Annotated in this window: 59 protein-coding genes and 1 tRNA gene (1 of these 60 cut by a window edge); 28 read left to right on the forward strand and 32 right to left on the reverse strand. The window is 62.5% G+C overall.

Translation table 11 applies throughout. From position 1 onward, the window contains the following. Together NKL06_RS27690 and NKL06_RS27695 are read left to right on the forward strand one after the other, a co-directional pair. Positions 1–116 carry the end of an NmrA/HSCARG family protein gene (locus tag NKL06_RS27690; RefSeq protein ID WP_023691232.1) on the forward strand. 769 nt of this gene lie to the left of the window's left edge, so the window shows 116 of its 885 coding nt (coding positions 770–885); its start codon lies beyond the left edge, outside the window; it ends in the stop codon at positions 114–116. Positions 117–163: 47 nt separating this feature from the next. After that, a complete protein-coding gene (locus tag NKL06_RS27695; RefSeq protein WP_023667468.1) occupies positions 164–433 on the forward strand; it encodes a DUF2798 domain-containing protein in 270 nt (89 codons plus the stop codon). A 238-nt stretch (positions 434–671) separates the two neighbouring features. Here NKL06_RS27695 and NKL06_RS27700 read toward each other — a convergent pair whose 3' ends face one another. From NKL06_RS27700 to NKL06_RS27715, 4 genes are all read right to left on the reverse strand, one after another. Then, positions 672–1,280 (reverse strand): hypothetical protein, encoded by a 609-nt coding sequence (locus NKL06_RS27700; RefSeq protein WP_023691231.1) that lies wholly within the window; start codon positions 1,278–1,280, stop codon positions 672–674. A 237-nt stretch (positions 1,281–1,517) separates the two neighbouring features. Next, positions 1,518–2,168 (reverse strand): YiaD family glycine zipper/OmpA-like lipoprotein, encoded by a 651-nt coding sequence (locus NKL06_RS27705; protein ID WP_023667470.1) that lies wholly within the window; start codon positions 2,166–2,168, stop codon positions 1,518–1,520. Between the two features lie 151 nt (positions 2,169–2,319). After that, positions 2,320–2,688, reverse strand: coding sequence for a GFA family protein (locus NKL06_RS27710; protein ID WP_023667471.1), 369 nt, complete (start codon positions 2,686–2,688; stop codon positions 2,320–2,322). A gap of 147 nt (positions 2,689–2,835) precedes the next feature. Beyond that, positions 2,836–3,726, reverse strand: a complete 891-nt coding sequence (locus NKL06_RS27715) for a LysR family transcriptional regulator (protein WP_023691230.1) — start codon at positions 3,724–3,726, stop codon at positions 2,836–2,838. Between the two features lie 103 nt (positions 3,727–3,829). Here NKL06_RS27715 and NKL06_RS27720 point away from each other — a divergent pair, with 103 nt between their 5' ends. Further along, positions 3,830–4,699 (forward strand): NmrA/HSCARG family protein, encoded by an 870-nt coding sequence (locus NKL06_RS27720; protein WP_023691229.1) that lies wholly within the window; start codon positions 3,830–3,832, stop codon positions 4,697–4,699. Positions 4,700–4,756: 57 nt separating this feature from the next. Here NKL06_RS27720 and NKL06_RS27725 read toward each other — a convergent pair whose 3' ends face one another. The 5 genes from NKL06_RS27725 to NKL06_RS27745 form a co-directional block, all read right to left on the reverse strand. Then, positions 4,757–5,146, reverse strand: coding sequence for a hypothetical protein (locus tag NKL06_RS27725; protein ID WP_023691228.1), 390 nt, complete (start codon positions 5,144–5,146; stop codon positions 4,757–4,759). Between the two features lie 287 nt (positions 5,147–5,433). Continuing rightward, positions 5,434–5,853: a GFA family protein gene (locus NKL06_RS27730; RefSeq protein WP_023691227.1), complete on the reverse strand. Its 420-nt coding sequence runs from the start codon at positions 5,851–5,853 to the stop codon at positions 5,434–5,436. A gap of 114 nt (positions 5,854–5,967) precedes the next feature. After that, positions 5,968–7,099, reverse strand: a protein-coding gene (prfB, locus tag NKL06_RS27735; RefSeq protein WP_155921589.1) for a peptide chain release factor 2 whose coding sequence is annotated in 2 segments (ribosomal slippage) — positions 5,968–7,032 and positions 7,034–7,099 — 1,131 coding nt in all. Because the reading frame shifts where the segments join, the coding sequence is not laid out codon by codon here. Between the two features lie 130 nt (positions 7,100–7,229). Next, complete coding sequence (locus NKL06_RS27740; RefSeq protein WP_023695364.1) at positions 7,230–9,686, reverse strand: penicillin-binding protein 1A; 2,457 nt, start codon at positions 9,684–9,686, stop codon at positions 7,230–7,232. 213 nt (positions 9,687–9,899) lie between these two features. Next, positions 9,900–11,159, reverse strand: coding sequence for an N-acetylmuramoyl-L-alanine amidase (locus NKL06_RS27745; protein WP_023691225.1), 1,260 nt, complete (start codon positions 11,157–11,159; stop codon positions 9,900–9,902). A 646-nt stretch (positions 11,160–11,805) separates the two neighbouring features. On the opposite strand from NKL06_RS27745, the gene NKL06_RS27750 reads away from it, so the two are divergent. Next, positions 11,806–14,724 (forward strand): ribonuclease E/G, encoded by a 2,919-nt coding sequence (locus tag NKL06_RS27750; RefSeq protein WP_023691224.1) that lies wholly within the window; start codon positions 11,806–11,808, stop codon positions 14,722–14,724. 93 nt (positions 14,725–14,817) lie between these two features. Here NKL06_RS27750 and NKL06_RS27755 read toward each other — a convergent pair whose 3' ends face one another. Together NKL06_RS27755 and NKL06_RS27760 are read right to left on the reverse strand one after the other, a co-directional pair. Beyond that, the gene (locus NKL06_RS27755) at positions 14,818–15,747 is read right to left on the reverse strand and encodes a glutaminase (RefSeq protein WP_023691223.1); all 930 of its coding nucleotides are present in this window, start codon (positions 15,745–15,747) and stop codon (positions 14,818–14,820) included. Then, complete coding sequence (locus NKL06_RS27760; RefSeq protein WP_023691222.1) at positions 15,734–16,906, reverse strand: pyridoxal phosphate-dependent aminotransferase; 1,173 nt, start codon at positions 16,904–16,906, stop codon at positions 15,734–15,736. The genes NKL06_RS27755 and NKL06_RS27760 overlap by 14 nt, the downstream gene beginning before the upstream one ends. A gap of 152 nt (positions 16,907–17,058) precedes the next feature. Here NKL06_RS27760 and NKL06_RS27765 point away from each other — a divergent pair, with 152 nt between their 5' ends. From NKL06_RS27765 to aat, 6 genes are all read left to right on the forward strand, one after another. Next, complete coding sequence (locus NKL06_RS27765) at positions 17,059–18,471, forward strand: M48 family metalloprotease (protein WP_023691221.1); 1,413 nt, start codon at positions 17,059–17,061, stop codon at positions 18,469–18,471. A 58-nt stretch (positions 18,472–18,529) separates the two neighbouring features. Then, entirely contained in the window at positions 18,530–19,333 is an 804-nt protein-coding gene (locus NKL06_RS27770; RefSeq protein ID WP_023667484.1) for a DsbA family protein, read from the forward strand. A gap of 147 nt (positions 19,334–19,480) precedes the next feature. Then, the gene (gene aroQ, locus NKL06_RS27775; protein ID WP_023667485.1) at positions 19,481–19,915 is read left to right on the forward strand and encodes a type II 3-dehydroquinate dehydratase; all 435 of its coding nucleotides are present in this window, start codon (positions 19,481–19,483) and stop codon (positions 19,913–19,915) included. A gap of 26 nt (positions 19,916–19,941) precedes the next feature. Further along, positions 19,942–20,406 (forward strand): acetyl-CoA carboxylase biotin carboxyl carrier protein, encoded by a 465-nt coding sequence (gene accB / locus NKL06_RS27780; protein ID WP_023681496.1) that lies wholly within the window; start codon positions 19,942–19,944, stop codon positions 20,404–20,406. A 10-nt stretch (positions 20,407–20,416) separates the two neighbouring features. Then, on the forward strand, positions 20,417–21,760 hold the full coding sequence (gene accC / locus NKL06_RS27785) for an acetyl-CoA carboxylase biotin carboxylase subunit (protein WP_023681497.1): 1,344 nt from the start codon (positions 20,417–20,419) through the stop codon (positions 21,758–21,760). Between the two features lie 27 nt (positions 21,761–21,787). Beyond that, positions 21,788–22,405, forward strand: a complete 618-nt coding sequence (gene aat, locus NKL06_RS27790) for a leucyl/phenylalanyl-tRNA--protein transferase (protein WP_023681498.1) — start codon at positions 21,788–21,790, stop codon at positions 22,403–22,405. Between the two features lie 42 nt (positions 22,406–22,447). Here aat and NKL06_RS27795 read toward each other — a convergent pair whose 3' ends face one another. The 3 genes from NKL06_RS27795 to NKL06_RS27805 all read right to left on the reverse strand — a co-directional run bounded on the left by NKL06_RS27795 (position 22,448) and on the right by NKL06_RS27805 (position 23,972). Further along, on the reverse strand, positions 22,448–22,831 hold the full coding sequence (locus NKL06_RS27795) for a hypothetical protein (RefSeq protein WP_023691220.1): 384 nt from the start codon (positions 22,829–22,831) through the stop codon (positions 22,448–22,450). Between the two features lie 75 nt (positions 22,832–22,906). After that, complete coding sequence (locus tag NKL06_RS27800; protein ID WP_023667490.1) at positions 22,907–23,458, reverse strand: DUF2155 domain-containing protein; 552 nt, start codon at positions 23,456–23,458, stop codon at positions 22,907–22,909. A gap of 115 nt (positions 23,459–23,573) precedes the next feature. Continuing rightward, complete coding sequence (locus tag NKL06_RS27805) at positions 23,574–23,972, reverse strand: NADH:ubiquinone oxidoreductase subunit NDUFA12 (RefSeq protein ID WP_023667491.1); 399 nt, start codon at positions 23,970–23,972, stop codon at positions 23,574–23,576. Between the two features lie 324 nt (positions 23,973–24,296). Here NKL06_RS27805 and panB point away from each other — a divergent pair, with 324 nt between their 5' ends. The 4 genes from panB to NKL06_RS27825 all read left to right on the forward strand — a co-directional run bounded on the left by panB (position 24,297) and on the right by NKL06_RS27825 (position 28,963). Further along, positions 24,297–25,127 carry a 3-methyl-2-oxobutanoate hydroxymethyltransferase gene (gene panB / locus NKL06_RS27810; protein ID WP_023691219.1) on the forward strand — a complete coding sequence of 277 codons (831 nt, stop codon included), beginning with the start codon at positions 24,297–24,299 and terminating at the stop codon, positions 25,125–25,127. An 11-nt stretch (positions 25,128–25,138) separates the two neighbouring features. Next, entirely contained in the window at positions 25,139–25,996 is an 858-nt protein-coding gene (gene panC / locus NKL06_RS27815; RefSeq protein ID WP_023691218.1) for a pantoate--beta-alanine ligase, read from the forward strand. 223 nt (positions 25,997–26,219) lie between these two features. Next, positions 26,220–27,380: a helix-turn-helix transcriptional regulator gene (locus tag NKL06_RS27820; protein WP_050592994.1), complete on the forward strand. Its 1,161-nt coding sequence runs from the start codon at positions 26,220–26,222 to the stop codon at positions 27,378–27,380. Positions 27,381–27,562: 182 nt separating this feature from the next. Beyond that, positions 27,563–28,963 carry an ArnT family glycosyltransferase gene (locus NKL06_RS27825; RefSeq protein WP_050587003.1) on the forward strand — a complete coding sequence of 467 codons (1,401 nt, stop codon included), beginning with the start codon at positions 27,563–27,565 and terminating at the stop codon, positions 28,961–28,963. Positions 28,964–28,979: 16 nt separating this feature from the next. Here NKL06_RS27825 and NKL06_RS27830 read toward each other — a convergent pair whose 3' ends face one another. The 4 genes from NKL06_RS27830 to NKL06_RS27845 all read right to left on the reverse strand — a co-directional run bounded on the left by NKL06_RS27830 (position 28,980) and on the right by NKL06_RS27845 (position 32,497). After that, the gene (locus NKL06_RS27830) at positions 28,980–29,468 is read right to left on the reverse strand and encodes a GNAT family N-acetyltransferase (RefSeq protein ID WP_023807389.1); all 489 of its coding nucleotides are present in this window, start codon (positions 29,466–29,468) and stop codon (positions 28,980–28,982) included. A gap of 4 nt (positions 29,469–29,472) precedes the next feature. Then, on the reverse strand, positions 29,473–30,972 hold the full coding sequence (gene gatB, locus NKL06_RS27835) for an Asp-tRNA(Asn)/Glu-tRNA(Gln) amidotransferase subunit GatB (protein WP_023691215.1): 1,500 nt from the start codon (positions 30,970–30,972) through the stop codon (positions 29,473–29,475). A 200-nt stretch (positions 30,973–31,172) separates the two neighbouring features. Then, a complete protein-coding gene (locus tag NKL06_RS27840; protein ID WP_023667498.1) occupies positions 31,173–31,604 on the reverse strand; it encodes a CBS domain-containing protein in 432 nt (143 codons plus the stop codon). Between the two features lie 125 nt (positions 31,605–31,729). Then, positions 31,730–32,497, reverse strand: a complete 768-nt coding sequence (locus NKL06_RS27845; protein WP_023691214.1) for a rhomboid family intramembrane serine protease — start codon at positions 32,495–32,497, stop codon at positions 31,730–31,732. Between the two features lie 41 nt (positions 32,498–32,538). Between NKL06_RS27845 and NKL06_RS27850 the strand changes: the two genes are divergently transcribed. The 4 genes from NKL06_RS27850 to NKL06_RS27865 all read left to right on the forward strand — a co-directional run bounded on the left by NKL06_RS27850 (position 32,539) and on the right by NKL06_RS27865 (position 35,171). After that, positions 32,539–32,778 carry a hypothetical protein gene (locus tag NKL06_RS27850; RefSeq protein WP_155927147.1) on the forward strand — a complete coding sequence of 80 codons (240 nt, stop codon included), beginning with the start codon at positions 32,539–32,541 and terminating at the stop codon, positions 32,776–32,778. A 118-nt stretch (positions 32,779–32,896) separates the two neighbouring features. After that, complete coding sequence (locus NKL06_RS27855) at positions 32,897–33,532, forward strand: PAS domain-containing protein (RefSeq protein ID WP_023691213.1); 636 nt, start codon at positions 32,897–32,899, stop codon at positions 33,530–33,532. 124 nt (positions 33,533–33,656) lie between these two features. Further along, a complete protein-coding gene (locus NKL06_RS27860; protein ID WP_023667501.1) occupies positions 33,657–34,274 on the forward strand; it encodes a PilZ domain-containing protein in 618 nt (205 codons plus the stop codon). 288 nt (positions 34,275–34,562) lie between these two features. Then, positions 34,563–35,171, forward strand: a complete 609-nt coding sequence (locus tag NKL06_RS27865) for a transglutaminase-like cysteine peptidase (RefSeq protein ID WP_023691212.1) — start codon at positions 34,563–34,565, stop codon at positions 35,169–35,171. Positions 35,172–35,415: 244 nt separating this feature from the next. Here the strand turns inward: NKL06_RS27865 and NKL06_RS27870 are convergent, their stop codons facing one another. Together NKL06_RS27870 and NKL06_RS27875 are read right to left on the reverse strand one after the other, a co-directional pair. Continuing rightward, positions 35,416–35,943 (reverse strand): gamma carbonic anhydrase family protein, encoded by a 528-nt coding sequence (locus NKL06_RS27870; RefSeq protein ID WP_023691211.1) that lies wholly within the window; start codon positions 35,941–35,943, stop codon positions 35,416–35,418. An 83-nt stretch (positions 35,944–36,026) separates the two neighbouring features. Next, a complete protein-coding gene (locus tag NKL06_RS27875; protein ID WP_023691210.1) occupies positions 36,027–36,395 on the reverse strand; it encodes a DUF6949 family protein in 369 nt (122 codons plus the stop codon). 110 nt (positions 36,396–36,505) lie between these two features. On the opposite strand from NKL06_RS27875, the gene NKL06_RS27880 reads away from it, so the two are divergent. After that, entirely contained in the window at positions 36,506–37,231 is a 726-nt protein-coding gene (locus NKL06_RS27880; RefSeq protein ID WP_023667505.1) for a hypothetical protein, read from the forward strand. A 255-nt stretch (positions 37,232–37,486) separates the two neighbouring features. Here the strand turns inward: NKL06_RS27880 and NKL06_RS27885 are convergent, their stop codons facing one another. Next, a complete protein-coding gene (locus NKL06_RS27885; protein WP_006200852.1) occupies positions 37,487–37,690 on the reverse strand; it encodes a DUF3126 family protein in 204 nt (67 codons plus the stop codon). Between the two features lie 255 nt (positions 37,691–37,945). Then, positions 37,946–38,794: a serine O-acetyltransferase gene (gene cysE, locus NKL06_RS27890; protein WP_023691209.1), complete on the reverse strand. Its 849-nt coding sequence runs from the start codon at positions 38,792–38,794 to the stop codon at positions 37,946–37,948. Between the two features lie 133 nt (positions 38,795–38,927). Here cysE and NKL06_RS27895 point away from each other — a divergent pair, with 133 nt between their 5' ends. Further along, positions 38,928–39,542, forward strand: coding sequence for an HD domain-containing protein (locus tag NKL06_RS27895; protein WP_023681513.1), 615 nt, complete (start codon positions 38,928–38,930; stop codon positions 39,540–39,542). Here NKL06_RS27895 and NKL06_RS27900 read toward each other — a convergent pair. The 6 genes from NKL06_RS27900 to NKL06_RS27925 all read right to left on the reverse strand — a co-directional run bounded on the left by NKL06_RS27900 (position 39,539) and on the right by NKL06_RS27925 (position 42,952). Continuing rightward, a complete protein-coding gene (locus NKL06_RS27900; RefSeq protein WP_023691208.1) occupies positions 39,539–40,039 on the reverse strand; it encodes a GNAT family N-acetyltransferase in 501 nt (166 codons plus the stop codon). The genes NKL06_RS27895 and NKL06_RS27900 overlap by 4 nt on opposite strands. A 39-nt stretch (positions 40,040–40,078) precedes the next feature. Beyond that, positions 40,079–40,393, reverse strand: a complete 315-nt coding sequence (locus tag NKL06_RS27905) for a hypothetical protein (protein ID WP_023744842.1) — start codon at positions 40,391–40,393, stop codon at positions 40,079–40,081. 70 nt (positions 40,394–40,463) lie between these two features. Further along, complete coding sequence (locus NKL06_RS27910; protein ID WP_023741428.1) at positions 40,464–40,835, reverse strand: hypothetical protein; 372 nt, start codon at positions 40,833–40,835, stop codon at positions 40,464–40,466. A 56-nt stretch (positions 40,836–40,891) separates the two neighbouring features. Next, a complete protein-coding gene (locus tag NKL06_RS27915; RefSeq protein ID WP_023681517.1) occupies positions 40,892–41,659 on the reverse strand; it encodes an alpha/beta fold hydrolase in 768 nt (255 codons plus the stop codon). A gap of 10 nt (positions 41,660–41,669) precedes the next feature. Next, positions 41,670–42,242, reverse strand: coding sequence for a DUF192 domain-containing protein (locus tag NKL06_RS27920; RefSeq protein ID WP_023691205.1), 573 nt, complete (start codon positions 42,240–42,242; stop codon positions 41,670–41,672). 113 nt (positions 42,243–42,355) lie between these two features. Next, a complete protein-coding gene (locus NKL06_RS27925) occupies positions 42,356–42,952 on the reverse strand; it encodes a cold-shock protein (RefSeq protein ID WP_031210305.1) in 597 nt (198 codons plus the stop codon). Between the two features lie 355 nt (positions 42,953–43,307). Here NKL06_RS27925 and NKL06_RS27930 point away from each other — a divergent pair, with 355 nt between their 5' ends. Continuing rightward, positions 43,308–43,748 carry a VOC family protein gene (locus NKL06_RS27930; RefSeq protein ID WP_023681520.1) on the forward strand — a complete coding sequence of 147 codons (441 nt, stop codon included), beginning with the start codon at positions 43,308–43,310 and terminating at the stop codon, positions 43,746–43,748. A gap of 133 nt (positions 43,749–43,881) precedes the next feature. Beyond that, positions 43,882–44,175, forward strand: coding sequence for a DUF2218 domain-containing protein (locus NKL06_RS27935; RefSeq protein ID WP_023691204.1), 294 nt, complete (start codon positions 43,882–43,884; stop codon positions 44,173–44,175). Between the two features lie 105 nt (positions 44,176–44,280). Here the strand turns inward: NKL06_RS27935 and NKL06_RS27940 are convergent, their stop codons facing one another. From NKL06_RS27940 to ilvA, 3 genes are all read right to left on the reverse strand, one after another. Continuing rightward, the gene (locus tag NKL06_RS27940) at positions 44,281–44,985 is read right to left on the reverse strand and encodes an outer membrane protein (RefSeq protein ID WP_023691203.1); all 705 of its coding nucleotides are present in this window, start codon (positions 44,983–44,985) and stop codon (positions 44,281–44,283) included. Between the two features lie 149 nt (positions 44,986–45,134). Next, positions 45,135–45,713, reverse strand: coding sequence for a DUF1697 domain-containing protein (locus NKL06_RS27945; RefSeq protein WP_023691202.1), 579 nt, complete (start codon positions 45,711–45,713; stop codon positions 45,135–45,137). Then, entirely contained in the window at positions 45,710–46,966 is a 1,257-nt protein-coding gene (ilvA, locus tag NKL06_RS27950) for a threonine ammonia-lyase IlvA (protein ID WP_023691201.1), read from the reverse strand. The genes NKL06_RS27945 and ilvA overlap by 4 nt, the downstream gene beginning before the upstream one ends. 124 nt (positions 46,967–47,090) lie before the next feature. Here ilvA and NKL06_RS27955 point away from each other — a divergent pair, with 124 nt between their 5' ends. From NKL06_RS27955 to NKL06_RS27965, 3 genes are all read left to right on the forward strand, one after another. Beyond that, positions 47,091–48,494, forward strand: coding sequence for an aminopeptidase P family N-terminal domain-containing protein (locus NKL06_RS27955; protein ID WP_023815359.1), 1,404 nt, complete (start codon positions 47,091–47,093; stop codon positions 48,492–48,494). Between the two features lie 100 nt (positions 48,495–48,594). After that, positions 48,595–49,668 carry an alpha/beta hydrolase gene (locus NKL06_RS27960; protein WP_023691199.1) on the forward strand — a complete coding sequence of 358 codons (1,074 nt, stop codon included), beginning with the start codon at positions 48,595–48,597 and terminating at the stop codon, positions 49,666–49,668. Between the two features lie 133 nt (positions 49,669–49,801). Next, positions 49,802–50,965 (forward strand): alpha/beta hydrolase, encoded by a 1,164-nt coding sequence (locus tag NKL06_RS27965; protein ID WP_023691198.1) that lies wholly within the window; start codon positions 49,802–49,804, stop codon positions 50,963–50,965. Between the two features lie 21 nt (positions 50,966–50,986). On the opposite strand, the gene ade is transcribed toward NKL06_RS27965, so the two are convergent. Then, positions 50,987–52,798 (reverse strand): adenine deaminase, encoded by a 1,812-nt coding sequence (ade, locus tag NKL06_RS27970; RefSeq protein ID WP_023691197.1) that lies wholly within the window; start codon positions 52,796–52,798, stop codon positions 50,987–50,989. A gap of 261 nt (positions 52,799–53,059) precedes the next feature. Here ade and NKL06_RS27975 point away from each other — a divergent pair, with 261 nt between their 5' ends. The 3 genes from NKL06_RS27975 (at position 53,060) to NKL06_RS27985 (ending at position 54,915) form a co-directional block, all read left to right on the forward strand. Continuing rightward, positions 53,060–53,911 (forward strand): alpha/beta fold hydrolase, encoded by an 852-nt coding sequence (locus NKL06_RS27975; RefSeq protein WP_023691196.1) that lies wholly within the window; start codon positions 53,060–53,062, stop codon positions 53,909–53,911. Positions 53,912–54,039: 128 nt separating this feature from the next. Then, on the forward strand, positions 54,040–54,702 hold the full coding sequence (locus NKL06_RS27980) for an outer membrane protein (protein WP_023691195.1): 663 nt from the start codon (positions 54,040–54,042) through the stop codon (positions 54,700–54,702). 127 nt (positions 54,703–54,829) lie between these two features. Then, positions 54,830–54,915: transfer RNA gene (locus tag NKL06_RS27985), tRNA-Leu, on the forward strand. The last annotated feature ends 84 nt before the right edge of the window (positions 54,916–54,999 follow it).

A 54,999-nucleotide genomic window follows, 5' to 3' on the forward strand; every position in this document is an offset into this window, starting at 1 on the left:
CCCACTATGGCCTTGGCGGAAACAGTCTGACATTGCGCGCCGCCCTGGGCCGCGAACCGCGTTCGTTGCGCGGCTTTATTCGAAACCTTGCCCAGCAAATGGCGCAGGCCGCCTGACTGCGCCCAGCCGCGCATACTTCCACTTTTCGAGAAGGAGATAGGTGATGCGACCGTCATCCCACAAGGTTTTGAAATCGAGGAAGCTACCGGCCTCCTACAATGCGCTGGTAATGCCATTCGTACTTTCCATCCTGATGTCGTGCATTGTTTCCGCGGTAGCGACGCTGATCAATGCGGGCTGGACAACCGGTTTCGTGGCGACCTGGCCGTATGCATGGGGAGCATCATGGCTAGTGGGCTTTCCAAGTCTGCTGCTGGTCTTGCCGATCGTGCGCCGTATCGTTGCGGCAATTGTCGATCAGCCGACCTCGTAGGCCTTGATTACGGAGTCCGACATGCCAAACAAGAACGGCCCTTGCGGGCCGCTTTTACCTTCGACTGACGGCTCGCAGCGCCATTGTCGACTTCCGCGACCAGATACCTGTCTTCATGCGGGCAGCCTTCATGCGCGCCGGCCCTCATGCCGATCGTCGTCCGAGCCTGACTCCCGAGCGCTCTCAAATGCAGCCGGCCAGCTTGCACTCTTGGCACGCTCCTATCCTGGCCCGTCCGTCACATCGGGCCGGGCATCATCTTGGTCGGGTTTTCCAGCATCGGAAACTCTGCCTTGCTGCATTTCACGTTCGGGTTGGTCGGACTGAACATGCCGTTCGGATTGTCTCTGAACAGCCAGGCATGAAGGTCGTAGTGGACGAACTCCCTCGGAATGAGCGGATAGTGCCCTTCCATCGGTCCCATGAAGGTCTGGCCAAATAGTTTTGGAGGTTCCTTGGTGTCTGGCGTCAGGGGCACCAGCCATTCCACGCCAACCAATTTCAAGCCTTTCTTGGTCGGCTCGTAGATCAGCACATTGGGGCGCATCGGATCGAGTTTCTGACCGACACTCGGGACGTTGACGAAATGGATGCCCATAGCGCCCTTCGGATAGTCCATTGCGCCCTCGATCCTGTCCCCGCTGTAATAGACGCACCCGACAGTCGACAGATAAAGGTCGCGGACGGCGACCGTGTAGTCTTCATATTTGGCGAGCGATTTCTTCAACGCTTCGATGTCGGCTTTGTTGGCGTCCTCGGCTCGAGCCGTGGCCGCTGCGCACCAAGCGGAGACCAGACCTGTCAAAATGAGGACGCCGCAACGCCCAAGACGAGCTGTTCTTGTCATGCATTCCTCCCAGATTTCCTTATCTGGCCGTGCAGGACCGGGGCCGACTAAGTGACTGCATGGCCGTTTGTATCGCCCCATCCCCTCTGGAACCGCACCAATGCTAATCCCTTCCAAGGCCTCCGGAAAGGGATTATTAGAAATCTCTAATGCGTTAGACCTTTTGGCGGACCACAGGAGCCCAAAAAGAAAGCGGCCCCTTGCGGGGGCCGCCTTCGCATTTCGATGCCGAACAATTCAGGTCAGCGGCGAAAGCTGGATCTCGACGCGCCGGTTCTGCGCACGGCCGGCCGCCGTTCCGTTGGACGCGATCGGACGGGTCTTGCCGAATCCGGTGACGGCGAAGCGGCGCGAATCGACACCTTGGCCTGAGAGATAGTTGGCGACCGCCAATGCGCGGCGCTGCGACAGATCGAAATTGTGTTCGTCGCCACCGGTCGAATCGGTATGGCCGAACACGTCGACCGTGGTCTGCTTGAACTTCTTCAGCACCAGCGCAACCGAGTTCAGCACCTGGTAGAAGCCGGGCTTCACCGCATCCTGGTCGACGTTGAAAGTAATGTCGGACGGCATGTTGAGGATGATCTGGTCGCCGGTGCGGGTGACGCTGACGCCGGTGCCTTCGAGCTGGCGGCGCAGTTCAGCCTCGTTCTGGTCCATGGTCGCGCCGATGGCGCCGCCGGCCAGCGCGCCGATACCGGCGCCGATCAGCGCGTTGCGGCGGTCATTGCCGCCGGCAAGCAGGCCGAGGCCCGCGCCCGCCAGGGCGCCAAGGCCGGCGCCGGCTGCGGTGTTCGAAACCTTCTGCTCCCCGGTGTACGGATCGGTCGTGGTGCAGGCACTCACCAGCACAGCCGTCGCAACGGCGACGAGCACAGTCTTTTTCATAAGGATCGTCCCTCTCCAAAGCGCGGCCTTTGCGGCTCGCGCATATAAGCCCTTCTCCGGTCTTGTAACATGAAATGCGGCGAAAAACCGAGCGGCGAAAGCGGCTTCTCCCCGCTCGCGCCACACTTCCGCTTCGGTGGCTGGTGCTGGCCTACCAGAGGTTCTTGCCGTCAATGACGACCACCTCGACCTTGTCGAGGTCGAAATCGTCGAACAGCCGCGAATTGACTGAGATCTTGGGATTGTCGAAGTCCGGTTTTCCGGTCGACCAGTCCGGCGTTTCGGTGAAGGTGCCGCAGCCGCAAATGGCGCAAAACCCGTGTTTGACGGTCTTCGATCCCCATTGATAGAAGGAAACGTTTTCCGGCGAGCTGGTGAGCTTGAATTGCGACGGAACGTAGTAAGCCCACAGCGAACCGCGCTTGGAGCAGAACGAGCAGGTGCATTGTGTTACCGTCTCGGGCGCCTGCGAAACCTCGAACGTCGTCGCCTTGCAATGACAGCTGGCCTTGATGGTCATGAAAAGCTTTCCTCTCCGTTGCCCGCCACCCATGCGGCAAGGCACCATAAAGGAAGGCTCCTGACAACTGTCTGTCAGCAGGCTCCGGTCGATCGAGCCGAGCGGCGCTCTGGCTGAAGCAGGCCCGTCGTCACCTCCCAATCGTCGTCACCTGCCGATATAGGCGGCCAGTTCGTCCGGCGTCCCGTTTGGGAAAGCCTGTTTCAGAAAATCCAGGAACGCCGACACGCGCGCGCTGAGCAGCCGCCGCGACGGGTAGAGCGTCCATAGAGAAATTTCGGGGCCGTCAATATCCCCCCAATTCACCAGTGTGCCGTCAGCCAGGTCGTGGGCCACCAACGAAATGGGAAGCCGTCCTGCGCCTACGCCGGCTCGCACCGCATCGCGGACCATGATGAGTGTCGACAAGGCGAGGATCGGCTCGATTCTAAGTGTTGCCCAGCCACCTGGTGTCTTCACCTGCCATGTTTGCCGCTCGCCTGTCCCGCGCGCAACGCCAGGAGCGGCGAGCCCATCGGTCGGGCGAGGAAGGTCCGGGCTCGCCACAACGACCAGGCGGTCGCGGAGAAACGCCCGTCCGACCAGGCTTTCATCGGGATCCGGATTGACCCGGATTACCAGATCGTAGCCTTCCTCGATCATGTCGACATGCCGGTCTTCGGTGGTCACTTCAAGCCTCACCTCAGGATACCTCAGGGCAAATCCCGCAGCGATCCTCCCCATTGCAGTCTGCGAAAAATGCAAAGGCGCGCTGATCCGCAATCTGCCCTTGGGTCTCTGACCGCCCGAGGCAATCGCCGATGCCGTCTCGTCCAGCTCGGCAAGCAACGCCCCCGTCCGCTCGAAGAGCGCCCGTCCTTCTTCGGTCAGCTTCAGGTTACGCGCACCCCGTTCGAACAGACGCAGATCGAGACTGCTTTCCAATTCGCCAACGCGCCGGGACAACGTTGCCTTGGGCCGGCCGGTGGACCTTGCCGCTTTGCCGAAGCCGCCATGGCGAGCCACCAGGTTAAAATCGGCAAGGGCTAAAAGATCCATGACTGTCCCACCAGCGAGACGACGTGTCTAAAATTGCCGTCTACTGGGCTCTTTGTGAGCCACACATATTGGGGCTGTCAAGCAACCCAACAGGAGAAATTCCATGACCATTCTCGTTACCGGCGCCACCGGCAATATCGGCCGCCAAGTCGTCGAACAGCTCGCCAAGCGCGGCGCCGATGTGCGTGCTCTCGTGCGCGATCCGTCGAAAGCCAGTTTTCCGGCAGGCGTATCAGTCGTGCAAGGCGACTTTCTCGATGTCGATTCGCTGCGCAAAGCCATGTCTGGCGTTTCCACGCTGTTTCTCTTGAACGCCGTGGTGCCGGACGAATTCACCCAGGCTTTGATCGCCTTGAACGTCGCCCGATCGGCCGGCATCGAGCGGATCGTCTATCTCTCGGTGATCCACGCTGACGTCTATGTGAACGTGCCGCATTTCGCGGGTAAGTTCGGCGTCGAGCGAATGATCGAGCAGATGGACTTCAAAGCTACGATCTTGCGCCCGGCCTACTTCATCCAGAACGATCTGACGGTCGAAGACGTCATCACCGGCTACGGCACCTACCCAATGCCGATCGGCCCCAAGGGCCTCGCCATGATCGACGCCCGCGATATCGCCGAGATCGCCGCCCTTGAGCTGCTGCGTCGCGAACTGTCGAAGGAGCCGCTTGCGTTCGAGCGGATCAACCTCGTCGGTCCGCAGACACTGACCGGGACGGACATTGCCGCAATCTGGTCAGACGTACTCGCCCGCCCGATCAGCTACAGCGGCGACAATACGGAGGGTTTTGAGCAAAATCTCAAGCAGTTCCTGCCCGCCTGGATGGCCTACGACATGCGCCTGATGGGCGAGCGCTTCTTCACCGACGGGATGCTGCCCGAGGCCGGCGACGTCGAGCGCCTGACGGCACTTCTGGGTCGCCCACTGCGCCCGTATCGCGACTTCGCCTCGGCACTCGCTGCTTCCGTCTGACGCAAGCGCCTTCAGCACCACCAAGGCCGGCCTTCCGATGAGAACTGCCAACAGAACTCAGTAGGAACGCGGTGGCACGAACAGGCAGATCGTCTTGCCTGCGTCGAGGCCGGCCTGATGCGCGCACCAGTGGAAATCGCCGTCGGGTGAGTCCTTGACCCGCTTGTCGCTCATCGGAACGACCTCCCCCGTTCCGGCGATGACATAACCCTCCGGCTTTTCCAGCACCTCGCCGGTATGGGTGGTGCGGCAGTCGTAGTTTGCACAGCAGGCGAAGGGATAACTCCAGCCTTGCGGCTTCGCCGCCGTGGGCTTGGCGTCATGGGCGAAGGCGGGTGCGGTCAGCACCGCCATCGCGATTGCAACGATCGGGGTGACGAACAAGGAAAACAGGAGTCGGCCAGCCGGTTGAACGGCTCTAGCCGATCGGAGAGTGGCAGCAGACATGGAAGCGTTCCTTTCACACGAGCATCAAGCGTTTCGCTTGCCCGTTCCCGGAACGTGTCTTCCCAGTGGCCGGATCGTCAGGTCGCAGATATGCCGCGTCCGGCCATAAATGCTTTTTCTCTTCCAGCCCTCGGATGCTGGGCTGATTCCTTGGCCGGCGCAAGAAGTTGCTGCGCGAGGCCGCACATCTACGCCGCTATCTGCAACCGCTGACGAGATCCAAGGCCAGGCTCAACTCCCGGCAGACGGGCAACGAAACAACGGGATTGGCCGTATGTGGTTCCAGCCTATACGTCGCCTGGACCGGCGATCACATGCCCTTCATATTGCGGCAAGTCGTCGGCGATGGTGAACCATGGCGCCTTGGAGCCGACGAAGATGTGCGCGGTCGGCCGGATCGTCGGATCGTCGACCAGCGTGCCCATGGCGACATGGACATAGGCGCCGTCGCGGACCAGCGAATACAGCAACGAGCCGCAGCGGCTGCAATGCGCATCGTGGCCGCTGTCATCGCCGAAATGGATGAGCCCGTGATGCCCTTCGGCAAGGGCAAGTTTCTCGCGCTCGATGCCGGCGAAGGGCTTGAAGGCGGAACCTGTGGTGCGCCGGCAGTTCGAACAATGGCAGTTGGCGGCATAGACGAACTCGTCCGCCACTTCATACTGGACCGCGCCGCAAAAGCATTTGCCGGTGAGCCTGCGAGTCATGGTTCCTCCCTCGCTCCCCCGCCCAGGGATGTTCTTAAGTCAGCCGAGTCGAAAGTGGCGGAAGCGCAGGAATCAGCCATTCGCAGGCCGGCCTCACCTGAATATGGACATATCCTAGTCGAGGTCGGCCACGGCTTCACCGGCACCGCCCTCGATGCGCTGCGACAACGAAGCTTCCATGAAGTCGTCGAGGTCGCCGTCGAGCACGCTCGACGGGCTGGTGCTCTCGACGCCGGTGCGCAGGTCCTTCACCAACTGGTAGGGCTGCAGCACATAGGAACGAATCTGGTGACCCCAGCCGATGTCGCTCTTCGACGCTTCTGTGGCATTGGCCACCGCTTCGCGCTTCTTCAGCTCTTCCTCGTAAAGGCGCGAGCGCAGCATTTCCCAGGCCTTCGCCTTGTTCTTGTGCTGCGAGCGTTCGGCCTGGCAGGCAACCGCGATGCCGGTGGCGATATGGGTGATGCGAACCGCCGAGTCCGTGGTGTTGACGTGCTGGCCGCCCGAACCGGATGAGCGGTAGGTGTCGATGCGTACATCCGATTCCGAGACGTCGATCTCGATCCTGTCATCGACGACCGGGTAGACCCAGACGCTGGAGAAGGACGTGTGGCGGCGCGCATTGCTGTCATAGGGTGAAATGCGGACCAGGCGATGAACGCCCGACTCGGTCTTCAGCCAGCCATAGGCATTGTGGCCCTTGATCAGGAGCGTGGCGGACTTGATGCCGGCTTCTTCGCCGTCATGGACTTCCAGCACCTCGACCTTGAAACGGCGCCGCTCGGCCCAGCGCGTATACATGCGCAAAAGCATCGAGGCCCAGTCCTGGCTCTCGGTGCCACCGGCGCCGGCATGGACTTCGAGATAGGTGTCGTTGGCGTCGGCCTCGCCCGACAGCAGCGTCTCTACCTGGCGGGCCTTGGCCTCGCCCTGCATCGAGCGGAGGGCGGCTTCCGCCTCGGCGATCACGTTCTGGTCGCCCTCTTCCTCACCCAGTTCGATCAGGCCGATATTGTCCTCCAGCGCCTGGGTCAGGCTTTTGACGCCGGCGATCCCGTCTTCGAGGCCCTGGCGCTCGCGCATCAGCTTCTGCGCTTCCAGCGGTTCGTTCCAGAGGCTGGAATCCTCGGCCCGCACGTTCAGGTATTCAAGCCGCTTTATGGCCTGATCCCAGTCAAAGATGCCTCCTCAGCAGGGTGATCGCCTGCCTGATCTCGTCGACAATGTTCTGCGTTTCCGCGCGCATGGCTGGTTGTTCTGTCCTGTTTTTGAAGTGGCGCTTGGGTCGGCGCGATACATAGGCACGGCATTGCTGCCTGTAAAGCGAAATGGGCCGGCTCAACAAGCCAGCCCATTCGACGTAAAAAATCAGGTCGTCAGTAGAGTCCGCCGCCGGGTGCCTGGATAGCTTCCGTAGCCTGCGGCGATAGCGGTCCGCCGGCGCCGTTGGACCCGTCGGCGCCCATGCCGATCACCCAATAGCTGTCGGCGGGGCCGGTGCCGGGCTTGAAGGCTTCGATGATGGTGCCGGGATCGCCCGACGCGGCACGCATGCCGGTCTTGCGGTTGATGGCGACCAGGTTCATGCCTTCCGGCACCTTGAAGTCGACATTGGGCGTGCCGTCCAGCGCAACGCGCATGAAGTCCTTGAAGATAGGCGCCGCCAGACCGCCGCCAGTGGCGCCATGGCCGAGACCGCGCGGCGTGTCGTAACCCATGTAGAGGCCGACGACGAGGTTCGGCGTATAGCCGATGAACCAGGCGTCCTTCTCGTCATTGGTCGTTCCGGTCTTGCCGGCGATGTGGCGGCCAAGCTCGGCGATGGTGGCGCCGGTACCGCGCTGGACGACGCCTTCCATCATCGAGGTGATCTGGTAGGCGGTCATCGGATCGAGCACCTGCTCGGAATTGTCGACCAGTTCCGGTTCGGGCTGGTTGTTCCATTCGGGCGCATTGCAGCCTTCGCAGCCGCGCTCGTCCTGCTTGAACACGGTCTTGCCGTAGCGGTCCTGGATGCGGTCGATGAGCGAGGGTTTGATCGACTTGCCGCCATTGGCCATGATCGAATAGGCCGACACCATGCGCATCACCGTCGTCTCGCCGGAACCCAGCGCCATCGGCAGATACGGCGCCAGATGGTCGTAGACGCCGAAACGCTCGGCATATTCCACCACCAGCTTCATGCCCATGTCGTTGGCGAGCCGCACCGTCATCAAATTGCGCGACTTTTCGATGCCGGAGCGCAAGGTCGCGGGGCCGGCCACCGTGCCGTCATAGTTCTTCGGCGTCCAGGTCGTGTTGCCGCTCTGGATGGTGATCGGTCCGTCCATGATAACCGAGGCCGGCGTATAGCCATTGTCGAGCGCGGCCGAATAGACGATCGGCTTGAAGGACGATCCCGGCTGGCGCATCGCCTGCGTGGCGCGGTTGAACTCCGACTGCGCATAGGAGAAGCCGCCGACCATGGCCAGCACGCGGCCGGTATGTGGATCCATGGCGATCAGGCCGCCCTCCACTTCCGGCACCTGGCGCAACGTGTAGGCGCCTTCCGACCCTTCGTTCTTCTGCACGAAGATGACGTCGCCGGGCTGCAGTACATCGGCCGGAGACTTGGCCTTGACCGTCTTGCCATCGACCACATGGCGCATGGCAAAGCTCATGTCTTCCTTGCTGACGGCGCCTTCGACGCGTTCCTTGACGATATCGCCCGAAATCTGCCGCGTCGGCTGCAGGCCGATGGAAAGGCCGGTCGCCGAGCTGTCGAGCACGACGGCAAGCGACCATTCCGGCACGTCTTCCAGCCCCTTGACGTTGCCCAGCGCCACGCCCCAGTCGCCGGAAGCATCGATATGCGTCACCGGTCCGCGATAGCCGCGCAGCGTGTCGTATTTGAGCAAGCCGTTCTGCATCGACTTGCGGGCGATGAGCTGGATCTTCGGATCGAGTGTCGTGCGCACCGAAAGGCCGCCCTCATAGAGCGCGTTCTCGCCATAGCGCGAGATGATCTGGCGGCGCACTTCCTCGGTGAAATATTCGCCCGCAAACAAATAAGAGCCATTGCGGCGCGGAGTCACGCCGAGCGGCTCGGCCTTGGCCTTGTCGCCTTCCTCGCGCGTCACGTAGCCGTTCTCGACCATCTGGTCGATGACCCAGTTGCGGCGCTCGATGGCGCGGTCGGCATGCTTGAAGGGATGGTAGTTGTTGGGCCCCTTCGGCAGCGACGCCAGATAGGCGGCTTCCGCGACGGTGAGTTCGTTGACCGACTTGTCGAAATAGGTCAGTGCCGCGCCCGCAACGCCATAGGCGCCGAAACCGAAGAAGATTTCGTTGAGATAGAGCTCAAGGATGCGGTCCTTCGAATAAGCCTGCTCGATGCGGAAGGCCAGGATCATCTCCTTGATCTTGCGCTCGTAGGTCTGGTCCGAGGACAAGAGGAAGTTCTTCGCCACCTGCTGGGTGATGGTCGAGGCGCCGACCTGGCGCCTGCCCGAACCCAGATTCTGCAGGTTGACGTAGATGGCGCGGCCAAGCCCGGTGATGTCGATGCCGGGATGGTTGTAGAAATTCTTGTCCTCGGCCGACAGGAACGCCGCCTTGACCCGGTCCGGAACCGCCTGGATCGGCAGATAGAGCCGCCGTTCGCGCGCATATTCGGCCATCAGCGAGCCGTCGGAAGCATGGATGCGGGTCGTCACCGGCGGCTCGTACTTGGCCAGAACCTCGTAGTCGGGCAGGTCTTTCGATAGATGGCTGATGTATATCGCCACGCCCGCGGCGACGATAAGCGCCAGCGTCGTGCCGATACCAAAGAAATAGCCGATAAGACGAATCATGCCCGCTCCAGTCCGAGGTCCGGGAATTTCCTAGACGAAGCCGCCTTTCGCGCAAGCCTTCGCAACTGTCCCGATCCGTGATGGAAAACCCATGTCGCCACCATGTGGGCAAAATACGGCAGTGCCCGGTTTCGGCATCCCCCACCGGAAATAAAAGCGCCTGGTGTTGTCGGCGTGCAACGCTGCCTCCGGTTGTGGGCGGCGGCGACCATCTCAGCCTCCGGTTCCCGTTCCCATCTTGGCGGAGGCAAACAGGGCGACGGCATTGGTGATGCTCTGCGCCGCCTTGCCGCGCCAGTCGGCGTCGAGCAGTTGCGCCTCATCCTTGGCGTTGGAGAGATAGCCGAGTTCGACCAGCACCGACGGAACATCGGGCGCTTTCAGCACTTTGAAGCCGGCTGAGCGCTGCGGATTGTTGATCAGGCCGACGCTGGTGGACAACTGGCCGACCAGAGTGTGGGCAAAGCTCATCGAGAAATTATGCGTCTCGCGGCGGATCAGGTCGATCAGTATGTCGGTGACTTCCTTGTTGTCGTCCTTGATCACCATGCCGGCGAACTGGTCGGAGAGGTTTTCGCGGTCGGCAAGCGCCTGCGCTTCCGGGTCGGATGCCTTGTCGGAGACGGTATAGACGGTGGCGCCTCTGATACCCTTGACGCTGATCGTGTCGGCATGGATCGAGATCAAAAGGTCGGCCTCGTGCTGACGGGCGATGCGCACGCGGTCATCGAGCCGCAGGAACTCGTCGGTATCGCGCGTCATGAACACGTCGTAGTTGCCGACGGCGGCGAGCTTGTCGCGCAGTTCGGTGGCGAAGGCCAGCGTCACGTTCTTCTCGATGGTGCCGTTGAGGCCTTCGGCGCCACCGTCGATGCCGCCATGGCCGGGATCGATGACGATGGTGAAGCGATGCCCGGGATTGGAGATCGGCCCTGTGCCGACCCTGGAGCCCTTGTCGGTGGAGACGGTCGAGCCGGTGGTCAGCGCCTGGTTGGCAAGGGCTTCGTCGAACTCGCGGTCGGAGGCTGCCGACATGTCGATGGCGATGCGATAGCCTGCGCCGTCCTCGTTCTTGAGCACCTCGAGCTTGTCGACCGAGAACGGCCCCTTGCCGGTCAGGATCAGCCGCGATCCCTCGCCCTGATCGCCATAACGCACCGCTTTGACCAGGCCGCGGGCCTTGGCGTCCTTCGCGCCAATGGCGAATCGGGTGCGCGGCAGGTCCACGACCAGCCGGTTGGGGCCGCGCAGCAGGAACCATTTGATGTCGGGCTCGCGGTCGAAATCGATGACGATGCGCATCTTGGTTGCGTCGCCGGCCATCTTGTAGGCGGTGGCGCCGAGTGGCGCATCGGCGGCGCGTGAAACCGGCGCAAAAGCAAGGCAAAGCGCCAGCAGCAACAGCACACCGGCAGCGCGCAGGAAACGGCCTGCACGGCCATGGCCCTTGTCTGTGATGCCCGCCAGTCCCATTTCTTTGCAGTCGCTCCCGGTTTGGCGCTTGCGCCCGCGTGGTTGGTCGAAATGCCGGTCAGGCCGCAGACTCGATTAACGATTGGTATCCAGAGAAGGTTAACCAAGCCTTTTCATCGAGGATTAAGGCCTGTGCTTCCGTTACGGCACTGCTTTTTGCCGGCATCCGAAATCGGGGTTGCCTTCCACCCCGTCAAATCATAAAAGCGATGGTGGATCACTGCAATCCTGGAACCGCTTCTCCCGCAGCTTCCTGCTACAGGTCAGATGAAAGGCGGCTCCTTTCGCTCCAGCGAAAAGGCTTAGGTGATCGCGACGAATTTCGCAGGTGTGCGCCCGTGGCGGGGGAATCGCCTGCGTGAGGAAAACGGCCGGGTTTGTTCCCGTGCCGGCTCTGTATGAGCAAACAAGCTGGTCCGGTTCGTCCGGGCTTTGGTTCAAAAGGTTCTGCTGGTGACGATGGCTTCAAGCGCAATCATGGAAAGGTCCGCATCAAACCGCGCCATTGTGGCTGCGGGCGGCACCGCCATGGCGCTCAAGCGGCGTCCGGCGGACATTCAGACATCCGGCACCCACATCCCAGACACGCAGCAGCGGGCTTTGCCTCGCAAGCTGCGGCTGACGGCTGCCGGGAGGAAACGAAATAATGCCCAACAAAATGCTGATAGACGCCTCCCACCCGGAGGAAACACGCGTTGTCGTTATCCGCGGTAACCGTATTGAAGAATTCGACTTTGAATCCCAGGACAAGAAGCAGCTCAAAGGAAACATCTATCTCGCCCGCGTAACGCGCGTCGAACCTTCCCTTCAGGCAGCCTTTGTCGAATATGGCGGCAACCGTCACGGTTTCCTCGCCTTCAGTGAAATTCACCCCGACTATTACCAGATCCCGGTCGCCGATCGTCAGGCTTTGCTGCGCGCTGAAGCGCAGGAAGCCGAGGACGAGGAGAACGAGGACAATGACGGCGACGACCGCCAGAGCCGCGATCGCGGCCGGCGCGGCCGCCGGCGCGGCGGCAAGGGTCGTGAGCGGGGCGAACACAAGCGCGACGCCGGCGCCGATGATGAGAACGGCGAACATGGCGATGCCGGCAGCGATGCCGTCTCCGAAGCGCCTGCTTCCGAGCATGCCGCGGCCAATACCGCCGGGCATGACGATCATGCCGGGCATGGCGACAGCGAAGCCTCCGACGCCGAGACATCCGGGACCGAACCGTCGGAAGGCGGCCCGACATCGATCGCGGCAAGCGTCGAAGCGGATGTGATCTCCGAAGCTGTCCCTGCGGCGGAGCCGGGTGACGAAAGGTCGTCCAGCGAGGCAAGTGGCGAAGCCACCTCCGAGGACAATGATCGCGGCATGCTGGAAGAGGTGCAGTCCTCGCATCCGGACGACCACGAGATCGAATCCGTAGGCGCCGAGGATGCGCTGGAAGAGGTGCGCAGCCGCCGCAAGCCGGTGCGCCGCCAGTACAAGATTCAGGAAGTCATCAAGCGCCGGCAGATTCTGCTGGTGCAGGTGGTCAAGGAAGAGCGCGGCAACAAGGGCGCTGCACTCACCACCTATCTGTCGCTTGCCGGCCGCTATTCCGTGCTGATGCCCAACACCGCACGCGGCGGCGGCATTTCGCGCAAGATCACCAGTGCGGTCGACCGCAAGCGCCTCAAGGAGGTCGTTGCCGATCTCGAAGTGCCGCAGGGCATGGGCGTCATCCTGCGCACCGCCGGCGAAAGCCGCACCAAGGCGGAAATCAAGCGCGACTACGAATATCTGATGCGGCTTTGGGAAAACGTCCGCAACCTGACGCTGCAATCCACCGCCCCTGCCCTCGTCTATGAGGAAGGCAGCCTGATCAAGCGCTCGGTGCGCGACCTCTACAACAAGGATATCGACGAGATTCTTGTCTCCGGCGAGGAAGGCTATCGCGAGGCCAAGGATTTCATGCGCATGCTGATGCCGAGCCACGCCAAGGTGGTTCAGCCGTTCCGCGACACGACGCCGATCTTCGTGCGCAACGGCATCGAGGCGCAGCTCGACCGCATGCTGCAGCCGCAGGTGACGCTGAAGAGCGGCGGCTACATCATCATCAACCAGACCGAGGCGCTGGTCGCCATCGACGTCAATTCGGGCCGCTCCACCAAGGAGCACTCGATCGAGGACACCGCTCTCCACACCAACCTTGAAGCGGCGGAAGAAGTCGCCAGGCAATTGAGGCTGCGCGATCTCGCCGGCCTGATCGTCATCGACTTCATCGACATGGAGGAGAACCGCAACAACCGCTCCGTCGAGAAGCGGCTGAAGGATCACCTCAAGAACGACCGAGCCCGCATCCAGGTCGGCCGCATCTCGCATTTCGGCCTGATGGAGATGTCTCGCCAGCGCATCCGCGCCAGCGTGCTGGAATCGACCATGAAGCCCTGCCCGCATTGCGGCGGCACCGGCCATGTGCGCTCCGATTCGTCGGTGGCGCTGATGGTGGTGCGGGCGATCGAGGAATTCCTGCTCAAGGATTCGCGCAGCCACATCACGGTGCGGACCCCGGCGGCGACCGCTCTCTATGTGCTCAACCACAAGCGCGGCACGCTGGTGGAACTCGAAAGCCGCTTTGGCCTGACCATCACCGTCGAGGCCGATGATACGGTCGGTGTGCAGCACTACGCGATCTTCCGCGGCGCCATTGCCGAAAAGCCGGAAGGCTTTGTCGAAGCGCGAACCTTCCCGGCCTATGTCGAGCCGGAAGAGCCCGAGGACGAGATCGTCATCGAGGAGGAAGACGACGAGGTTGTGGTACAGGCAGAGCAGCCGCGTCAGGCGCAGCCGCAGTCGCAGCAGCAGCAGCCGAGATCGGCTGAGGACGGCGAAGGCCGCGATCGCAAGCGTCGCAAGCGCCGCAGGCGGCGCGGCGGCAAGGATCGCGAACGCGAACATGGCGATCGCGAGCATGGCGCCGAAGGTGCTTCGGTTTCGGCGGCAAGCGACGACTTTGCCGCTGAACCAGGCGATGACGATGCAACACAGCAAGACGAAGCCCAGGTTGGCGCCGTCGAAACGGTGGAAGCATCAGATGACGCCCAGGGCAAGAAGCGCCGTCGCGGCAAGCGCGGCGGCAAGCGCAATCGTCGCGAAGACGGCACGGAGACCGAAGCCGGCGAAACCGCCTCGGTGGCCGAGGCCGCTGAAGTCGGAACGGCCGCAAGCGAGCCCGTAGCAGCCGTAGCGGTTGAAGAAGCAGCGGCTCCCGCCGCGGCGAACGACGACGCTCCAGCCGAAAAGCCGAAGAAGAAGCGCGCTTCAAGGGCAAAGAAGGCTGTGGTGGAAGTCGCCGATGAGACGGCGGCCGAGGCTGCACCGGAAGCTGCCGTCGAAGCTGCCGCCCCCGCTGCGGCCGATGCCGCCACGGAAACGACCGTCGACGACGAGCCCGCCAAGGCTCGCCCGTCACGGCGCAAAGCCGTGGCCGCGGATACCTCCGCGGTGCCGGTGGTTTCCTCCAGCGTTGCCGACGAGGCAAAGGCCGAGGAAAAGCCGAAGCGCGCCGGCTGGTGGCAGCGGAAGGGCTTTTTCTAAGCTATTCAGCCGATTAAGATAGGTTCCTGACAAAAATCCCGCGCCGTTCAAACCACGGCGCGGGATTTTTGCATGCGCGAATGACGGAAGGCGTCAGGGGGCGAAAATCGACCAGTTCATCATCCTGGCCAGTTTTTCCAAGGCGATCGACCCCAGCTTGGAATTGCCGTTGGCGTTCAAGCCCGGCGACCATACGGCGAGTGAAGCCACACCCGGCACGATCCCCAATATGCCGCCGCCGACGCCGCTTTTGCCGGGAATGCCGACACGGAAGGCGAAATCGCCGGAACCGTCATAGTGGCCGCAGGTCAGCATCATGGCGCCGATGCGCCGCGCCCGCTCGGCAGACACCACGGAGTGCCCGGTTGCCGGGTTTCTGCCGCCATTGGCGAGGAAGCGGCCGGCCAGCGCCAATTGCCGGCAGCTCATGGCGATGGCGCAATGGTGGAAGTACACGCCCAGCGCCAGCTCCGGTGCATGGTTGAGATTGCCGAAGGATTTCATGTAGTTGGCAAGCGCGAAGTTGCGATAGCCGGTGGCGCGTTCGGAAGCCGCGACCTCGCGGTCGATGATGATGGTTTCGTCATCGGCAAGGAACTGGATGAAGCGCAGGATTTCGCCGATCGCCTCGCGCGGCTGGTGGCCGGCAAGCAGTATGTCGGACACGACGATGGCGCCGGCATTGATGAACGGATTGCGCGGAATGCCGTTCTCATGCTCGAGTTGCACGATCGAGTTGAACGGATTGCCCGACGGCTCGCGTCCGACACGCTGCCACAGCGCGTCGCCGACATTGCCGAGCGCCAACGTAAGCGTAAACACCTTGGAGATGGACTGGATCGAAAACGCCTGGTCGGCGTCGCCGGCGACCAGCACGCGGCCGTCATTGGTCACGGCGGCAATGCCGAATTTCTTCGGATCGACCTTGCCGAGCTGCGGAATGTAGGTGGCGACGTCACCGCAATCGGTGCGCTCGGCCATCTCGGCGGCGACATCGGCCAGCGCTTGTTCAAGATCCGGCATGCTCGTCCCCGCTTTTCAGCCAGCGCTCGATGCGCGCCATCGCCTCGACCATGTCGTCATGGCTGCCGGCATAGGAAAAGCGCATCGTGCGGTGGCCCTGAAGTGGATCGAAATCGCGGCCGGGCGTCGCCGCCACATGCGCCCCGGCCAGCATCTTGCGCGCAAAGGCCATGCTGTCATTGGTATGCCGGGTAACATCGCAGAAAGCGTAGAAGGCGCCGTCCATCGGCGCCGCCAAGGGAAATCCGAGTTCCGGCAGGCGCCGCATCAACAGCTCGCGGTTCCAGGCGTAGCGCGCCTTTACCGCTTCCAGCTCTTGCGTCGCCTTGAAGGCTTCGATCGCCGCGATCTGCGACAGTTCCGGCGGCGAGATGTAGAGGCTCTGGGCGATGCGCTCGATCGGCCTCACCAGAGCTTCCGGCAGCACCATCCAGCCGATGCGCCATCCGGTCATGCAATAATATTTCGAGAAGGAATTGATCACCGTCACGCCTGAGCCATGGGCCAGCGCCGTGGTGTCGGGCGCGGCATAGGCCAGCCGGTGATAAATTTCGTCCGATATCACCGCGATGCCGAGTTCTTCGGCTGTCCTCACCAGTGCCGACAACTCGTCGACGGGAATGACCGCACCTGTCGGATTGGCCGGGCTGGCGAACAACACGCCCTTCAGCGGTTTTTCCCGGTGCGCCGATTTCAAATGTTCGGCATGAAGATAGGCGTCGCTGCCGAGCTCGATCTCGACGATCTGGATACCGAGCGCGGCCATGATGTTGCGGTAGGCCGGATAGCCGGGTGCTGCGATGGCGACGCGGTCGCCGGGATCGAACATCGCCAGGAATGCCAGATTGAAGGCGGCCGACGATCCCGTGGTCACGGCGATCCGGTTCGGCGCGACATCGATCCCGTAATGGTCGCCGTAATGCGTCGCGATCGCCTTACGCAGATCCGCCAGACCGAGCGTGTCGGTATAGCCGATGCGTCCGATCCTCAGCGCATTTGCGGCTGCTTCCCTCACGCCCACGGGCGCCGGATCGGATGGCTGGCCGACGGCCATGGACACGACAGGCACGCCCGTCGCCTTCAGCCGGTTGGCTTCGGCCAGAATGTCCATGGCGTGAAACGGCTCGACTTCACCGCGGCGCGACAGCGAAACTACCATTTGACCTCAATCTTTCCGTCCGGCCCGCCGCTCGAAGCCATCAACCGGCGGCAGCGCCGCACAAATGCCCGATTGATGTGAGGATCACAAGTTCGCCTAGTTTCGGTGCCGTGACTTTTCATCGTTCGCCCGCTCGTTTACCAGTGGACCTCATGCTGAGCCGACCCAAATCGACGATGTCCAAATCTTCCATCGGGAAGACAGCGCGCGGCTTCGCGACGCTTTTGCTTGCCGCCGCCGTCGCTGTCACCGGCTCGGTGACGGCCTTCGCGCAGGCGGTGCCGGTCGTGCGCGATGCCGAGATCGAGGCGCTGGTGCGCGACTATGCGCGGCCGATCTTCAAGGCGGCCGGTCTTGCCAATGACGGTGTCGATATCGTTCTGGTCAACGATCAGAGCTTCAACGCCTTCGTTACCGGGCGCCGGCTGTTCATCAACACCGGCGCGCTGATGCAGGCCGAAACGCCCAACGAGATCATCGGCGTCATCGCCCACGAGGCCGGCCACATCGCCGGCGGCCATCAGCAGAAATTGCGCGACCAGCTCGAGCGCGCCAAGACCATGGCCATCATCGCCACGCTGCTTGGCGCCGGCGCCATCGTTGCCGGCGCCACCACCAACAGCCGCGGCCTTGCCGGCGCCGGCATGGGCGTGGCTGCGGGCGGCGGCGAGATGGCGCAGCGCAGCATTCTTGCCTACCAGCGCACCGAAGAGTCGACCGCCGACCGCTCTGCCATCACCTATCTCAATGCCACCGGCCAGTCCGGCATGGGCATGCTGAAGACCTTCGCCCGCTTCCAGAGCGCGCTGTCGCTTTCCGGCACGCAGGTCGATCCCTACCGCATCAGCCACCCGATGCCGCAGGAGCGCATCGCCAATCTCGAAGTGCTGGTCAAGCAGAGCCCTAACGTCGACAAGGTCGATCCGCCGGCACTGCAGCAGCGGCACGACATGATGCGCATCAAGATCGCCGCCTATATGGGCGGCCAGGCCGCCGCCACGCGGCTGATCCGCAAGGCCCCGGGCAGCCTCGCCTCGCGCTATGGCGAAGCGCAGATGGCCTATCTCTACGGCAATCTGGGTGCAGCGCTGACCAAGGCCAATGCATTGATCAAGGAACAGCCGAAGAACCCCTACTTCCAGGAAATGCGCGGCGACATACTGATGAAGGCCAACAAGCCCAAGGACGCCGCGGACGCCTATGCCAAGGCGGTCAGCCTCGATCCGGTGAGGTCGGGCCTGTTGCCCGTTTCCCTCGGCCAGGCGCTGATGGCCATCGGCACGCCCGACTCGCTGAAGAAGGCGGTGGTGCAGATCAACAACGGTCTCGGGCGCGACAAGGAAAACACGGTCGGATACCGCTATCTCGCCCAGGCCTATGGCGAGCTTGGCAACATTCCGGCGGCGGAACTCGCCACCGCCGAGGGCCACTTTTATTCCGGCGATTACACGAATGCGAAAATTTTCGCCATGCGCGCGCAAAAGGACTTGAAGCGCGGCGAGCCCGGCTGGATTCGGGCGCAGGACATCATAAACTACAACCCTTCAGGCAAACTCAAGAAATGAACCTTCCGGTCGCCCGCGGCGACTAGGATAGACCGGAACCGGTAAAGAGGATGAGACGATGAACAAGGCAATATTGCTCGGCACGACGGGAGTGGCGGCTGCTCTTGCCATGCTCGCTTTCGGGTTCGTCGCCGGCAGTCCGCAGGTGGCCAAGGCCGGCACGGCGCAGACCGTGCAGACCGCCTCTGCCGACACCAAGATCGATCGCACTGAGGTCGAGGGCATTATCCGCGACTATCTCCTGAAGAACCCCGAAGTGCTGCTCGAAGTGCAGGAGGCGCTCGAGGCCAAGCAGAAGGAAGAGCAGCGCATAGCCAGCCTCGGCGTCATCGAGAAGGCCAAGTCCGAGATTTTCAACTCGACCTTCGACGGCGTCGTCGGCAATCCGAAGGGCAAGGTCACCATCGTCGAATTCTACGACTACAATTGCGGCTTCTGCAAACGCGCCATCGACGACATGCAGGCTCTGACAAAGGCCGATCCGGAGCTGCGCTTCGTGCTCAAGGAATTCCCGATCCTCGGGCCGGATTCGCAAAAGGCCAGCGTCGTCTCGATGGCTTTCCACCTGATGCATCCGGAGAAATACGGCGAGTTCCACAACGCCCTGCTCGGCGGCCAGGGCCGCGCCACCGAGGCGGCGGCCATCAAGGTTGCGCTGTCGCTAGGCGCCGATGAGGCGAAATTGCGCGAGAAGATGAAGGACCCGACCATCACCGAGGCCTTCTCCAAGACCTTCGACCTCGCCAACAAGCTGGCCATCACCGGAACGCCGTCCTATGTCGTCGGCAATGAAGTGGTGTTCGGCGCGCTCGGCCAGGAAGTGCTGGCCGAAAAGATCGAGGCGGCGAAAGCCGCGCTCTGATCTTGCACGCGAGCCTTCTCACGGGCACATTTCCGCCTGTTGTGGACAGTGAAAGATCGCACTTGTGCTCTTTCCGCGGGCGGCTATGCCCATTATAGAAGGCCCTGCGCGCCGGCTTGAGGCCGGCGTCGGAAAAGGTCGGCATTTTTGAAAACGATTTTCGTCCTGAACGGCCCCAACCTGAACGCGCTCGGCAAGCGCGAGCCGGGCATCTATGGCGGCAAGACGCTTGCCGCGATCGCCGACGACTGTAAGCAGGCGGGCGCCGCCCTTGGCCTCGAGATTGATTTTCGCCAGTCGAACCATGAGGGCGACCTCGTCGACTGGATCCAGGAAGCCGGCGACAAGGCAGCCGGCATCGTCATCAATCCGGGTGCCTACAGCCACACCTCGATTGCCATTCACGACGCCATCCGCGCTGTCGCGCCGCTGCCCGTCGCCGAAGTTCACCTCTCCAACATCCACGCGCGGGAACCATTCCGCCACGTCTCCATGGTCGCGCCGGTCGCTGTCGGCATGATCTGCGGGTTCGGGCCGCTTGGCTACTCGCTGGCGCTGCAGGCGCTGGCGGCACGCCTATGACCGGCCCACAAACAGAAGGCTCGAAAATGTCGATAAAGAAGACCGGTGTTGACCAGCAACTGATCCGCGATCTCGCGGGCATACTGAACGACACCAATCTCACCGAGATCGAAGTCGAGCTCGGCGACCTGAAGGTGCGCGTGTCGCGCCAGGCGCCGGCCGTCCACGCCATCGCCGCCCCGCAGGCCGGTTATGCTCCGGCAGCGCAGCAGCCCGCGGCGGGCGCGGCTGCCGCACCAGCAGTGGCCGACCCGTCCAAGAACGCGGTCCCCTCGCCGATGGTCGGCACCGCCTATCTCGCGCCCTCGCCCGACGCCAAGGCCTTCATCGAAGTCGGCCAGAAGGTCAAGGAAGGCCAGACGCTGCTGATCATCGAAGCGATGAAGACGATGAACCAGATCCCTTCGCCGCGCGCCGGCACGGTGACGGCGATCCTGTTCGAGGACGGCCAGCCGGTCGAGTACGGCATGCCGCTCGTCGTGATCGAGTAGAGCGGGCCGGATGTTCCAGAAGATCCTCATCGCCAACCGCGGCGAAATCGCGCTTCGGGTGCTGCGCGCCTGCAAGGAACTCGGCATCCAGACCGTGGTCGTGCATTCGACCGCCGACGCTGACGCCATGCATGTCAGGCTCGCCGACGAAAGCGTGTGCATCGGTCCGCCGCCGTCGCGCGACAGCTATCTCAACATCCACCAGATCGTCGCAGCCTGCGAGATCACCGGCGCCGATGCCGTGCATCCGGGCTATGGCTTCCTGTCGGAAAACGCCAAGTTCGCCGACATTCTCGCCGCCCACAACATCACCTTCATCGGTCCGTCGGGCGACCATATCCGCATCATGGGCGACAAGATCGAGGCCAAGCGCACGGCAAAGCGGCTCGGCATTCCGGTTGTGCCGGGCTCCGACGGCGCCGTCACCGACCAGAAGGAAGCCAGGCGCATTGCCGCCGAGATCGGCTATCCCGTGATCATCAAGGCTTCGGCAGGCGGTGGCGGGCGCGGTATGAAGGTCGCCCTTACCGAAGCCGATCTCGAGATCGCCTTGCAGACAGCCAGCACGGAGGCCGGCGCGGCCTTCGGCGACGATGCCGTCTACATCGAGAAATACCTGGAAAAGCCGCGCCACATCGAGGTGCAGGTATTCGGCGACGGCGCCGGCCGCGGCGTGCATTTCGGCGAGCGCGACTGTTCGCTGCAACGCCGCCACCAGAAAGTCTGGGAAGAGGCGCCCTCGCCGGCCCTCAACGCCGAGGAGCGCGCCCGCATCGGCAATATCTGTGCCAAGGCCATCGCCGACCTCGGCTACTCCGGCGCAGGCACCATCGAATTCCTGTACGAGAATGGCGAGTTCTACTTCATCGAGATGAACACGCGGCTGCAGGTCGAGCATCCGGTAACGGAGGCGATCACCGGCATCGATCTCGTCCACGAACAGATCCGCGTCGCCTCCGGCGGCGGGCTTTCGGTGCGCCAGGAGGACATCAAGTTCAACGGCCACGCCATAGAATGCCGCATCAATGCCGAGGACCCGCGCACCTTCACGCCTTCGCCCGGCACGATTACGCATTTCCATACGCCTGGCGGTCTCGGCATCCGCGTCGATTCCGGTGTCTATTCCGGCTACAAGATCCCGCCCTATTATGACAGCCTGATCGGCAAGCTGATCGTGCACGGCCGCAACCGCGTCGAATGCATGATGCGGCTGCGCCGGGCGCTCGACGAGTTCGTCGTCGACGGCATCAAGACGACGCTGCCGCTGTTTCGCGACCTGGTCGGCAATGCCGATATCGCCAATGGCGACTACGACATCCACTGGCTGGAAAAGTATCTGGCCAAAGAGGAATAGCGCCCGACTTGCCGCTATGATGCCGCGATGACCCGTCCTTACGCTCCCGGCTATCGCATTCCGACCGACCTGTTGCTCAAGGCCTATGCCTCGGGCGTCTTCCCGATGGCCGAGAGCGCTTCCGACCCGGAAGTGTTCTGGGTGCGGCCGGAGACGCGCGGCATCATCCCGCTCGACGGCTTCCACACGCCGAAGAGCTTGCGGAAGACAATTCGCAAGCACCCGTTCGACATCCGCTTCGATTTCGATTTCGAGGCGACGATCGACGGCTGCGCCGAAAAGCGCGAGGAGCGCCGCTCGACCTGGATCAACGCGCCGATCCGCGAAGCCTATATCGAACTGCACCGTCTTGGGCACTGCCATTCGGTCGAGGCATGGCGCGAGGAACGGCTGGTCGGCGGCCTCTATGGCGTCTCGCTCGGTCGCGTGTTCTTCGGCGAAAGCATGTTCGCCCGGGAAACCGACGCGTCCAAGACCTGCCTGTATCATCTGGTCGAGCGGCTGAAGGCGCGCGGCTTTGCCCTGCTCGACACGCAATTCACCACCGAGCATCTCAAACGCTTCGGCGCGGTCGACGTGCCGCGCGTCAAATACGAGAAGATGTTGGCCGACGCGCTGAAGGGCGAAGCCGTTTTTTATCCCTGACCGGAGACCGAGCGGCCGAGCCGGCTCGACCGGTGAAAGGGGTCAGCCCTTCGCGGTTTCCATCGGCGTCTGCGAATGGAACATCATCTTCCAGCCGTTGACACGATGAACATAGCCAGTGCTGACCAGCGCCGCGTAGGGCTCGCCGTTTTCCCGTGTCGCATGAGCCTCATAGGTCAGCATAATAATGTCGCTGCCGGGCTCGATGATACCCTTGAGGTCGATCTGAAGGTCGCGCCAGCGGTTGGGCTTGGTCGCGGTCTTGGCCAGATCGGCATTGTTCATTGCCTGTGCCATCTCAGGAAATGCCACCAGGCATTCTGTGTCGACATTGGCGGCGTAGTAAGCTTCGTCGCCCGTCCAGAACCCCTTTTCGAGTTCGAGCAGGTCGTCTTTGCTGGCCGTGATCCGTTTGCTGTCCGACATCAGAATATCCTCCAAGCGCGCAAATGCGCGGTCGTCCATGGCCCAACGCATGGTGGCCATGACGGTTCCGGAGGATCAGTTGGTGTTGGTCGCGTCAGGCTCCGTGGGGTCCGGCTGTTCGGCGGCCGGAGCAGCGGCGGGCTTTGGCTTGGACGTGTCGACCTTGGGCGTCTCGGCATTGGCCGCGTCGGGCGGCGGCACATCCGACTTCTGCTTGCAGCCCTTTAGCCAGACGTCATAGACGGCGTGCTCGACGGCGTTTAGGCCGGGGCTCTCGGCGAACATCCAGCCGGTGAAGATGCGGCGGATCTTGCGGTCGAGCGTGATTTCGTCGACTTCGACGAAGGAATCGGTCTTCGGCTCTTCATTCTCCGGCCGCGAATAGCAGATGCGCGGCGTCACCTGCAAAGCGCCGAACTGCACGGTTTCGTCGATGTAGACATCGAAGGTGATGATACGGCCGGTGATCTTGTCGATGCCGGCAAATTCGGCGACCGGATTGGTGATGCGATCGGAGATTGCGGGTGCTGCCGCAGGCGCCTGCGCCGCGGCAAACGCTGTCGGGAACATGGCGATAGCGCCAATTGCCGCCAGTCCGGCCATCGATGTCAGGCTGAAAATGTTCATGCGGAGATACCGGTGGTTTGGGCCCGGGTGATTCTGTCACGCCCAAGGCTATTCGCCGTTGTCATATCAGCAAGCAGCTAAACGCCAATTGTGGCGACAAAGGACCGGCCGGCGGTCAAGAACCAGGCGTCCACGCATCGTAGTCGCCCGTCACCTGCGGACGGTGCTGATTGGTGAGCACGGAACCCTTTGGGCGATAAGCCGCCGGTGTTCCCGTGAGGTTCGGCTCATGCGCCTTTTCCCATTCGCGCGGCCGATAGTCGTCGCTTGGCGGCGCCACATCGACGCGGTGATGCATCCAGCCGTGCCAGCCCGGGGGGATCGCCGACGCCTCCGAATAATTGGCGTAGATGACCCAGCGGCGGGTGCGGCCTTCCGAATCAACGCCGCCTTCGTAGTAGACGTTGCCGGCCCCATCCTGGCCGACCTTGTTGCCGTGGCGCCATGTGTGAAAACGGGTTCCCAGCGTCTGGCGGTTCCACCAGGTGAAAAACTGCAGAAGGAAAGTTTTCATTCAGATCCTCGCGGGCGCGCGGCGGTGGCTGTCCCTGCTTATGGCGTCAGGCCTTGGCGAAGGCAAGGGTTTTGCGGCGCCTGCGGCACTGACGGCATGCCGAAACGCTCGGTCATTGGCCGATCCATTTCGCACCTGCGAACCGACGCTTGCCAAGCCGGCTGCGTCTTCCTAAAGCTCTCATCGCCCGGCGCTGCCGAATGACCCCGAAAATCGAAATCGATTTTCGGAAAGGATCATGCGCAAACCCAAGTGCTACAGCGTCCTTTGCGCGTCCACGGGACGCGCGGCGCTGTAGTCAACGCCGGCTGCGGGAGGTGAGGAATGGCCTTAGCTGTCGCCAGGATCAGTGCGGAGACAATACGCGCCCGCAAGGGCGGCGTGCCGATCGTATGCCTTACCGCTTACACCTATCCCGTCGCCCGCCTGCTCGACGATCATGTCGACCTTCTCCTGGTCGGCGACAGCGTTGCCATGGTGCTGCATGGCCACAAGACCACGCTTGGCGCCTCGCTGGAGATGATGATCGCCCATGGCCAGGCCGTGATGCGCGGCTCGGCAAAGGCCTGCGTGGTGGTCGATATGCCGGCCGGCAGCTACGAGACTTCGGCCGCGCAAGCCCTTGCCTCGGCGCGCCGCATCTCTGAGGAAACCGGCTGCCAGGCGGTGAAGCTGGAAGGCGGCGTCGAAGTCGCCCTCCAGATCGCGGCAATCGTCGCGGCCGGCATTCCAGTGATGGGCCATATCGGCTTGCAGCCGCAATCGGTGGAAAAGGACGGTGGCTACAAGATCAAGGGCCGCACCCCGGAGAATGTGGCCGCGCTCATGCGCGACGCCGACGCGGTCGCAAAGGCCGGCACGTTTTCGCTGGTCATCGAGGGCACGGTCGAGACCGTTGCCGCCGACCTCACCCGGCGCATTGCCATTCCCACCATTGGCATCGGCGCCAGCCGCGATTGCGACGGCCAGATCCTGGTCATCGACGACATGGTCGGCCTGACGGTCGACCGGGTGCCGAAATTCGTCAAGGAATACGCCGATTTGCGCAGCGCGGTCGCCGATGCCGCGGCGCGCTACGCGGCGGAGGTGCGCAGCCGCACCTTCCCCGGGCCGGGCCACGTCTTTTCAGCCGCGAGCGACAAGGACAAGGCATGAACCGGCCCCCCATCAGCCAGCCGCTCGTCGTCGACACCGTGCCCGGCCTTCGCGCGCAGATCCGCGAATGGCGGCGCGAAGGCCTGAGCGTCGCCATGGTGCCGACCATGGGCGCTTTGCATGACGGCCATATCTCGCTGGTCAGGGCCGCGCTCGCAACCGCCGATCGCTGCGTCGTCTCGATCTTCGTCAACCCGGCCCAGTTCGCCCCCACTGAAGATCTCGACAAGTATCCGCGGCAGCTGGCCCGCGATCTCGACCGGCTGACCGAGGCCGGCGCACAGCTTGCCTTCACGCCTACGGTTTCCGAAATGTATCCGGCAGGCTTTGCGACGAAGATTTCGGTCGGCGGCCCGTCTTCTGGCCTGGAATCGGATTTCAGGCCGACCTTCTTCGAGGGCGTCGCCACGGTCGTGGCCAAGCTCTTTCTGCAAGCCCTGCCCGACTACGCCATCTTCGGCGAAAAAGACTACCAGCAGCTTTGCGTCGTCCGAAAGCTCTGCCGCGATCTTGACCTTCCGGTGGAAATCGTCGGCGCGCCAACCGTGCGCGATGCGCATGGCCTGGCAATGTCGTCGCGCAACGCCTATCTCGACGCCGCCGAACTCGACGTCGCGCGACAGCTCAATGTCATCTTGCGCCAGACGGCGGCAGCGCTCGCGGCCGGCGCCGATGAAAACGGCGTGACCGGCAAAGCCACTGCCGCGCTTCTCGAGGCAGGCTTCGACAGCGTCGACTATGTCGCCGCGCGCGAGAGCCTGACGCTCACCTCGTGGCGGCGTGACGGCGATGGCCGCCTGCTTGCCGCGGCGTGGCTTGGCAGAACCAGGTTGATCGACAATGTGGAAGTTTCCTCATTTATTCCCTGAAAAATTCCAATTCGGTTCACTTTGATTTGTATCGCAGCCCGGCCCGAGCGCTCTTAGACAACGGCTCATCAGGCACGTTCTGGCCGGCCCGTAGCGCTCACAATACTCCGCACGCCGCTGTGAGACGTTTCACAGACGTAACCAGGCCGGCTATGTTGTGTGCGACCCCAGGCAGAGACAGCGTGTGGCCTGCCACTACGCTGCAATACTTACGAGGCTCTACGTGTCTGTCCAGGCCAACATATTCGGTCCCGCCCTGCCGCAGATCGTCGAAGCGATTTACGATTCAATTGCCGATGTCGGCCGTTGGCCATCGACGCTTGAATCAATCTGCAAATTGGCGCTCGGCCGGCTTGCCATGCTGGCGGTCGTCGATACGGCGAGAAACTCGGCCCGGTTTTCGACTTCCTGCGGCGATCCGGTTCTGCTTGAGCCGCTGCAGCGCGACTACGCCTGCGAGGTGCCCTTCTTCAAGGCGGTGCCGAAGATGGAAATCGACATGCCGTTCACCGTCGATAGCGTCTACGCCCTGCAAGGCCCTGACGCCCGCCAGAACTGGCTCGAAAGCCGCATCGTGCGCGAGTGGGTGGAACCCAACCGTCTCGACGATTTCTTCTGGGTGGCGTTGATGAAGCAGCCGGCGCGCACCGGCACGCTGATGGTGGTTACCGACAAGGACAGGCCTCAGATTTCAGCCAGCGATATCGACCTGATGTCCACGCTCGCCCCCCATGTCCGGCGTGCGGTGACCATCGGCGACCTGTTCGAGGCCGAGCGGCGCAAGGCCGACGTCTTTCGCTCGATCCTCGAGAGCCTCGACCATCCGGTGCTGATCGTCGCCGACGATATGCAGATCATTTTCGCCAATCCGGCAGCCGAAGCCCTGCTCACCGAAACCGCCTCAGTGTCCTCGGTGCGCGGCCAGCTGTCCTTCGCTTATGCCAACGCCAACACCGCCATCGGTCGCGCCGTCCAGCTCGGCACGCGCGACGAATTCGCGCTCGGACCGTCCGGCATCAACATTCCGCTGGTGAAGGCCATGTCTCCGGCGGTGGCGCATGTCATGCCTCTGGCGCGACGCGACATTTCGGCCCGCATGTCGCCGCGCGCCGCCGCGGCCATCTTCATTGCCGCCGCCGGCGCCGCATCAGTGCCGGCCCTGGAAGCGATCGCTGCGCTGTTCGGACTGACCGCAGCGGAAAAGCGTGTCGCCGGCCATGTCGCCGCCGGGCTGACACGGCGTGAAATCGCGGCTGCCAGCGGCGTCTCGGACGGCACCGTCAAATCACAGCTGGCAACCATCTTCGACAAGACCGCCACCGGCGACCAGCGAGAGCTGGAACTCCTGATGCGCGAATTGACGCCGCCGCTGCGCTCGGCCTGAAGCCATACTCGGAGCCAATCGTCAAATTTTTCAACTATTTGCCGGTACGCAGGCGTAATCCACAATACCAAGCCGGCATCGTTGCAATTCGGCCAAAATCATGGTGCGGTTCTGCTCCGGTCCGGAGACGGTGCATCGTGCACGACCGGACGTGGAAACCATTTCCTGGGCGGTCCCCGAACTTGATACCGACACGAATTGAACGGCTGCTGCCTTACCTCTTCCTGCTGGCCCTGCTTTGCATCGCGCTCGCTTTCCGTCCGCTACTGCCGGTCGATGAGACGCGCTATCTCAGCGTCGCCTGGGAGATGTATCTCGGTGGACATGTCTTCGTACCGACGATGAACTTTGCGCCCTATCTGCAGAAGCCGCCGCTGTTGTTCTGGCTCATCGATCTCGTCTGGAACATCTTCGGTGTGAGCCGCGCGGCGGCGATGCTCGTCATCTTCGCTGCCTCGTCGCTGGTCATCTGGCTGACGACACTTCTGGCCAAAACCCTGTTTCCCGAGCGCCAGGAAATCGCCAGTCGCATCCCCTGGCTGGTGGCCGGCAGCACCGTCTTTGTCATCTATTCGACCCTGATCCTGTTCGACATGCTTTTGACGGCCTGTGTGGTCGCCGCACTGCTGGCGTTGCTGGGCTTCGCCAGGACCGGCAACCGCTGGCAGGCGGTGCTGGCGGGTCTCTTCATCGGGCTCGGCGTGCTGGCCAAAGGCCCGGTCGTGCTCATTCACATCGGCGCGCCCGTCCTGCTCTATCCCCTCTGGCGTGACCGGCGAGCCGGCCTTGCCCCTTTGCAGTTCTTTGCCGGAGCCGGCCTGGCAATTCTCGCCGCCCTTGCCCCGGTCGCTATATGGCTGGCGCCCGCGACCATCCTGACCAAGGGCAGTTTCGTCTACGATCTCGTCTGGAACCAGTCGGCGGGTCGGGTTACCGGAAGCCTGCACAATTCGCATGGCCGGCCGTTTTACTTTTACCTGATGCTGTTGCCGCTCATGTTCGTGCCCTGGGCCTTTATCCCCCCGGTGTGGCGGCTGAGGCCGGTTGCCCGGATACGCAGCCTGATCGACACCAAATCCCCGGATCTGCGTGCCCTGCGCCTGCTGTCGTTCTCGTTCATTGCGGTGCTGCTGGTCTTCAGCGCCATATCCGGCAAGCAGCCGCACTATGTCGTGCCGGCACTACCGTTCGCGACCATTCTGCTGGGCTACTTCATGGCCGAGATTTCAGTCGCCAGGCTGAGGGCGACGGCCTTTGTCATGCTTGCCCTTTTCGCCATCGGCCACGCCGCCGCCTCGGCGACCGTGTTCAAACGCTACGATCTCACGTCGCTGGCGAGCTTCATCGACGAACGAAAGGACGCGGACTGGGCCGTCGCTTACGATTATCAGGGCGAGGTCGGTTTCCTTGGGCGAATAGAGAAGCCATTCGAGAACGCCGACAAGCCTGAGGAATGGCTCAAGTCTCATCCCGGCGGCTACGTCATCGAAAAGCAATCGAAAGATCCGGGCACATCCGAACAGATCGCCTTCCGGCAGCCGGTGGAACGCGGCTATCTGGTCGTCCTGAAGGGACAGCACTGAACGTTTCGTCGGACGCCTATCCCAGCGGCTTCTCGAAGATCAGCGCCGGCAACCCCGAACCGCCGCCGCAATCGGCGGTGCTGCCGACCGGCAAAAATCCCTTCGAACGGTAGAAGGCGATGGCCGGCACGTTGGCCTCTTCCACTTCGACGCGCAACCTGTTCGCCTCGGGAAAGCTGGCTTCGACCTCGTCCAGCAAGGCCTGGCCGATGCCTTGCCGCTGGCAGGCCGGCAGTACATAGAGCTGGTTCAGCAGCACGATCTTCGCATCCGTCGTTGCGGCGGCAAAAGCCATGCCGCCGATACGCTTGCCGTCATCGGCGACCAGGAATTCCGAGTTCGGCCTTGTCAGCCGCGCCTTGAGCGAGGCGATCGAATGCCAGTCGTCGATAATTTCGATCACCCGCTGGGCGCCATAGATCGCGTCGTAGGTTGCGTGCCAGGTTTCGACCAGCAGCGCGCGGACAGCGGCAAGGTCACGTTCGCTGGCGGTGCGGACGAACATTGTTCTATTCGATACCGAGCTTGGCCTTGACCAGATCGTTGACCGCCTGCGGGTTGGCCTTGCCGCCGGTGGCTTTCATCACCTGGCCGACGAACCAGCCGGCCATGGTCGGCTTGGCGCGAGCCTGCTCGACCTTGTCGGGGTTGGCGGCGATGACTTCGTCGACCGCCTTCTCGATGGCGCCGGTGTCCGTGACCTGCTTCATGCCGCGGCTTTCGACCAGCTGGCGCGGATCGCCGCCCTCGTTCCAAACGATCTCGAACAGATCCTTGGCGATCTTGCCGGAGATGGTGCCTTCCTTGATCAGGTCGATCACGGCACCGAGCTGCTCCGGTGTTACAGGAGCATTTTCAATGTCCTTGCCGGCCTTGTTAAGCTGGCCGAGCAGGTCATTGATGACCCAGTTGGCGGCAAGCTTGCCGTCGCGGCCCGAGGCCACCTGCTCGAAATAGTCGGCGATCGGCTTTTCCGACACCAGGATCGAGGCGTCGTAGATCGACAGGCCAAGTGAGGAGATCAGGCGCGCCTTCTTGTCGTCGGGCAGTTCCGGCAACTCCTTGGCCAGCGCGTCGACATAGGCCTGGTCGAACTCCAGCGGCAAAAGGTCGGGATCGGGGAAGTAGCGGTAGTCATGCGCCTCTTCCTTGCTGCGCATCGAGCGCGTCTCGCCTTTGACGGCGTCGAACAGCCTGGTTTCCTGGTCGATCTTGCCGCCATCCTCGAGGATGGCGATCTGGCGGCGCGCCTCGAACTCGATGGCCTGGCCGATGAATCGGATCGAATTGACGTTCTTGATCTCACAGCGCGTACCGAATTCGCCGCCGGGCTTGCGAACGGAGACGTTGACGTCGGCGCGCATCGAGCCTTCGTCCATGTTGCCGTCGCAAGTGCCGAGATAGCGCACGATGGTGCGCAGCTTGGTGACATACGCCTTGGCCTCGTCGGCGGAGCGCATGTCCGGCTTGGAGACAATCTCCATCAGCGCCACGCCGGAGCGGTTGAGATCGACATAGGACATGGTCGGATGCTGGTCGTGCATCGATTTGCCGGCGTCCTGCTCCAGGTGCAGGCGCTCGATGCCGATCTCGATGTCCTCGAACTCGCCCTGCCGGTCGGGACCGACCGAAATGACGATCGTGCCTTCGCCGACGATCGGCTGCTTGAACTGCGATATCTGGTAACCCTGCGGCAGGTCGGGATAGAAATAGTTTTTCCGGTCGAACACCGACTTGTGGTTGATCTGCGCCTTCAATCCGAGGCCGGTGCGGATCGCCTGCTTGACGCATTCATCATTGATGACCGGCAGCATGCCGGGCATGGCCGCGTCGACGAGGCTGACATTGGCGTTGGGCGCCGCGCCGAAAGTCGTCGACGCCCCGGAAAACAGCTTTGCTTCCGAGGTCACCTGCGCATGAACCTCGAGGCCGATGATGATCTCCCAATCGCCGGTGGCGCCGGGAATAAAACGTTTGGCATCGGGCGTGCGGGTATCGATAAGGGTCATGGTGGCCTGCGCTTTTGGCTCGCGAAAACTGCGATTTTCGCGAATTTGGGTATCGGTCTTCGCTAGTGCAAACCGCTTCGCGAGACAAGCGCCCAAAGCAGCGCAGAGCAGCGGGCTGGCCTTTTCAGCCCTTTCGGCCGCTCGGCAACCGATGAATGAACGCCGCCGGCCGGTATTCGGTCGGCGGTTTCTTCGTCAGGTCAGGCTGTTGCGATGTAGGCCCTGATCTCGTCGGCCTCGCGCTCGACATCCTCGATGCGGCGCTTGACCACGTCGCCGATCGACACGATCCCGTCGAGCAGCCCATCCTTTTCCACCGGCAGATGGCGGAAACGGCCTTTGGTCATGATCTCCATCACTTCGTTGACCGTGTGGTTCTCGTTGCAGATCTTCACTTTCGGCGTCATCGCCGAGCGTACCGTTATATCAAGTGCGGCAGCGCCTTCCCTGGCAACGACCCGCACGATGTCACGCTCGGAAAGGATGCCGACGATCTTGCGATCGCCATTGGTGATGACCAGTGCACCGATCTTGTGGTCGGCCAGGATTCGAATGGCTTCGCTGAGCTTTACATTCGGCCCGAGCGTGAACACGTCATGGCCTTTTCTCTCGAGAATTGCCTTAACCGTCATGGCGTCCTCCTCCTCCTGCTTGGCTAGCCAGTTCCCGCCCTGACCGGCTTCACATAAGAGTGAACATCGTGCGCCGTGATCGGTTGCTTTTCAAGTGTGCCAGTGGGGTGCGCCAATAGAGTGCGCTAGTCGGGGGTGCGCTGGTCGTCGGGGATCTCCCATTCAGGCGCCCGCCAGCGCCGGTCGAACCAGCGCAATCCGAAGAAGCCTGCGACGAGGCCGCCAACGTGCGCTTCCCAGGCGATCTGGCCGGGTTCTCCGAGCCCGAGACCGTAAAGGCCGGTGGCGAGGTTGATGACCATCCAGGCGCCGAGAAAATTGACGACGCCGCGCATGCGCAAAACGACTGCGATCGGCAGCACGGGACCGGCAAAGGCCGCCCTGCCGGAGGAGCGGTCGGTACGGAACCCGAAGCGAGCCGCCGCACCCATCATGCCCGATATCGCCCCGGAAGCGCCGACCAGCGGTGCTTCGCCATATGGATGGACCGCCCAGAACAGCACCACCGCAGCCAGCCCGGTGGCGGCGAAAAACAAGGCGAACCAGAACCAGCCGAGACGGTTGGCCAGCGGCGACCCGAAGGCGGCCAGCGCAACCATGTTGATGGCAATGTGGGCAACGCCACCATGCATGAAGGCATAGGTGAAAGGACGGGTGAAGAGGAACCAGTCGAAACCGTATTGGCCGGTGTAGAGGACCGGAATGAAGGCGCCGTCGGTGAGCAATGTTATCTGCTGCTCTTCGGTCAGCACATATTGCTGCAGCAGGAAGACGGCAACGCAGATGCCGATCACCGCCAGCACCGCCGGTGGCAGGTTGAACACCGGCTCGCGGCGCGGCGGCGGCGCCTCCGCGGTCTGTTCGGTCTCCAGGGGGCCGGCCGGTTCGCTCATATGCTCTGATCCAGGGATTTGCGTGTCGCGAGCACTAGGCCATGCCCGGACAAATCACAAACTACGAATCACAAAGCGCGAATCACAAACCGCGAATCAAAAAGAAGCCGTCCAAGGTTTCCCTTGAACGGCTGGTCGAGCCCCCTGCTCCCCTAAAACTATTGACCGAAGTGCTGTTGGTCGTCGCGAAACGACCGCTTCTGGAGTGGTTTTGGTGTGCCATGGCAAGCCTGCGCGCGCAACGTAAACCACTTGTTAACCTTAACGCCCCCGACCCGTGAACAAGTCTTAACGACGCTGGCACGCATCCTGCTCCGGAACGCATGTAGGTCATCGGAGGGCGCCCTTTCTGTTCACCGATGGGACCATCAGACGGCAGAATGCGCGGAGTTTCATAGCATGAACCAGAACGGATCAATCGCGCTGTTCCATTATTGGAATCGCCTGCGTCATGGACGTCCTGCCCCAAAGCGTTCGGAGGTCGAACCGGCCGACATCAAGGCGCTTTTGGCCGACACCTTCATCCTGGAAAGGGATACGCGCGGCGAAGCGGTGTTCCGGCTCGCCGGCACCAGGCTTTGCGCCGGCTACGGCCGCGAGCTCAAGGGGTTTTCGTTCCCCTCGCTATGGCGTGAGAAGGACCAGCGGCTGGTGTCGCGCCTCATTCACGGCGTTTTCGAGCAGAAATCCGTGGTGTCGATCACTTATGAGGGATTCAGCCGCAACGGCCGTTCCAACCACTTCGAACTGCTTGCGCTGCCGCTCGATGGCGGCGTCGAGAACCCGCGCTGCCTCGGCGTCATCAGCGCCGTGGAAAAGCCGTTCTGGCTGGGCGCCGACCCGATCACCGATGCGCTGATCGATGCCATCCGCGTCATCGATCCCGACAAGGACCCGATGTTCCTGAAAAACCGGCCGGAAATATCCGTTCCGTCGTTGGCTCCCGAACTCGAAGCGCCGGAGACCATCTCGGCGCTCGGTCGGTCGCGCCGTATCCGCCACCTCGTCGTGTTCGACGGCGGGCGCGAGCAATAGTCTCCAAGCCGGCGCTAATCTTAACTATCGGGGGCCTACTTTTCCCCTTTGTTAACCTGCTTGGCTGTAGTTTTTGCCGAGATTCCACGCACGACGCGGGAATGCCAACGGGGTGTAGGCAGTCATGAGGTCAGCGGCGGTCGAATACGCACCGTCCCGCGCCGAAAGGCGTAATTTTCAGCGCGTCCGGGTCAAGATCTACGGGCGCTTCATGCTGGAGGACCGCACCGAGCACCCTTGCCAGGTCGTCGATATGTCGCCGGGCAATGTCGCGTTGCGCACCGAGCGCGTCGGCATGCCGGGCGAAAAAATCATTGCCTATATCGATCATATCGGCCGCATCGAGGGCGTGGTGACGCGCACCTCGCAGGACGGCTTCGCCATGACCGTCATTGCTTCGGATCGCAAGAAGGACAAGCTTGCCGCGCAGTTGACCTGGCTCGCCAACAAGCATGAACTCGACCTGCCGGAAGACCGCCGCCACGAACGCGTGGCGCCGCGCAATCCGACAAGCGTGCTGCAGCTCACCGACGGGCGCCAGTATCAGTGCCGCATCATCGACCTGTCGCTGTCGGGCGCGGCGGTCGAGATCGACGTCAAGCCGGCGCTCGGCATCCAGGTGATGCTGGGCACCATGCGTGGCCAGGTGGTGCGTCATTTCGAGGATGGCGTCGCCATCGAATTCGCCGTCATCCAGCGCCCGGAAACGCTCGATTCCGAGTTCAACGCCCCGCGCGCCTGAACGATCGGCAACAGGCAGCAAAAACGAACCGGCCCTGCGCGGCCGGTTTTTTGTTGCCGGCGTTCCGCCTGCCTCTCCAGCTTGTAGCGGCACGCAGCAAATCCACGGCTCCACCCGGAAATCCGCGCCCCGACACCGCGGTTTTACGCCGAGACCTGAACGATTTTATATTAAAATAGGTCAAATTTTACGCGTATTCTATTGAGGTTTTACTCAATGTCTACTTCGGGTTTTTGCGTCAAATAAATCCAACGCTGTCATTGTCTCCTCAAACGGGGAGACTGACGAATGGCAAAGACGTGGGGCAAGCTGTTGCTCTTGGCAATGGCGATGCAGCTTTCCGCTTGGGGAACGGCGCAAGCAGCAGGACCGGCCTACATGCACACTGGCGGCCGCACGACACAGCCGGTCGGTCACTACGAATTCTGCCAGAAGCTGCCGCAGGAGTGCGCTCAGCGCACGCCGAAGCAGGCACCGGTCGAACTGACCCGCAAGCTGTGGGCGGCGATCGTCGACGTCAACAATTCGGTCAACACCCGGATCGTGCCGCGCACCGACATGGAAATGTGGGGTAAGGAAGAGGTCTGGTCCTATCCCGACAGCGGCTTCGGCGACTGCGAGGACTATGCGCTGGAGAAGCGCCGCGAATTGATGGCGATCGGCGTTCCCGCCGGCAATCTCTTGATGACCGTGGCGCGCCAACAAAATGGCGACGGCCACGCGGTGCTGACCGTGCGCACCAGCCTCGGCGAGTTCATCCTCGACAATCTGGAGTCCAAGGTGCTGTCCTGGACCGACACCGACTATACATACCTGAAGCGCCAGTCCGACCAGAATTCCGGCGTGTGGGTGACGATCAATGACGGTCGCGCCGACGCGGTTGCCAGCGTCCGCTAGGACGCCATCACAGAGGTCAAGCACATCGAATAATGCGACGTGCCTAACGAGAAAGCCCGGTCGAGTCCCCACCCTCCCCGTCCCCAACGACCGGGTTTTAAGGAGCCGGCCCCGTCCCCGGGCCGGCTCCACCATTTCAGACCATGATCCCGAGCCGAAGGACCGCGGCAGCGAAAAGTGAGAACCGGTTTTTGCTGCGCTGACCTGCCGTTCGGAAAAGATCATCGTCAAACAGGAATAGAGTTCAGGCCTTCTTCAGCCCCGCCTTGAAGCGCTTGCCGTTTGCGACATAGTGCGCGGCCGAGGCGCGCAGCCTGGCGACAGCGGCATCGTCCAGCGTCCTGATCACCCGCCCGGGCGAGCCGACGATCAGGCAATTGTCGGGGAACTCCTTGCCTTCGGTGACCAGTGCGCCGGCGCCGACCAGGCAATTCCTGCCGATCCTGGCGCCGTTGAGCACGATGGCGCCCATGCCGATCAGGCTGTTGTCGCTGATCGTGCAGCCATGCAGCAAGGCGCGGTGGCCGATCGTGCAACCCTGCCCGATCGTCAGGGAAAAACCGGGATCGGTGTGCATCACCGTGTGTTCCTGGACATTGCTGTCGGCGCCGATGACGATCGGCTCATTGTCACCGCGGATGACTGCGCCAAACCAGAAGCCGGCATTGCGACCGACGCTGATGTCGCCTATCAAGGTCGCATCGGGCGCGATCCAGTTGCTGTCGGCATCCTCGAAACGGGGCGATTTTCCGTCGATTGCATAGGTCGGCATTTCCAGTCTCCGATTCGTCGCAGGCCGGACAAACCCTAGAACAATCCTGGGAAAACCGCGTAGCGGTTTCCCCAGCAATTGCCTCAAGGCAAATACCGCGCAAGCGATTCCACCAAAAGCTGAAGCGCACCAGGAGAGCCAATGCCCCAGGAGACAATGGCGATCAGCACGATGCCCAGCGCCAGCGCCCAGGCGATCACCGTGCAGCCGCAGGACACCAGCATCAGCGTGGAAATACGGCCTTCGCGCCGCGCATCGAGCGCATCGTTGGCGAGCATGAACGGACCGGCGCAAGCGGTCGCGGCCAGCGAGCGCAGGATGTACGCCGGCGACACATAAGGCTCGGCAAAGGCAAGCCGGCGGCCCGCCGCCAGTTCCATCACAGACCCGGTAAGCCCGCAGGCGGTGAGGCCGACGGCGAAAGCGAAGAGAACGGGCAGCAGCAGGCTCATCTTTACCTTCCGTTTACCATGAAATCGCACAGTCGCGTCCAGCGCAGCAAGAGCCATGCCGCGGCATGTGTGCCGCCCAGGGACAGAGGGCGGCGACTATGGGGATTGCGATGAAGCAGGCAGCGACCGCAGAAGAGTTCAACGTCGTCGATTCCGTGCTGATGAAGCGGGTGTTCTATGCTTTTGCCGCATTGGCGCTGCTGTCGCTGGCGATCAGCCTTGGCGGAAAATGGTTCGGCCGCTCGATCGCCATGGCCGGCTACACCGACGACACCACGGTCCACAGGGTAGTGATCGGCAACAATGTCATTGCCGTGCCGGCCAACGCCATCCGCTTCCTGCAGGCGCGCCGCGACGGCATCGCTTCGCGCCTCGACCTCTATCTGCGCTATCCCCAGATGGACGGCTACAGCGAAGCCGCCCGCGACGATTTCAACCACACGGGGGCCGCCAAAAACATCATCTTCCTGTCGTTTGAACCGCAGATGATGTCGCGCGACATGAGCGGCCGTTTCGCGCCGATCTATAGCGCGCTCATCAGCCAGCCCGGCGCGCCCGGCCCCGGCGGCACGACGATTTACGGTTTTACGGAAAAATCAGGCTATCTCAACGAGGTGCTCGCGGTCGCCGGCCGGGCCGGCAAGGACCCGTTCGTCGCCCGCTGCCTGAGCGGACCGAGCGCCGAGGAATCGCTGGCGCCCTGCGAGCGGGACATCCAGGTCGGCGACAGCCTCAGCCTGACCTACCGCTTTCCCCGGGAGTTGCTGGGCAACTGGCCGGCGCTTGACGCCGCTATCGTCGCCGAGGCCACGCGCGTCTTAAAGACCGCACGGTAGCGGCCCTCTGCTTTTGTCATACACGGGCGCGAAGCCGCGCGGACCCGAGGATCCGTTCCATGCCCTTAAGGCAGCGAAGCGGTGCAGAATTACTGTTGGGAAGCAGCAGAGGCAGTTCTGGACCGCCACATTCCTGAGCCGAGGCCCGGAATGTATCCCAGGGTCTCAGCGACGCCGCTCTGCGGCTGCTTCTCCCCGGGATGACGATGGCGCAGCTGGCTGCCGCCAATCGCCGAAGTCCGTAGCCGTCTGGGCTCAGGCCAGATCGATGTCGAGGATCGCCATCGAGAAATTATAGTCGCCGTCGTCCTCGTCCTTGAAGACGATGCCGAGGAACTCGTCGCCGACATAGACCTCGGCCGAATCTTCCTTGCGCGGCCGCGCCTTCACCTCGAGTTTGGGATTCTGGAAGACGCGCTTGAAATAGGCGTCCAGCTTTCTGATTTCGTCCGGCTTCAAAAGTCTTCTCCGATCGTCGGGCTTGCTCGTTGGAACGCGCTTCTGGCACGTCGACAATGGCGATGTAAAGGCAAGCCGGCTGGATAGAACGCGAACCCTGGGGCCGGATGATTTCAGGTCGAATCCAAATCCGCCTCTAAATCAAGGAGGTAGAGCATGATGTCGTCCGAAAACCGCCTCACACGTTTCGGCATCATGCTCCAGGGGCAACGGCGCCGGCAACCGGACTCAGTCCGGCACGCCGGGTGTTGCAAATCAGATGTCGAAGCTGACGACCTGATCCATCGACTGCGACGGCAAAAGCTGGTCCATCTGCCGCGAAGGCTGGTCGCAGCCGGTCTCGCCGACGACGCGGGCCGGTACGCCGGCAACCGTCTTGTTGTGCGGCACCGGCGACAGCACGACCGAGCCTGCCGCGATCTTCGAGCAATGGCCGATCTCGATATTGCCGAGAATCTTGGCGCCGGCGCCGATCAGCACGCCGTAACGGATCTTGGGGTGACGGTCGCCGCCGGCTTTGCCGGTGCCGCCCAGCGTCACGCCATGCAGGATCGACACATCGTCCTCGATCACCGCCGTCTCGCCCACGACGAGGCCGGTGGCGTGGTCGATGAAGATGCCCTTGCCGATGCGGGCGGCCGGGTTGATGTCGGTCTGGAACACCGAGGACGAGCGGCTCTGCAGATAGAGCGCGAAATCCTTGCGGCCCTGATTCCACAGCCAATGTGCCAGCCTGTGCGTCTGGATGGCATGGAAACCCTTGAAATAGAGCACCGGCATGATGAAGCGGTCGCAGGCCGGATCGCGGTCGTAATAGGCCTGGATGTCGACACGCACGATCGACGACCATTCCTTGTCGTCGGCCAGCATCGACTTGAACGTCTGGCGGATGAGGTCGGAGCCGATGTCCTGATGCGCGAGCCGCTCGGCGAGCCGATGGATGACAGCTTCCTCCAGGCTCTCCTGGTTGAGGATGGTCGAATAGAGGAACGCCGCCAGAAGCGGGTCGCGGTTGACCGCTTCCATCGCCTCGTCGCGGACCGAACGCCAGATCGGATCGATCGGCTGGACCATTGTGGGGCGGGAAATGCTGATGCTGTTCATCGACGTCTTGTCCTGCGTCCTGGCCGCTTGCCTATTCTCCGGCGGCACATATAAGCCAGATCATAGCACGATTGAACTCAATTTTCCTTAGTGCTCGGTGAAATGGATTTGGTTCACGGAAATTCAAGCCGCCATGGAAAACGAACCCTTGATCGACGCTCCGCTGAAACGCGCGCTCTCCGCGCTCTATCAAGCTCCGGATCGCCACTATCACAACCTCGCCCATATAGAGGCGTTGCTGGCGCTGGCGGACGAATATCGAGCATCGCTGCATGATTCCGGCGCCGTCGAAGCCGCAATCTGGTTCCATGACGCCATCTATGACAGCCGCGCCAAGGACAACGAGGCCAGGAGTGCGGCACTTGCGCAGGACAAACTTGCCGCCCGCACCGATCCGGAGCGCCTCGGCCGCATAGCGGCGATGATCGTCGCCACCGCCACGCATGAACTGCCCAGCCTTCAACCACGGTGCCTTGCCGATGAGAACGCCCTCCGCGACGCAGCGCTTTTCCTCGACATGGACCTGGCGATCCTGGGTGCGTCAGCCGACGCTTTCGACGCCTATGAACAAGCGGTCCGCCGCGAATATGGCTGGGTCGAGGAGCCGATGTGGCGCGCCGGTCGCGGCGCGATTCTCAAGACTTTCCTCGCGCGCCAGCATATTTTTCACACGCAGGAATTCCGCCAGAGGTTCGAGCCCCAGGCCAGGCAAAACCTGGCGCGGTCTCTAGAAACGCTCAAATCCTAATCCGGAAATGTCTCCATGCGCTGCGCATAGGCTTTGAACCCGGCGCGCCTGTAGACCGATTGCGCAGCCGGATGGTCGTATGTGTCGGTATGAAGCCAGACCCCTTGCGGCGCGTGCGACCAGATGGCGCGAAGCGCCTGGTCGAGCAGGAACGGCCCAAGCCTGCGACCCTGGAAGACGGGGACCAGCCCGAAATGAACCAGCTCGACCTCAGGCTGGCCGACGCCGTTGAATTCGCACAGACCAGCCGCTTCGCCCTCGACGCGCAGCACATGGATATATGTCGAGGGCAGCGCCAGCAGGCGCTCGAGCTCTTCCGCCGGCATGCGCAGCCGCTGGTCCCACTGCACCGGCTCGCCGACAGCGCGGTAGAGGCTGAGATAGGCGGCGCGGTCCAGCCTCTCACGCACAACCCTGGCACTTGCCGCCGGGTTGGCGCGCGCAGGCGCCAGATCGGCCTGGCGCATTTCCATATAGGTGACGAAAAGTTCAACCAAAGCGGCACCGCCTCCGGCTGCAAGCCAGACGAAGATCGATCACCTGAAGGCGCCAACGGACTTGGTCGCCGCCCAAACAAAGAACAGGCCGATCACCAACGACAGCCCGTTGAGGAGGATACCCATGATGCCGAGGACATGATTGTCGTTTGAACGTCCCAGTGCCATCAAGCCAAAAACCACGCCGGTGATGTGCGCCAGCGGCGCCGCAACGAGAAACACCACCAGAAAAACCCCGCCGAGGACGTTTTGAGCGGCCAGCGACGCCTCGCCTGGCATCAACGCCAGCGTGACCACCGCCGCAAAATCCATTGCGAACGCCAGCAGGGCCAGGATCACCGAGCGTTTGCCCAAGCTGCTCCGCCCCACCACGCCGGGCATTGCTATCGTGCTTCTTCCCCATCCGGCCATTACTCGTCCCCGATCAGGTGAAAGCGCCTATCGTCGATGCCATTGCCACAAGCAGCAGGAAGCCAACCGCCAGGGAGCCGCCGTTGAGCAGGATGCCGACGACCCCAAGCACGCGGCTATCGTTCGAACGCACCAGCGCCATCAGTCCGAAAATCAATCCGGCAATATGCGCCAACGGCCCTGCCAGCAGGAAAACCGCCATGAAGAAACCCGTGGCGATGTTCTGGGCACGCTCGGATGCGTGGGTCGGAAGCGCCACCATTGTGGTCAGCGCCATCACACCGGCACCGAAGGCGAGCAGCGCCAGGATGACGGAACGCTTGCCGAACTTGCTTGTCACGACGGCGCCCGGCAGAGCGTCGGCGCTTCTTCCCCATTGTGCCATTGTTTGCCACCCCTCGCCGGCCGCCCAATCCATATCGCCCGAAAATCGCTTACCGGTTAAAGCGGATTTTCGGCATAAAACTCCAAAACCCGCTGCTTGAAGGTCTTGTCGCCCACAGCCAGCATATGGTCGCGGCCGTCTATGTGAAACACCTTGGCGTTCGGCATCAGCGCGGCGAGCTCGTCGGGCGAGCCGCCGATATCGTCTGTCGTCCCGACCGCAATCAGCGTTGGTTGGGCGATGCGCGTCATGTCGTCTTCGCTGAGCAGTTCGCGCGACGTGGCGATGCAGGCGGCCAGCGCGCGGCGGTCGCTGCGCGTCTGATCGGCAAAGGCGCGAAACGAGCGACCGCGCGGATGGCTGGTGGCGGCCGGATCGTTGGCCAGCAGCGCCTCGGCGATCGGATCCCAGTCGCCGACGCCGTCGACCATGCCGATCCCGAGCCCGCCGAAGACAAGCGTCGCCACCTTGTCGGGATCCGACAGTGCCAGGAACGCCGCGATGCGCGCGCCCATCGAATAGCCCATGACATGCGCGCGGCCGATGCCAAGATGGTCGAGCAGGGCCGCCGCGTCCGAGCCCATCTTGGCCGGGGTGTAGTCGGCCTCGTCATAGCTTTTCGACGACGAGCCGTGGCCGCGATTGTCGAAGGCGATGGCGCGATAGCCGGCATCGTTCAGCGTCTTGAACCAGCCGGGCGATACCCAGTTGACATAGTGGCTGGAGGCAAAGCCGTGGATCATCAGCACCGGATCGCCCGCCCCCGACGCCGGCTGGCGGTCGAGGAAGGCGAAGTCGAACCCGTCATGGGAGAAGAATTGCATCGGGAGCGGCTCAGCCGGCGCCGGGCGTGGGCGCGTTGCCCTTGTCCGATGGCGGCATGCCGGGGCCGGACACCGTGCCGACGGCCGGATGGCGCAGCAGATCGCCATGGTCGATGCCGTTTTTGGCGGCGGTGCCGGCCTTGAGCTCCAGCACGAAGCGCACTGGCACACCCGGCGAGATGACTGCATCGGACAATGGAGTGCCGTGCTTGACGGCCCGGACCTTGCCGTCCTGTCCAACAAAGATCAGGTCGAGCGGCATCGGCGTGTTGTGCATCCAGAAGCCGACCTGCTTCTGCATCTCGAAGACGAACAGCATGCCATGATTGTCGGCCATATCCTGGCGATACATCAGGCCGGCCTCGCGTTCCGAGTCGGTGTCGGCGACTTCGATCGAAAAGGATTTATCGCCCCCTTTCGTCGCCACGACCAAGGGTGTCGGATCGACGGGAAGGATCATCGCCTGACCGCCGGCGATCGTCTGCTGGGATGCGGTCGGCTGCCCGGAATAGAAGTAAGCGCCTGCGGCTACCGCAACGATGACGCAGAGCGCGCCCGCTGTCAGCCAGTTCCTGTACGCCATTGGAAATCCTCGACCAAAGACCATGATCCCTAAAAGTGGTCTCAGGTATTCGGATAAGATCGTGGTGAAACCAAGAAAAACGCCGTCCTGACTTCCTCAGGAAGGCTCGCGTCCTAATGCGCGACCGGCAAGGTGCCCATATCAGGGTGAATCTCGGCAGCCATGAGGCCCTTTTCACCGCGTCCGAAACGCACCAGCACGACCTGTCCGGGCCTGAGCTCGGTGATGCCATAGCGGCGCAGCGTCTCCATATGGACGAAGATATCCTCGGTGCCCTCGCCGCGCGTCAGAAAGCCGAAGCCCTTGGTGCGGTTGAACCACTTGACCAGCGCCCGCTCGAGCCCGCTTTCCGGCGTCACCGCCACATGGGTGCGCTGTTCCTGCATCTCGGCCGGATGGACCGCGGTGGTGGTGTCCATGGACAGCACCCGGAAAGCCTGCAAACCACGGTCGCCATGCTTGACAAGGCACACGACACGCGCGCCCTCCAATGCCGTCTGAAAACCGTCCTTTCGAAGGCAGGTGACATGGAGGAGGATGTCGCCCGAAGAACCGTCATCGGGCAGTATGAAACCGTAGCCCTTGGCCACGTCGAACCATTTGATGGCGCCGGCGATTTCGACAAGGTCGGCGCTATCGCCGCCACTGTCACTCTTCAGGGCGTCGTCAAGGTTCTCATCCCGCCTCGTGAAAGAGGCCTTATCCCCCATAAGAACGCCCCCTTTTTTTCAAGAAAACCGCAAGTGATTCTTGACATTAGATTAACACCGCCGCTTCCGGGGTGTGCAAGACCTGCCGTGCCTTTTTTCACGGTTGAATACAGGAATAGCTGACTTGTTGTTTGCCGGCGTCGCTGCCGACAGCAATGACGATCCGTCAAGGCGGTCAACCGGTCGGCAATTTGCAAGGGATTTCGCCGAAATCGGCAACCACTTGTGTCCGTCGCTTTTGTCGGAGCAATCTGATTTTTCCAAAACCGGTGACCACTTTCAGTCGATGCTCGTTGCCCTTCGGCGGGGTGGACCTTATGTTGCCTCGCAACCCAAACATCCCCGAGGAAATCCCATGCGCTACCTCCACACAATGGTCCGTGTCGCCGACGTCGATGTCTCGCTCGATTTCTACTGCAACAAGCTCGGCCTTAAGGAAGTGCGCCGCTACGAAAACGAGCAGGGCCGCTTCACGCTGATCTTCCTCGCCGCCTCCGAGGATGTAGAAAGCGGCATCACTGAGAAGGCGCCGCTGATCGAACTGACCTACAATTGGGACCCGGAGGAGTATAAGGGCGGACGCAATTTCGGCCACCTCGCCTATGAGGTCGACGACATCTACGCCACCTGTCAGCATCTGATGGACAATGGCGTCGTCATCAACCGGCCGCCGCGCGACGGCAACATGGCCTTCGTCAAGTCGCCGGACGGCATCTCCTTCGAACTGCTGCAGAAGGGCCCGGCCAAGCCCAAGGCTGAGCCGTGGGCATCGATGCCGAACACCGGCACCTGGTAGCGATCACGCCATCTTGAGCGAGGCGGCCGCGCCGACAAGCCGGCCGCCTTTGCCATTTCGAGCAACGGCACCTATTTACCTGCCTGTCGCGCCAGCCAAGCAAAGCCAGTGCCTCACCCAGGAGAATTCATTTATGCCGACCAGCCGTGCCGATGTCTCCACCGCGTATGCCAGCCGCTATTTGCAGCAGTTGTGCAAGCACTGGGCGCACAAATTTCCCGTCGAGTTCGATCTGAACCACGGCACCATCGATCTGTCGCTCGGCCGCACGGTTCTCGATGCCGATGCGGCAGCGCTGCATATCACGGTGTCGACGGATGAAAGCGGATCGCTGGAGCGCATGGAGAGCGTTGTTGCCGATCACATCAAGCGCTTTGCCTTCCGCGAGGAACTGACTTTCGAGTGGAAGCAGGCTCCGGCGACCTGATCTGCTGTCAGCCGCAACGCCGAACGCCGGAAGCTGCCAGCCCCGGGCGACGTTATGGCGTCACTTGGTTGCGACGCCATCTGAACCGTCGGAACGACGGATCGATCAGAACTTGTAGTTCAGGCCGATCTTGATCGTATGGGCGTCGATCTTCACCTTTGCGTCGTTGCCCTCGATATCTGTCAAACGGACCTTACCGAAGTCGAAGTACTGGTATTCCAGCTTCGTGGTCCATTTGTCGGCGAAGGCCCATTCGACACCGCCACCGATCGTATAGCCGAAGCGGCCTCCGCTCTTCGATGCGCTGCTGTCCGGGTCGGGCACCCCGTCAAAATCGAAAGTATCGCCATAACTCAATTTGTAGTGAGTCGCCGCCGCGCCGCCCTTGGCGTAGATCACCAGCCTGTCGGTGGCGTAGCCCAGACGTGCCGTCAGATCGCCATAGACGCCCAGTTTCGCCGATCCGAAATTGTCGGGCTCTTCGACGATAGTCCTGTCGCCATCGAGGCCGAGATAGCCCAGATCGGCTTCGACGCCATAGACGAATGCTCCAGACTGCCAGTTGTAACCGGCCTGAACGCCGCCGAGGAAGCCGTCGGTATCGACGTCATGGGTCTGACCAAGCTCCTCGTCGAAGAAGGAATCCGTCTGGTCGACCGCGTCACCGCGTCCCCAGCCATAGCCGGCGTTGATGCCGACATAGCCACCCGACCAGACAAACCCTGCCGGTACGGTCTCAATCACGTCGGCGGCGAACGTCGCGCCGCAAGCCGAAATCAGGAAAGTGGATGCGAGAAGCAGACGTTTCATGAAACTCCCCAATGCAGTCGGAAAGAGCATAGCACAGACATGCAATATTCATTAAGCTGCCCAGGCCGGAAAATCGGAAATTGTTGCAGAAAACAACTGTTTAGCCGAGACTTAATTAGCATCGCAACCGCAACGCAGATCTAAGCGATTCAAAGCGAACGCGCCATCTGCAGCAGCGCCAGCACCGACCGCCAGTTGCGCGCGGTGCCGGGCACTTTCAGCACGCGCGGGATGAGATTGGCGAACACCGATTTGCCGAGCCCGTCCGGCGCCTTGAGGTAGAGCACGTCGTCCCTGACCTCGAAACTTTCCGGGCCGGTGCATTTTTCGGCAAGCCTGGCGATCTCGTCCGCCGTCGGCTGGCGCTCCAGCGTGTAGGCGTGAAGCTTGGTCGGATCGCCGGCGACTTCCGGATAAGGATTCTCCTTCACCAACCGTTCGAACCAGGAGAGATCGCGCACCATGATGCGCGAGTGAAAGCCCCATTTTTTCTCGAACGCCATTTCGATCTGTTTCGCCAGCGTGGCGGCGTCGCCCTTCTTGGTCCGGAACACGACATTGCCGCTCTGCACATAACTGGCGACATCGGTGAAGCCTAGCGCCTCGAATAACGCCCGCAACTCCGCCATCTGGACGATGCGGTTGCCGCCGACATTGATGCCGGAAAACAGCGCGACGAAGACCACCCTTCGCTCTTCGAGCTTCGGGTGGCAGGCTGTACCGCTCATATGATGAACCCGGCCAGGGTCTCGTTGTCGGTGATGTCCTGATAGTGGACGCCCTCGGCCTCGAAATTCGCCCTCAGCAAATCGAAGTTTCGCCGGTCTTTGGTTTCGATGCCAATAAGCACAGAGCCGAAATTGCGCGCCGATTTCTTCAGATATTCGAAGCGCGCGATGTCGTCGTCGGGACCGAGCAGTTCGAGGAAGTCGCGCAGCGCGCCCGGCCGCTGCGGAAAGCGGATGATGAAGTATTTCTTCAGCCCCTCGAAGCGCAGCGCCCGCTCCTTCACGTCGGGCAGCCGCTCGAAATCGAAATTGCCGCCCGACACCACCGCGACGATGGTCTTGCCGCGGATTTCCTTGCGCGAAAAATCCTTCAACGCGTCGATCGCCAAGGCACCGGCCGGCTCCAGCACCACACCTTCGATGTTGAGCATCTCGATCATGGTGGCGCAGAGCCGGTTCTCAGGGATCAGCCGCACCGCCTGAGCGGCGAACTCCTTGAGGTGGCGCAACGGCTCGCGGCCGATCTCGGCCACCGCCGCGCCGTCGACGAAATTGTCGACATTGGCGAGCCGGACGCGCTTGCCGCCGGCCAGGCTCTGATGCAGGCTCGGCGCACCGGCCGGTTCGCAAAAGACGTAGCGCGCGTCACGTTGCTGATCGGCGAAATAGTGCGTCACCCCCGCGGCCAGGCCACCGCCGCCGACCGGCAGCATGATGATGTCGGGCATGCGCGCGCTCGGCATCTGGCCGGCGATCTCATAGGCGACCGTCGCCTGCCCCTCGATAATGTCCTTGTGGTCGAAGGGCGGCACCATATGCGCGCCGGAACTTTCGGTGAATTCGAAGGCGGCGCGGTAGCAGTCGTCGAAGAAGTCGCCGACCAGCCTGATCTCGACGAAATCGCCGCCGAACAGCCGCGTCTTGTCGATCTTTTGCTGCGGCGTCGTCACCGGCATGAAGACCACGCCCTTCTTGCCGAAATGGCGGCAGACGAAGGCAAAGCCTTGCGCATGGTTGCCGGCCGAGGCGCAGACGAACAGCTCGGCCTCGTTGCCTGCGGCCAGCGCCTTGCGGAAAAAGTTGAAGGCGCCGCGGATCTTGTAGGAGCGCACCGGCGAAAGATCCTCGCGCTTCAACAGCACCCGAGCCCCCGTCTTCTTCGACAAATAGTCGTTTTCCTGCAGCGGCGTTTCGGGAAAGATCTCGCGGATCGCGGCTGCGGCGGTGGCGACACGGAAGGAGAAACTGTTCATGGCGCCGTCACCTCTGGATCGAATGGTTCGAAGGCGAAGCCTATTGCACAATTCGCCGTTTGCAGCCACCGATGCGGCGCGGCCGCTTTGGCGCGCCAGCAGGAAATCCACTGGAGCCATCCTCATGCCTGTTTCGGCTGTCGCCCTGAAGACCGTAGACCTTCCTGAATTCGGCGAGCCAACAGTGATGCCGCTAGTTCAGCGGCGGACCTACGAAGCGCGCATCGAGGCTCTGCTGGCGCGCGGCGCCGAGGCCGGGCTCGACGCCTTCGCCGTCTATGGCGACCGCGAGCACGCGGCCAATGTCGCCTATCTCAGTGGTTACGATCCGCGTTTCGAGGAGACGCTGCTGGTCATCGTTCCCGGCAGCCAGCCAAAGCTTCTCGTCGGCAATGAGGGTTGGGGCTATGCCGAAATCTGCGACGGGCCTTACGAGCGCGTCCTTTACCAGACCTTCTCGCTGCCGGCGCAGCCACGCGACCGCTCCGCCTCACTTGCCGACACTCTTGCCGCCTGCGGCCTGAAAGCCGGCCAGAAGATCGGCGCCATCGGCTGGAAGCCGTTCGGGCCCGGCGATGGCGGCGTTGGCGAGACGACGCTCGACCTGCCGTCCTTCATCGCCGATACGCTGCGCACACTGGCCGGCGACAGAGGCGCGGTGGTCAACGCCGCCAACCTGTTGATGAACCCATCCGACGGCCTACGCGCCATCAACGAGGCAGACCAATTGGCGTCCTTCGAATTCGCCGCGACCTTTTCCTCGCAGGGCCTGCGCAACGTGCTTGGGAATATTGAGCCCGGCATGAGCGAATTGCAGGCCGCGCGGCTGATGGGGATCAACGGCCTGCCCCTGTGCTGCCACCCGATGCTGTCCGCCGGCAGGCGTGCGCCCTACGGCTTGCCTAGCCCGCGCCTCGACATCATCAAGCGCGGCGATCCCGTCACCATGGCCTATGGCATCCAGGGCTCGCTCAACGCCCGCGCCGGCTTCCTGGTCGAGAGCGCGGCCGAACTGCCGCGCGAGATAAGCGACTATGTCGAACAGCTGGTAGCGCCCTATTTCGCCGCCGTCGTCGACTGGTACGAGACCATCGGCATAGGCGTTGCCGGCGGAGCGCTTTGGAAAGCCGTGCATGACCGCATAGGCGACCCGTTCTTCGGCGTCTCGCTCAATCCCGGCCATCTCGTCCATATCGACGAATGGATGCATTCGCCGGTGTTTTCCGGCTCGGACATCAAGCTGCAATCGGGCATGGCGCTGCAGGTCGACATCATTCCGGCGACCGGAACCAGCTATTTCACCACCAACATCGAAGACGGTATCGCGCTTGCCGATGAGTCCCTGCGCGAGGAGATCGCGGCCCGCTATCCCGAGGCATGGCGCCGCATCGAGGCGCGCCGCGCCTTCATGGGCGATGTGCTCGGCATCAGGCTCAAGCCCGAGGTATTGCCCTTCTCCAACATCCCTGCGTTCCTGCCGCCATTCTGGCTTTCGCGCAACAGTGCGATGACCGTGGCTCGACGCTGACCACATTTCGGCTGGACACGACTTACTTCTGCCGCACTCTCACTGTCCGGGAGGTGCCGCGGGGGTATATGGGCCTTTTGGCCGGAGTGGAATTTTTGACGTGCGTTTGAAGACGATTTGCATTCTTGCACTTGCCCTGTTGATCGCCGGCTGCGGCGGCCGCAAAACCGAGGAACTGCTCGGCAGCGCCGTCATGTCCACGCCGGTGACCGAAATCTCGGGCAATCACTCGATCTTCATTGCCACCACACGCAAGAAATCAGACGATCCCAACAAAGTTTTCGACGGCGAACGCTCGGCGACGCTGAACTACGCCCGCGTCACCGTCACCGTTCCCGGCGTCCACCAGACCGGCCAGATCGAGCGCCGCTCGCGCGGCAAGTCGAACGACCCGGCGAAATACTTCATGGCTTCCGAGGTCGTCGGCTACGATGCGCAGCCTCAATTCTCAAGCGCGCTCAACGCCGACATCGCCGCGCGCGGCGGCCGCGTCATGGTCTTCGTGCATGGCTACAACACCGGCTTCGACGACGCGGTCTACCGCCTGACCCAGATCGTCCACGATTCCGGCTATCCCGGCACGCCGGTGCTGTTTTCCTGGGCATCGGGCGCCAGAACCACCGACTATGTCTATGACAAGGAAAGCGCCAGCGCCGCCCGCGATCAGCTGGAGGTGACATTGCGCATGCTGCAGCAGTCCGGCGCGCGGCGCATCGACATCGTCGCCCACTCGCTCGGAACCTGGGTGACCATGGAAACGCTGCGCCAGATGGCCATCACCGGCGACCGCGATCTCGGCGGCAAGCTCGGCGATGTCGTGCTGGCCTCTCCCGACATCGACGTCGACGTCTTCAAGAGCCAGATGCGCCGCTACGGCAAGCCGGACAAGCCGTTCATCCTGCTGCTCTCCGACGACGACCGGGCGCTGCGGCTCTCAGGCCTGATCGCCGGCTCGCGGCCACGCGTCGGCGACTACAAGGATGCCGCCGACCTCGCCGCTTATGGCGTCACCGTGGTCGACCTTTCCAAGGTCAAGGGAGGCGACAGCTTCAACCACACCAAATTCGCCGACAATCCCGAACTGGTGAAGATGATCGGCCAGCGGCTGCGCGAGGATGACGGCTTTGCCAGCGACCAGACGGTGACCGACCGTATCAGCGCGCTCGGACAATAAGGCTGTCGCCTTGCGGCGACCGTCGCCGCGTGAGGTCGCGAATGCCGCTCGGCCCGATCACTTTCAACTGGACCGGGCCGGTCTCTGCCTCTACGACATTGAAATCGGCGCCAATGCGCCAGCGGGAGCCCGCGTGAACGAGCGTTGGAAGACTGTCCTGGTCCTTGCGTTCGCGCTAGCTGCCGCCGGCTGCGCCGGCCCCAACACCCATGACCTGTTGAACAAGACGACGGTTTCGGTGCCTGCCTCCGACATCGCGGCCACCCACGAAATCTTCGTCGCCACCACCCGCAAGCAGGCGACCAAGGACCCACGCCAGGTGTTCGATGGCGATCGCTCGCTGACCACCAGCTACGCCCGGGTCGACGTCACCGTGCCGAAGGTCCACCAGGTCGGCGCCATCGAGCGCGCCGAGGGCTCGGCCAATTCGAACCCGGCCAAGCAATTCACCGCCACCGACGTCGTCCACTATGGCGACGCCTCGCAATTCGCCAAGGCCGTCGGCGCCAACATCACCATGAATGGCGACCGCGCGCTGGTCTTCGTCCACGGCTTCAACAACGGCTTCGACGATGGGGTCTACCGGCTGACGCAGATCGCCCACGACACCGAATATCCGGGTACGCCGATCTTGTTTTCGTGGGCTTCGAGCGGCAAGACCACGGGCTATATCTACGACAAGGACAGCGCCAACGCCGCGCGCGACGACCTCGAAGCGACGCTCAGGATGCTCGCCAAGACAAAGGTCAAGAGCATCGACATCATCGCGCATTCGATGGGAACCTGGGTGACGATGGAAGCGCTGCGCCAGCTCGCCATCACCGGCGACCGCGATCTCGACGGCAAGCTCGGCCGTGTCGTCCTGGCATCGCCCGATATCGATGTCGACGTCTTCAAGAAGCAGATGATCCGCTACGGCAAGCCCGACAGGCCGTTCGTCATCCTGCTTTCCGCCGACGACCGTGCTCTGCGACTGTCCAGCCTGCTATCCGGCGACAAGCCGCGCGTCGGCGACTACGGCAACGCCGCCGACATTGCCAGTTACGGCGTCGTTGTGGCCGACCTCAGCCAGATCAAGGGCGGCGACCGCCTGAACCACGCCAAATTCGCCGACAACCCGTTCCTGGTGCAATTGCTCGGCGACCGTCTGCGCGCTCCAGCCGGCCTGGCATCGGACGAACCCACGCAGGGCCAGATCGACAATCTCGGCCGAGGCCTCGGCAAGGCAGTCGGATCCGTCGCCGAGATCATCATCACCACGCCATTCAAGGTGCTGACCATCGCCACCGGCGGATGAGAGCCAAGCAGCGGGCTGATCTCAGATAAAAAGATCGACCTTCTGGAACGTCGTCACGTCGATCAGGCCGACATCGGAAATCCGGAGCTCCGGAATGACGACCAGCGCCAGCAGCGAGTGCTGCATGTAGGCGTTGTTGAGCGAGCAGCCCATCTTGCGCATCGCCTCGGTCAGTTTCTCCGCCTTGGCCGCCACGATTTCCGCCCGCTCGTCCGACATCAGCCCGGCGATCGGCATTTCGACCAGCGCAAGCTCCTTGCCCTTCGAAAACAGCACCACGCCCCCGCCGACCTCGCCCAGCCGGTTGACGGCCAGCGCCATGTCTTCCTTGTTGGTGCCGACGCAGATGATGTGGTGGGCATCATGTGCGACGCTCGACGCCATGGCGCAGTCGCCCATATAGCCGAAGCCTGAGACGAAGGCATTGGTGACGCCGCCGGTGCCGCGGTGGCGCTCGACCAGCGCGATCTGGCAGATGTCGTTGCGGCGGTCCATGGCGACCAGCCCGTCCTCGACCGGCAGGTCGGCCTCCAGCGCCCGCGTCGGCGCCTGGTTTTCGATCACGCCGATGACCCGCACCCGCACCTCGTTGGCGCCCTTGGGCGCCGCAATGTCGAAGTCGCCTGGCTTCAGCTTCTTGCCGAGCTTGACGGTGTTCTTCGCCGATTTGGGGTAATCATAGGCCGGAATGTCGATCTCGAGCTTGCCGCCCTTGGCCAGCCTGATACCGCGGCCATAGACCTCGTCGATGGTCATGGCGGCAAGATCGGAGACGATCAGCAGATCGGCCAGCCGTCCCGGCGCGATCGAGCCCAGTTCGCGCTCCAGCTTGAAATGCTGGGCGGTATTCAGCGTCGCCATCTGGATCGCCGTCACCGGCTTCAATCCCTGTTGGATGGCGTGGCGCACCACCCGGTCCATATGGCCTTCATGCACCAGCGTGCCGGAATGGCTGTCGTCGGTGCACAGGATGAAGTTGCGCGGGTCGAGACCGCTCTCGGTCACCGCCTTGATCTGCGAGGCAACATCGTACCAGGCCGAGCCCAGCCGCAGCATTGCCTTCATGCCCTGGCGCACACGGGCGATTGCGTCCTCGGCGCGCGTGCCTTCATGGTCGTCCTCCGGCCCGCCGGCGACATAGCCATGGAACGGCAGGCCGAGATCGCGCGACGCGTAGTGGCCGCCGACCGTCTTGCCGGCCTTGATCGTTGCGGCGATCTCGCCCGACATGACCGGATCATTGGCGATGACGCCGGGAAAATTCATGACTTCGCCGAGCCCGATGATGTTTTCCCAGGTCATCGCTTCCGCGACATCGGCGACCGTCAGTTCGGCCCCGGCATGCTCCAGCCCCGGCGCGGACGGCACGCAGGATGGCATCTGGACGTGCACGTTGATCGGCATGGCGACGGCCTCGTCATGCATCAGCCGCACGCCGGGCAGACCCAGCACATTGGCGATCTCGTGCGGATCGATGAACATCGAGGTGGTGCCGTGCGGGATGACAGCGCGGCAGAACTCGGTCACCGTCACCATGCCGCTCTCGACATGCATATGCGCGTCGCACAGGCCGGGCACGAGATAGCGGCCGCCGGCATCGACCACCTTGGTGCCCTGGCCGATGGCATGGCTGGCATTCGGCCCGCAATAGGCGAAGCGGCCGCCTGAGATTGCGATGTCGGTGCCGGCTATGATTTCGCCGGAATGCACGTTCACCCAGCGGCCGTTTCGGATGACGAGGTCGGCCGGCTTGCGCCCCGTTGCGACGTCGACCAGATGCGTCGCCATCTCGGTCCAGGGCTTGGGTTTCGTCGCCGACGGCTGCTTGGCCATGAAAGACTCCTGTTTGCCCGACTGTGCCAAGCCGGCAAGGTTTTGGCCAGCGATCACGGACGAAATCCGTCGATGAGAATTCGCCCGGGCGGATGCGCCGCACCTGCTCACCCCGAGGGCAGGCATCAGTGGTGCGGTCATTCAGTTTGGCTTGTGCCGCCACTTATGCTACCATTCTGGCTATGGTGCTGATTTGCGCCGACGACCCGCCGCGAGGCGGGTTTTTGTTGTGATGAGCCCGAAACCTCCTGAGGTGAAGTCATGATCCGGTTCCTGAAAGCACTCGCCTTCGTCACCCTGTTCCTGATCTCGGCCGGCTTTGTATCCGCCGAGGAACGTTGGCAGACCTTGCCGGAGCCGGCGGCGATGCCCAAACCGGATCAGAGCGGGTATGCGCCGGTCAACGGCATCCAGATGTACTATGCCGTTTTCGGCGCCGGTGATCCGATTCTCCTGATCCATGGCGGCCTTGGCCATGGCGACATCTGGGCAAGCCAGGTGGCGACGATGTCCAAGACGCACAAGGTGATCATTGCCGACAGCCGCGGCCATGGCCGTTCTACCCGCACCGAGCAAGCTTACGGCTATGACCTCATGGCGTCGGACTATCTTGCGCTGCTCGACTATCTCAAGATCGACAAGACCGCTCTTGTCGGCTGGAGCGACGGGGGCATTATCGGCATCGACATCGCGCTGCATCATCCGGAGCGGCTGACACGGCTCTTTGCGCAGGCCGCCAACGTCACCACCGATGGCGTCGATCCGGGTGTGCTGACCAACAAGACCTTTGCCGCCTATATCGACCGCTCGGGCCGCGACTACAAGAAACTGTCGAAGACTCCCGACCAGTACGATGCCTTCGTGGCGCAGATCAGCCACATGTGGGAGTCGGAGCCGGCCTGGACCAAGGAACAGCTCGGCAAGATAACCACGCCGACCGCGATCGTTGCCGGCGACCATGACGAGGCGATCAAGCGCGAACACACCGAATACATGGCCTCCGTCATTCCGGGCGCCAAGCTCATCATCCTGCCCAACGCCAGTCATTTCGCCATGCTGCAGGCGCCGGACGAATATAGCCATGCGGCGCTGGACTTCATTGACGCCAAATAGCGCCCCCAGCTAGAGCACCCAGCACAGCAACGGGTACATTCCGATTGTTGAACAATGGGTTCCGTTTTGCGGCGAATAGGATTACCTTCCGGCAAGGCGCCTTCTGAACCGCCTTTTCGGAGAACTCGATGCGCTGTCTGACCATTGCCAGTGCCGGATTTCTGATTGCTCTGGCCGCGCCGGCATTCGCCGCCGACCCGATGGCGGTGCCGATGACCGAACCAGGCTTCGACTGGACCGGCTACTATGCCGGCCTGCAGGCCGGCTACGGCTGGGGCCAGTCCGACATATCAGTGACGGAAGGCGCGCCGTTTTCCATCTCGCCCGACATTGACGGCGGTTTCGTCGGCGGCCATGTCGCCGGCCTGTGGCAGTTCGATCAGGCGGTGCTCGGCGCCGAGGCGGAGCTCAATTATTCCGCCGTCGACGGTACGGCGGTATCAGGCCTTGGAAGCACATTCCGCACGGACATCAAGTGGTTCGGATCTGTAAACGCCAAAGCGGGCTTCGCCATGGACCGCGTGCTGGTCTACGGCGTCGGCGGCGTCGCCTTTGCCGGCATCGAAACTTCGCAAGTCGCGGGCGCGTCGTTCGCCGGCACACGCACGAATGTCGGCTGGACCTTGGGCGCCGGCGTTGACTATGCGCTGACCGACAAATTCATCGTCGGCGCGCAATATCGCTATTATGATTTCGGCTCCGAGCACTATGACGTGGCGGAACCCTTCAACGATCGCGATCAGGATGTGAAACTGAACGCGGTTGGTATCAATCTCAGCTACAAATTCTGAGCGTTCTCGGCGACTGAGATTTTCGCCACAACCAATTGTTTTGAAATCGCGAAACACCTTTCATGAGTTCGACACTCGGCAAAAGATGCTTGACGGGTTTTCGCTGGCGTCTGAAAAGGGCTGGCCTGCGGACGTGGCGGAATTGGTAGACGCAAGGGACTTAAAATCCCTCGATTTCTGATCGTACGGGTTCGATTCCCGTCGTCCGCACCAATTGAAATGCTTAGGATTCGTTCTGTACGAACTCACTGGCTACCATAGAAAAGGCCGACGCGGGTAGCCGCAGGGGCAGCCGGG

The organism is Mesorhizobium sp. C268A, from assembly GCF_040324475.1.
Lineage (GTDB): Bacteria > Pseudomonadota > Alphaproteobacteria > Rhizobiales > Rhizobiaceae > Mesorhizobium.

What these genes read in the sequence shown, in the direction of transcription:
- NKL06_RS27750 (WP_023691224.1), top strand. Translation starts at nt 11,806, where the DNA reads ATGCCCAACAAAATGCTGATAGACGCCTCCCACCCGGAGGAAACACGC.
- NKL06_RS27845 (WP_023691214.1), bottom strand. Translation starts at nt 32,497, where the DNA reads ATGAGCGAACCGGCCGGCCCCCTGGAGACCGAACAGACCGCGGAGGCG.
- NKL06_RS27930 (WP_023681520.1), top strand. Translation starts at nt 43,308, where the DNA reads ATGCGCTACCTCCACACAATGGTCCGTGTCGCCGACGTCGATGTCTCG.
- NKL06_RS27705 (WP_023667470.1), bottom strand. Translation starts at nt 2,168, where the DNA reads ATGAAAAAGACTGTGCTCGTCGCCGTTGCGACGGCTGTGCTGGTGAGT.
- NKL06_RS27765 (WP_023691221.1), top strand. Translation starts at nt 17,059, where the DNA reads ATGCTGAGCCGACCCAAATCGACGATGTCCAAATCTTCCATCGGGAAG.
- NKL06_RS27870 (WP_023691211.1), bottom strand. Translation starts at nt 35,943, where the DNA reads ATGCCGACCTATGCAATCGACGGAAAATCGCCCCGTTTCGAGGATGCC.
- NKL06_RS27850 (WP_155927147.1), top strand. Translation starts at nt 32,539, where the DNA reads ATGCCCGGACAAATCACAAACTACGAATCACAAAGCGCGAATCACAAA.
- NKL06_RS27755 (WP_023691223.1), bottom strand. Translation starts at nt 15,747, where the DNA reads ATGCCGGATCTTGAACAAGCGCTGGCCGATGTCGCCGCCGAGATGGCC.
- NKL06_RS27695 (WP_023667468.1), top strand. Translation starts at nt 164, where the DNA reads ATGCGACCGTCATCCCACAAGGTTTTGAAATCGAGGAAGCTACCGGCC.
- NKL06_RS27770 (WP_023667484.1), top strand. Translation starts at nt 18,530, where the DNA reads ATGAACAAGGCAATATTGCTCGGCACGACGGGAGTGGCGGCTGCTCTT.
- NKL06_RS27865 (WP_023691212.1), top strand. Translation starts at nt 34,563, where the DNA reads ATGGCAAAGACGTGGGGCAAGCTGTTGCTCTTGGCAATGGCGATGCAG.
- NKL06_RS27975 (WP_023691196.1), top strand. Translation starts at nt 53,060, where the DNA reads ATGATCCGGTTCCTGAAAGCACTCGCCTTCGTCACCCTGTTCCTGATC.
- NKL06_RS27760 (WP_023691222.1), bottom strand. Translation starts at nt 16,906, where the DNA reads ATGGTAGTTTCGCTGTCGCGCCGCGGTGAAGTCGAGCCGTTTCACGCC.
- NKL06_RS27715 (WP_023691230.1), bottom strand. Translation starts at nt 3,726, where the DNA reads ATGGATCTTTTAGCCCTTGCCGATTTTAACCTGGTGGCTCGCCATGGC.
- NKL06_RS27955 (WP_023815359.1), top strand. Translation starts at nt 47,091, where the DNA reads ATGCCTGTTTCGGCTGTCGCCCTGAAGACCGTAGACCTTCCTGAATTC.
- NKL06_RS27830 (WP_023807389.1), bottom strand. Translation starts at nt 29,468, where the DNA reads ATGTTCGTCCGCACCGCCAGCGAACGTGACCTTGCCGCTGTCCGCGCG.
- NKL06_RS27710 (WP_023667471.1), bottom strand. Translation starts at nt 2,688, where the DNA reads ATGACCATCAAGGCCAGCTGTCATTGCAAGGCGACGACGTTCGAGGTT.
- NKL06_RS27840 (WP_023667498.1), bottom strand. Translation starts at nt 31,604, where the DNA reads ATGACGGTTAAGGCAATTCTCGAGAGAAAAGGCCATGACGTGTTCACG.
- NKL06_RS27925 (WP_031210305.1), bottom strand. Translation starts at nt 42,952, where the DNA reads ATGGGGGATAAGGCCTCTTTCACGAGGCGGGATGAGAACCTTGACGAC.
- NKL06_RS27895 (WP_023681513.1), top strand. Translation starts at nt 38,928, where the DNA reads ATGGAAAACGAACCCTTGATCGACGCTCCGCTGAAACGCGCGCTCTCC.
- cysE (WP_023691209.1), bottom strand. Translation starts at nt 38,794, where the DNA reads ATGAACAGCATCAGCATTTCCCGCCCCACAATGGTCCAGCCGATCGAT.
- NKL06_RS27935 (WP_023691204.1), top strand. Translation starts at nt 43,882, where the DNA reads ATGCCGACCAGCCGTGCCGATGTCTCCACCGCGTATGCCAGCCGCTAT.
- NKL06_RS27875 (WP_023691210.1), bottom strand. Translation starts at nt 36,395, where the DNA reads ATGAGCCTGCTGCTGCCCGTTCTCTTCGCTTTCGCCGTCGGCCTCACC.
- NKL06_RS27940 (WP_023691203.1), bottom strand. Translation starts at nt 44,985, where the DNA reads ATGAAACGTCTGCTTCTCGCATCCACTTTCCTGATTTCGGCTTGCGGC.
- NKL06_RS27720 (WP_023691229.1), top strand. Translation starts at nt 3,830, where the DNA reads ATGACCATTCTCGTTACCGGCGCCACCGGCAATATCGGCCGCCAAGTC.
- NKL06_RS27945 (WP_023691202.1), bottom strand. Translation starts at nt 45,713, where the DNA reads ATGAGCGGTACAGCCTGCCACCCGAAGCTCGAAGAGCGAAGGGTGGTC.
- NKL06_RS27860 (WP_023667501.1), top strand. Translation starts at nt 33,657, where the DNA reads ATGAGGTCAGCGGCGGTCGAATACGCACCGTCCCGCGCCGAAAGGCGT.
- NKL06_RS27910 (WP_023741428.1), bottom strand. Translation starts at nt 40,835, where the DNA reads ATGGCACAATGGGGAAGAAGCGCCGACGCTCTGCCGGGCGCCGTCGTG.
- NKL06_RS27805 (WP_023667491.1), bottom strand. Translation starts at nt 23,972, where the DNA reads ATGAAAACTTTCCTTCTGCAGTTTTTCACCTGGTGGAACCGCCAGACG.
- NKL06_RS27740 (WP_023695364.1), bottom strand. Translation starts at nt 9,686, where the DNA reads ATGATTCGTCTTATCGGCTATTTCTTTGGTATCGGCACGACGCTGGCG.
- NKL06_RS27730 (WP_023691227.1), bottom strand. Translation starts at nt 5,853, where the DNA reads ATGACTCGCAGGCTCACCGGCAAATGCTTTTGCGGCGCGGTCCAGTAT.
- NKL06_RS27800 (WP_023667490.1), bottom strand. Translation starts at nt 23,458, where the DNA reads ATGAACATTTTCAGCCTGACATCGATGGCCGGACTGGCGGCAATTGGC.
- NKL06_RS27725 (WP_023691228.1), bottom strand. Translation starts at nt 5,146, where the DNA reads ATGTCTGCTGCCACTCTCCGATCGGCTAGAGCCGTTCAACCGGCTGGC.
- NKL06_RS27795 (WP_023691220.1), bottom strand. Translation starts at nt 22,831, where the DNA reads ATGTCGGACAGCAAACGGATCACGGCCAGCAAAGACGACCTGCTCGAA.
- gatB (WP_023691215.1), bottom strand. Translation starts at nt 30,972, where the DNA reads ATGACCCTTATCGATACCCGCACGCCCGATGCCAAACGTTTTATTCCC.
- NKL06_RS27745 (WP_023691225.1), bottom strand. Translation starts at nt 11,159, where the DNA reads ATGGGACTGGCGGGCATCACAGACAAGGGCCATGGCCGTGCAGGCCGT.
- NKL06_RS27915 (WP_023681517.1), bottom strand. Translation starts at nt 41,659, where the DNA reads ATGCAATTCTTCTCCCATGACGGGTTCGACTTCGCCTTCCTCGACCGC.
- NKL06_RS27700 (WP_023691231.1), bottom strand. Translation starts at nt 1,280, where the DNA reads ATGACAAGAACAGCTCGTCTTGGGCGTTGCGGCGTCCTCATTTTGACA.
- accC (WP_023681497.1), top strand. Translation starts at nt 20,417, where the DNA reads ATGTTCCAGAAGATCCTCATCGCCAACCGCGGCGAAATCGCGCTTCGG.
- panB (WP_023691219.1), top strand. Translation starts at nt 24,297, where the DNA reads ATGGCCTTAGCTGTCGCCAGGATCAGTGCGGAGACAATACGCGCCCGC.
- NKL06_RS27880 (WP_023667505.1), top strand. Translation starts at nt 36,506, where the DNA reads ATGAAGCAGGCAGCGACCGCAGAAGAGTTCAACGTCGTCGATTCCGTG.
- NKL06_RS27855 (WP_023691213.1), top strand. Translation starts at nt 32,897, where the DNA reads ATGAACCAGAACGGATCAATCGCGCTGTTCCATTATTGGAATCGCCTG.
- ilvA (WP_023691201.1), bottom strand. Translation starts at nt 46,966, where the DNA reads ATGAACAGTTTCTCCTTCCGTGTCGCCACCGCCGCAGCCGCGATCCGC.
- aat (WP_023681498.1), top strand. Translation starts at nt 21,788, where the DNA reads ATGACCCGTCCTTACGCTCCCGGCTATCGCATTCCGACCGACCTGTTG.
- accB (WP_023681496.1), top strand. Translation starts at nt 19,942, where the DNA reads ATGTCGATAAAGAAGACCGGTGTTGACCAGCAACTGATCCGCGATCTC.
- ade (WP_023691197.1), bottom strand. Translation starts at nt 52,798, where the DNA reads ATGGCCAAGCAGCCGTCGGCGACGAAACCCAAGCCCTGGACCGAGATG.
- NKL06_RS27980 (WP_023691195.1), top strand. Translation starts at nt 54,040, where the DNA reads ATGCGCTGTCTGACCATTGCCAGTGCCGGATTTCTGATTGCTCTGGCC.
- NKL06_RS27920 (WP_023691205.1), bottom strand. Translation starts at nt 42,242, where the DNA reads ATGGCGTACAGGAACTGGCTGACAGCGGGCGCGCTCTGCGTCATCGTT.